Here is a 56,113-nt window from a genome sequence, read left to right on the forward strand (position 1 = left end):
CATCGGCGGATCGCGGTTGCGCGTGGTGATCAGCAACGAAGGTGGGGTGGCGCCGCTGTACATCGGCGCAGCGCGCGTGGCCCGGCATGCCGAAGGCTCGGCTGTCGTCGAGGGCAGCGACCGGCCGTTGCGCTTCGGCGGGCAGGCCGACGTCACCATCCCGCCCGGCGCGCGGCTGGTCAGCGACCCGGTGGACATCGCCATGCCCGCTCTCGGCGAGGTTGCGGTGTCGCTTTATCTGCCGCGGCCGAGCCAGCCCGCGGGCTTTCACTTCGATGCGCGGCAGATCGCCTACGTGGCCGATGGCGACCTGACCGGCGCCGCGCGCCTGCCGGCAGCGGCAACGCAATGGAGCACCCGTGTCTACGTCAGCGGCCTGATCGTCGAGACACCCCAGCCACCAACCACCGTCATCACCCTCGGCGATTCGCTGACCGACGGCAACGGCTCCACGCCCAGCGCCAACACCCGCTGGCCCGACGCGCTGGCCGAGCGACTGGTGGGACGCAATGTCGCGGTGCTCAACGCCGGCATCTCCGGCGGCCGCCTGTTGAAGGACGGCATGGGCCACGCCGGCCTGGAACGCGCGGGCCGCGATGTGTTCGCCCAGCCGGGCGTGCGCGCCATGATCGTGCTGCTGGGCACCAACGACATCGGCTGGCCCGGCGGCCCGTTCGCACCGAACGAACCCGCCGTGCGCGCGGAAGCCGTCATCCAGGGCCTGCGGCAGCTGGCGGAGATGGCCCATGCCCACAACGTGCGCATCATGGCCGGCACCATCGCGCCGACTGAACGCGCGCTGGAGGGCACGCCGCTCGAAGGCCACTACTCGCCTGAGAAGGACAAGGTGCGCCAGGCCGTGAACCGCTGGATCCGCGAAGGCGGCGCGTTCGACGCCGTGGTCGACTTCGACGCGGTGTTGCGCGACCCGGCACGCCCCTCGCGGCTGAAGGCGGCGATGGACTCGGGCGACCACTTGCATCCGGGCGATGCGGGTTACAGGGCGATGGCAGCGGCTGTCGACCTGGATGCTCTGCTGGGCACGCCTGCTCGACCCTGAAAATACTGTACATAAATACAGTATTTCTCTAAAATTCGTCGTCTCCAAGAACAACTTCGAGGCGACGCCGATGACCACCGCCAATCCGCCTGCGCTCACTGCGCAGGTTCTTTTTTTCTCCAGGTTGCACCAGTTGCAGCCTCCCTCCCGTACGGGTCGGATCTCGACCTGGCCTTTCAAAGTGACCCGCGACAAGGGGGACATTCGCGTGCAGGCAGCGCGCGTCATCCGCACGACGGCCGAGAGCTGGTGGCCGCCTGGATCCTGAAAAAGCACACGATGGCCGAGTTCAATAAGCTTCTCGTCGGACTCTTTCCCGCCAGGGAAGTGCAAGCTGAAATAGAGGCGCACCGCAAGAACTGGTGGTGGCCCAGAGGCTGCTCCTTTCCGCCCGTAGACCGCCTGCACCTGACGCTCCAGTACCTCCCCGATCAGCAGGGCAACGCCGAGCAACGTCTGCGCGCCGCGCTCTCCGAAGTGTCGATGCAGCCACTGCAACTCACGCTCGACCGCTCCTGCACATGGTCGAACGACGCCTCGGTAGTGCAACCGTCGGAGCATGAAGATTTGCGGCGCCTTCAGTACGACATCAGCCGTGCGCTGGTGCGAGCCGGCTTTTCCCTCGATGTCCATGTCCGTGGATGGACGCCGCACGTCACGATCGCACGGGACGCCGAACGCGCAGCAAGGCCCACTTCCCTGAAGCCCATCCGCTGGACGGCAACAGAGTTCCGACTGGTCCGCTCGCACTTCACGTATCCGTTTCGCCACGAACCCCTCGGCTCCTATCCTCTGCACTGAGGTGCGGCATTCGTCCGGCGCTACAGTGGCCGCATGCTGACGCCCCCCGACCTGTCGCGCGAAACCGTCGCGCAATACCTCGCCGATGCCTACGGCCTGCACGACGCCCGCATCGAATTCCTGCCCCTCGGCGCGGATGTGAACTCCGCCGTCTTTCGCATCAATGCGAGTGACGGCGCCGCGTATTTCCTCAAGCTGCGCAGAGGCGATTTCGACCAGCCGGTCGTCGCGGTCCCTGCCTTCCTTCACCACGACAAAGGCATCGAAGCCGTGATGGCGCCGCTGCCCACAACGAGTCAGCAGTTGAGCACGCAAGGCCACGGCTTCGACTGGGCGCTCTATCCCTTCTTCGACGGCAAGAACGGTTTCGAGCGCGCATTGACGAACCGCCAATGGACCACGCTCGGCACCGCATTGGGCGCGATCCATCGCACCGAACTGCCCGAAGCGCTGTCGGCCGGTCTTCCCAAAGAGCACTACGCCCACCACTGGCGTGAAGGCGTCCGCCGCTACCAGCGCCGGTTCATCAACGGCGTGAAGGGCGACGACATCGTCAAGCGCTTCCTCGCCTTCTGGGAGGAGCATGCGGAAGAGATCGACACCGTCGTCTACCGCAGCGAACAGCTCGCCTCCATCCTGCTCGAACGCCCGCCGCAGCTGGTGCTGTGCCACTCCGATCTCCACGCGGGCAATGTCCTCGTCGGCGACAACGACCGCATTTCCATCGTCGACTGGGACACGCTCATCCTCGCCCCGAAAGAGCGCGACCTGATGTTCATCGGCGGTGGCGTCGGCCACGTATGGAACCAGCCACAGGAAGAAGCGCTGTTCTACGAAGGCTACGGACTTAAAGACATCGACCTCGTCGCCCTCGCCTACTACCGCTACGAACGCATCGCAAAAGACGTGCTCGAGTTCTGCGACCAGATGTTCGACGCCACGGCCAGTGCTGAAGACCGCGAAGAAGGCCTGCGCCAGATGCAGGGCCAGTTCCTGCCCGGCGACGTCGTCGCCATCGCGCACCGGAGCTACGACGACATCACCTGACCCGGCCCGAGGTCGTCAGATCAGCATGTCCTGCACGTCGTCCTCGAATCCGGCAATCGGCTGCGCCTTGGCCAGCGCGAGCCACACCGCGAACGGAATGCGATCGAACGCGCGATGCACGGCCGCTCGCGCGACCACAAGGCGTTCGCCCTCCAGCACCATCACGCCGCATTCGGCCGGCACTTCTTCTGGTTTGGCGATGCAGCGGCCCTTCGCGTCGTTGCCCAGCACGTACCAGCACTCGCCGCCCAGGTCGAGGTACGCCGCGCGCTTGTCGGGCTTGCGCAGGTCGCCCAGCAGGTCGGCGCGGCTCACCTTTACCTCGTGCACGATGGGATGCGCGTAAGCCTCCACGCTGGTATTGCGGATCGAGAACACATCGGGCCGCGCAACGCACCAGCGCGGCTTGCCGCCCTCTTCCAGCGGCGGCAGTCGGGCGCGCAGGCCCAGGCCGCGCCATGCGATGCGGCCGCCGCGCGTCATCTCGCGCGCCACGCGCTCCACCAGCGCTTCGTGCGGCGACAGCGCGGCGCGGTTGATGGTGAGCGTGGTGGCGATGCGCGCAATGCCGGAGTCGGTCACGCGCAGCGTCTCGTGGCCGTGCACCGTGCGCACGCGCTCCAGATAGCCGCCAGCGAGCAGTTCGACTTCGATGGTGTCGCAGCACGGCCAGCCGGCCGAGCGATAGATCTCGCGCAGGCGCCGCGCATGCTGCTTGCCGAACGGCACCGCCGTCTGCATCGGTGGCGGAGGCTCCACCACCGGTGGCGGAAAGCCGGGGTCGGTCACAGGCGGCACGACTGGCGGCGGATCGCCCTCCGGCGGTGGCATGGGCGGCGGCGGTGGTGGCACGGGCACATCGGGCGCTGGTGGCGGCGGCCCGATAGGCGTGGCGACGATGGGGTCGAAAGCGGCGAGTGCGGACATGGCGGAAACAGGTTAGCGAAAAGCGGAGGAAGGCGCGAGGCATGGAACGATCGGTTGCATTCGGTCGTTCCCTTCCCGCGTCAATGAAAGTCGCGGCTCGTGTTGCTCTGCGCGAGCCGGCCCATGAGCGGCGTCAGGTCCCTGAAGCCCGTGGCGATCAGGTGCTGCACCTTGCCGCCGCTGTCGTCGTCGCGCTGCCACGTGCCCTGCACTGCGAGCAGGTGCGACTTGAGCAGCGGCTCGCGCCAGGCCTCGATGACATGGCTCCAGACGATGACGTTGACGTTGCCCGTCTCGTCCTCCAGCGTGACGAAGATGGTGCCGTTGGCGGTCTGTGGGCGCTGCCGTCCCTTGACGATGCCGCAGGCGCGCGCGGTCTGCCCGCTGGGCAGCGAACGCAGTTCGGCCGCGCTCATGAGCTTCATGCGCGCAAGGCGCGGGCGCAGCAGCGCGAGCGGATGGCGGCGCAGCGTGAGACCGAGCGCCGCGTAGTCGCCGACGATCTCCTCCCCCTCGGGCGCGGCCGGCAGCAGCAGCGCCTGCTCGTTGATCGGCACGCCCCGCAGCAGAGCCGGCGACCGGTGCTGCGCGGTGGCGTCCCACACCTGCTGGCGCCGATGGCCCGAGAGCGACATCAGCGCATCGGCGGCGGCCAGCGCGGCCATGTCCTTGCCGTCGAGTTCGGCGCGCAGGGCAAGGTCTTCGGTGCTCGTGAAGGGCGATTGGTCGCGTGCTTTGAGCAGGCGCTCGGCGCCACCCTTGCTGAGGCTCGATATGCGGTTCAGGCCCAGCCGCACCGCAGGCTGGTTCTCGTTGCCGAGGCGGTCGATGTAGCGTGGATCGATGCCTGGAGAACGCAGCGCATCGGGATCACGGGCTTCGAGCGTGGTGTCGAGTTCGCTGCGCGTGACGTCGACCGGGCGCACCTCGACGCCATGGCGACGTGCGTCCTGAACGAGCTGCGACGGGCTGTAGAAGCCCATCGGCTGCGAATCGAGCAGCGCGGCGAGGAAGCAGGCAGGTTCGTAGTTCTTGAGCCAGCTGCTCACCGTTACCAGCAGCGCAAAGCTGGCGGCGTGGCTTTCAGGGAAGCCGTAGTCGCCGAAGCCCATGACCTGCTTGAAGATGGCCTCGGCAAAGCTGGCCTTGTAGCCGTTGTCGATCATGCCATTCACGAGCTTGTCGTGGAACTTTCCGAGACCGCCCTTTCGCTTCCATGCCGCCATGGCACGCCGCAGTTGATCGGCCTCGTCGGCCGTGAACTTGGCCGCGATCATGGCGATCTGCATCACCTGCTCCTGGAAGATCGGAATGCCCAGCGTGCGCTCCAGCGCGGGGCGTAGCTCATCGTCTTCGTAATGGATCGGCAATTTCTTCGCCACCCGCTCCCGCTGCTTGAGATACGGATGCACCATGCCGCCCTGTATAGGCCCGGGCCGCACGATGGCAACCTCGATCACCAGGTCTTCGTACGTGCGCGGCTTCAGGCGCGGCAGCATCGACATCTGCGCCCGGCTCTCGATCTGGAACACGCCGATGGTGTCGGCGTCGCAGATCATGTCGAACACCTTCTGGTCGTCGCTCGGTATCTGGTGCATCTCCAGCATCGAGCCTCGCCAGCGATTCATGTGAGCGAGCCCCCGGCGGATCGCGCTGAGCATGCCGAGCGCGAGCACATCGACCTTGAGCATGCCCATCGCTTCGAGATCGTCCTTTTCCCACTGGATGACGGAGCGGTCTTTCATCGACGCCTTCTCGACCGGTACCAGCCGCGTGAGCTTCGTGTGCGTGAGCACGAAGCCGCCCACGTGCTGGCTCAGGTGGCGCGGAAAGCCCTTGAGCCGCTGCGTCATCTCGATCCAGTGCATCAGCTTGAGTTCGTCCTCCTCGACACCGACGCGCGCCGAAGCCTGGCGCAGTTGCTCGCCGAGCACTGTCTCGTCGAACCAGTAGTGGTCTTTCGCGAACTCGTCGATCAACCGCTCGTCGATGCCGATGGCCTTGCCCACGTCGCGCAACGCGCTGCGTGCGCGATAGCAGATGACGACGGCGGCGATGGCGGCACGGTCGCGGCCATATTTTTCGTAGATGTACTGGATGACTTCTTCGCGCCGCTGGTGCTCGAAGTCGACGTCGATGTCGGGTGGCTCACGGCGTTCGCGGCTCAGGAAGCGCTCGAACAGGAGCGTGCCCTTATCTGGGTCGATAGCTGTGATGCCAAGGCAGTAGCACACCGCCGAGTTCGCGGATGACCCACGCCCTTGGCAAAGGATCTTCTGCGATTTTGCGAAGCCGACAATGTTTTCCACCGTGAGAAAGAACATCTCGTATTCGAGGTCGATGATGAGATCGAGCTCCTTGCGGACCTGCCGGCAAACGCTCTCCGGAATACCCGAGGCATACCTTTCAAGCGGATACCTTTCGAGTGCCCCTTCCCACGTCTTGCGCACCAGCGTCTGCGCCGGCGTCTCGTGGCTGCCCACGCTTTCCAACGGGTACTTGTAGTTCTCCCGGATCACTTCCGGATCGAACCTGCACCGCCCGGCCACCAAAAGCGTGTTCGTCAGCATCTCCTGAAAATAAAGTTCCGCCAGCCGCATGCGCGGCCGCAGATGCCGCTCGGCATTCGACTGCAGCGCAAAGCCGCATTCGGCCACCGTCTTGCCTTCGCGCACCGCCGTCAGCACGTCGTGCAACGGCTTCTGCGAGCGCACGTCCATGCGCACGTCACCGGCGGCCACGAGCGGCACGCCTGTTTCCTCGCCCGCCTGCATCAGCGTGACGAACCAGAGGTCATCGTCGAGTTCGTTGAACAGCTCCACGGCCAGCCAGAGGTTTTCGCCGTACAGCGCCTTGGCGGCCATCAGGTCTTCGTGCAGCGTCGCAACATCCATCGCACCGCCGGGGTTGCGATGCGGCACGAAAAGAACCTGGCAGTGCTGCAGCGAAGCCACGTCGCTGTCTTCCCAGCTCACGCGGTACTCGCCCTTGGGCAATTCGGTGTTGCGCGCGGCGGTGATGAACTCGCACAGGTTGCCCCAGCCCTCGGTGTCGTTTGCGATCACCACGAGCTTGAAGCGCTCGAACTGGAACTCGCTGCCGAACAGCAGGCGGAAAGCGGAGTTACGCGGGATCTCCGGCTCGTCGGGATGCTCGCGCTCGTGCTCGGCCAGCTTCGCCGGAAGGTCGCGCAGGGCCACATGGGCCCGCACGATGCCCGCCACCGAGCATTCGTCGGTAATGGCAAGCGCGATATAGCCGAGCTGGTAGGCCCGCTCCACCATCTGCTCCGGCGTCGAAGCGCCCCGCTGGAAGCTGAAGTTGGTCAGGCAATGCAGCTCGGCATAGTCCGGCAGCGTCGGCGCGGCTTTTTTGCGCAGCGGCAACGGCAGCGCATGCACCTTGGCCGAGTTGCGCCCGCGCAGTTGCTTGCCGCTCAGGTCAGGCATAGAAGCCCTGCAGATACCAGCGCACCTCGCCGGAAGAAAAGCGCGCGGCGGGCCGCTCGCGAAAGATCCACACCAGCCCGGCCTCGGGGCTTTCCGCGACGTAGTAGTCGCGCATCGCGGGCTGGCCGCCGTCTTCCTTGTCGCCCCACCAGCCCGTCTCGACACGCTGCGGCCCGATCAGCCTGCTCAACGGGCCGCGGTAGCACGGGCGCTCGCCGTCCATTTCGAGCAGCAGCGGCTCGGGCAGCAGCCACGGCGGGTAGATGGCATCGGGCTGCGAAGCCGCGGCCCTTGCGGCCTTTGCCTCCTTGCGGACCTTGTCGCCGGGCTCCTTCTCCTTTTCTTTCTGCAGCGCGGGCCGCCATGCCTGCTTGCGCTCGGGCCGGTGGTCGGCCTGCGCCGACGGCACCACCACCTGCTGCGCTCCGAGCCGCACGCTGAGCCGCTCGACCATCTCGTGCAGCCTGTCGCCCTTGCGGTTGTCTTCCGGCAGAAAGCTGGTGCTGGCGCCAGCCCACGGATCGGTTTCGAGCGTGCGCAGCCTGAGCCAGCTCGCGGGCGCGGCCAGCGTGGTGAGGGCCAGTTTTTCGGACAGCAGGCGGCGCAGGTGCGCCATGTCCTGCGTGGGCTCGGCCGTGCGCACGGTGACCTGCTGGTGCGGCGGCAGGTTCACGCCATTGAAGCGCTTGAGATCGAGCGTCCACTCCAGTTCGAGCGCGCGCGCACCACGCTGGCGGGCACGCAGCCAGATCTGCAGGGCCGACAGCAGCCGGTTGGCCGACCACATGAGTTCGGGCGCGGTCTCGGCCAGTGCGGGCAGCTCCAGCTTCTGCTCGAACACGTCGGGCAGCGTTAGCCAGGCATGGCTTTCGGGGCGCAGGCCCCATGCGGCGTCGAGCGCCTCGCGCAGCCCTGCGCCGAAGCGCCGAGTGAGGCCGCCGCGCGGAAGCGCCGCCACCTCGCCCCAAGTGCGGCAACCCAGGCGCGCAAGCAGGTCGAGGTGTTCGCGCGCGGCGCTCAGCGTGTCGAGAGGCAGTCCGGCCGGCACCTCCTGCGGCCGCTTTTCCTGTCGCACGAACAGGCGCAGCCGGGCCAGCGCGATCAGGCTCGTGGCGCCCTGCGCACCCTGCATGCGAACGTCGGGCGCGGGGTTGTCGGCAAGCAACTGGCGCATCAGCTGCAACCGCCCGCCCCACAGGCGCTCGCAGGCGGAGACTTCGAGCATCAGTGCCTCGTCTTGCCAGGCCACGTGGGGCGTGTACTGCAGCGCCCACCAGCCCAGCGCTTCGGGCGTGGGCAAGACAGGAGCATCGGGCGTGTCGGCGTCAAGCGACCACCGCAAGGCGATCCAGTGCATCCGGGCCTCCTTTCCACGCGTCGATGCGCACCACGGTCGCCGAGGTTGCCGACTCGCCGGCCGGCACCGTGCCCAGTTGCTGCAGACGCAGCTTGCGGCGCAGCCGGGCGGCGGCCAGCAATGCGGTCATGCGTTCGTTGCGCGCCGGCAGCATCACCGGCGTGGCCAGCGGCGGGCCACGACGCTTGAGGATGTGCAGCTCGATCTGCGACGCATCCGCTTCGCAGCGCCCGGCACGAATGCGCAGCCGCGCCGGCGAGGCAGACAACGCAACCGATTCTGGCCGGCACACGAACAGCAGCACCTCGTGCTGCGCAGCCGCCAGCTGCAGCCGCCGCAGCTCACCCACCCGCGCCTGCGGCAGCCAGGCCACGACGGCGGCGATGTCCGCGCAGCGCAGTGCCTGCTCGCAGGCCCACAGCCGCGCGGCCGGGGCCTCGCTCCTGACCCACATCAGGGCCTCCACCGGCAGCCCCTGCGCCGCGAGCGACGGCCCGCAAGGCTCATAAGGCGCGCCGACCAGCACCACCGGCCCGCCCCGCGCTTGCACCGCCTGCGCCAGCGCGGGCATCAGCAGCCGCCAGACATGAGCCTCGGGCGCGGCCTGCAGCAGCTCCGTCATCGCCCCGACCGGCCAGCCGCCACCCGGCAACTGCGCGTCGAGCGCAGTGTGGCCGGTGGCGACGACCTGCGCGTCGGCCAGGCCGAGTTCGTCGGCATGCCAGACGCCACGGCCTGCGGCAGCGGAAAAGGAGTCGAGGAAAGGAAGGCCCATGGTGAAGACTGTTAACTGTATTTTTATACAGTATTTCATGACCCACAACAAGAAAGCTGCTTTTCTCTTTTTGCCCCATCGTCGGATACTGGCCGCCGATGCCGCCCTCGAAGGATTTCCCTCTCACCCGCGCCGAACTGCTGCGCCTGGGCGCCGCGCTGTGCGCAAGCGCCGCGCTCCCCGCCTCCGCACAACCGCAGAGCAAGTCCGCCATGAACACCCGCCCCATCCCCTCCACCCAGGAAGCCCTGCCCGTGATCGGCTGCGGCACCTGGATCGGCTTCGACCAGCGCCCCGGCAGCGAGGAATACAAGCGCCTTCCCGGCGTGCTCGACGCCCTGTTCGCAGCCGGCGGCACGATGATCGACAGCTCGCCGATGTACGGCCGCTCCGAGGAAACCACCGGCGAACTGCTGACCGCAGCGAAGCAGCGCGACAAGGCCTTCCTCGCCACCAAGGTCTGGACCTCGGGCCGCGAGGCCGGCATTGCGCAGATGGAGCAATCGTTCGCGCGGCTGCGCACGCAGCGCATGGACCTGATGCAGGTGCACAACCTCGTCGACTGGCGCACGCACCTCGCCACGCTGCGCGGCTGGAAGGAGAAAGGCCGCGTGCGCTACATCGGCATCACGCACTACACGGCCTCGGCCTACGACGAGGTCGAGGCCGTGCTGCGCGCCGAGAAGCTCGACTTTCTGCAGATCAACTATTCGCTCGACGCGCGCGAGGCCGAGCAGCGCCTGCTGCCGCTGGCGGCCGAGCGCGGCGTGGCGGTGATCGTCAACATGCCTTTCGGCGGCGGTGGCCTGCTGCGCCGGCTTCGCGACAAGCCGCTGCCCGCGTGGGCCGGCGAGATCGGCTGTACGAGCTGGGCGCAGGTGCTGCTGAAGTTCGTGCTGAGCCATCCGGCGGTGACCTGCACGATTCCCGGCACCAGCCGCGGCGAGCACATGGCGGACAACGCCGCGGCCGGCGCGGGCACTTTTCCCGATGCAGCCTTCTGGCGCCGCGAGGCCGCCGCTATTCGAACTTGACGTTGTGCTCCCGCACGGTGGCGCCGAAGGCGTCGTACTGCGTGCGGAAGAACTCGGCGAACTTCGCGGGGCTCATGCCGTAGCCCTCGAAGCCCTGCTGCACCAGTTGGGCATGCACGTCGGGCCGCTTGAGCGTGTTCTGCAGCTCCAGCGAGAGCTTGTCGGTAATCGCCTGCGGCAGCCCCGGCGGCCCGAAGAAGCCGGCCCATGGCGTGATGGTGAGCTTGCCCAGCCCCAGTTCGCCGCCGGTCGGCACGTCGGGCAGCAGGCCGCTGCGCTGCGGCAGCAGCGTTACCAGCGCGCGGATGCGCCCTTCCTTCACGAAGCCCGGCGCCAGCGTGCCGGTGGTGAACATCATCTGGATCTGGCCGCCCAACAGGTCGGTCATGGCCTGCATGTCGCCCTTGTAGCGCGCGTTGACCACCTTGCGGTCACCCAGCAGCTGCAGCATCGCAAGCTCCGAAGCGCTGTTGCTCGATGCCGAGTTGTAGGCGCCCGGCTTGGCCGAGACCATTGCCAGCAGTTCGTTCACGCTCTTCACCGGCAGGCTCGTCGGCACCACGAGGAACATCGAGAACTGCCCGGCCGAGCTGATCGGCGTGAAGGCCTTGAACGGGTCGTAGGGCGGCGTCGGCCGCAGCGTGGGCGCCGCCACCATCGCAGTGTTGGTGCCCATCAGCAGCGTGTAGCCATCAGGCCTGGCCGACGAGGTGGCCTGCGCCGCAAGCACGCCATCGGCGCCGGGCCGGTTCTCCACGATCACCTGCTGGCCGAGCTGCTTCGACAGCCCCTCCGCGATGATGCGCGTGAGCACGTCGGCGCCGCCGCCGGGCGCGAAGCCGACGATCAGCCGCAGCGGCTTGTTCGGATATGCGTCGGCGCTCCAGGCCGCCGCGCCGGGCAGCATCGCGGCCGCAAGAGCCGGGAGCACCGCCATGGTCAGGGTTCTGCGTCGCATGAAAGGCTCCTTGGTTCAGAAGAGATGCCGCACACCGAATTCCCACCCCGACGAGCGCTGCCCTGCGCCCGGTGCAACGCCGCCGCTGACCACATAGCGGGCCTGCCCGCTGTTCATCAACCGCGCATACGTGCCGTAGAGCGCGGTGCGCTTGGAGAGGTTGTGCACGTAGCCGATGCCGAACTGCCGCGCGTCGTCGCGGTTGCGCGGCATGCCGTTGGCGTTGCGCAGGCTCTCGTCGCTGCGGTCGTCGAGGTAGGCATAGCTGATGCGGATGCGGCCGACCTCGAAAGCCGGAATGTGCGCACCGATCTCGGTGGTGTTCTTGCGCACCGTGCCGCCCGCGAGCTTCACCGTCACCTTGTTGTAGAGCGCGAAGAACTTCGCGAAGCCCGCATCCCACGAGCCGCCGATGTTGGCGTGCGTGTAGTTGCCGATGGTTGTGGTGGCGTCGAAGTGCGAGCGCGTGACGGCCGCCGCGATGTCGAACGCGCCCGAGGCGAAGCCGAAGCGCGCGCCGGCGAAGTTGCCGTCGTCGCGGTTCGCAACGGTGGAGTCGTTCTCGCCGGTGCCGACCATCGCCATGCCATAGAAGCCGCCGATGTTGGGCGGTAGCCAGTAGCTCACCGTGTTGCTGCCGGTGATGGCCGTGGGCAGCGGCCCGGTGCCCGCGCCCGCGAAGGTGAGGTTGCCCGCGCGCGCCACGCCGTTGGCGTTGAAGGGGTCGAAGTAGATGCTGTTGTAGTGCGTGGGAATGAAGTCGTGGCCCAGCCGCACTTCGCCCAGCGTGTCCGACGAGAGGCTCACGAAGGACATGCGGTCGAAGGTTATGGGCCCTGCCGCGCCCGCGCCGCTCGTCTGGTTGTTGGTGTTGCTCGGCCGGCCGGTGCCGTTGTCGGGGTTCAGGCTGCCTTCGAGCCAGAAGCCCGCGCGCAGTCCGCCGCCCAGGTCTTCGGTGCCGCGAAATCCGAGCCGGCTGGTCGAGAGCCCGCCGTTCGACAGCGCCTTGACCGAGCCGCTGCCGGCGCCGCTCGTGTACTGGATGCCGAGGTCCACCACGCCGAACACGGTGACGCTGGATTGCGCATGCGCCGCGCCGCTGCTTGCCAGCCCCAGCGCCGACCACATCAAAAATCTCTTCATGGTTTTTGTCTCCTGCTTCTTCTCTTCGGTTGAAAAACTCTGGAATCGCGCGCAGGGCTGCGCCACCGGGTGCGAACGGGGGTTCGCACCGGTTGGCGAAGGCCGGGGTGGAAAAGGTCTAGCTCGAGGGCTCGGGGCGTTCGGTGCGCACGAGCACTGCGCCCTTGGAGAGCGGACTCACGTTGCGCCGGTACTGCTGCAGCCAGCCGGTGTCGAAGGCCGGCGGCGGCGCCTGCCAGTCGGCGCGACGGGCCTGGAGTTCGGCGTCGGTCAGCGCGATGTCGAGGCGGCGCGCGTCGAGGTCGATGGTGATCACGTCGCCGTCGCGCACCAGCCCGAGCGGTCCGCCCAGCGCGGCTTCGGGCGACACCTCGGCCACCACGAGCCCCTTGCAGACGAGGCCCGAGAGATGCCCGTCGGTGAGCAGTGCGACCTGGTCCCCAAGGCCCGCGCCATCGACAGCGAAGACCACGCGCGACGCACCGCCACCCATGGCCGGGCCGCCGCAGGCGCCGGCGCCGCGCATCACGACCACCTGGCCGGGCACGATCTCGCCCTTCTTCAGCGCAGCGATGGCCGCATCCGAAGTCCAGAAGCACACGGCCGGCCCGGTGAAGCGCCGCACCTTGCGCTCTGCGATGCCGGTCTTGATGAGGCCCGATTCGGGCGCGAGGTTGCCGCGCAGCAGCACGATGGCCGGCAGCGGTGCGACCGGGCGGTCGATGGGGCGGATCACTTCGGCGTCGGCCACTTCGGCGTTGCGCAGGCTCTCGGCCACGGTGCCGCCTGTGACCGTCAGCGCGCTGGTGTCGAGCAAGGGCTCGAGCTGCTTCATCAGCGCGCGGCAACCACCCGCTGCCTCGAAGGCTTCGATGGAATGCTCGCCGATGGGCCGCACGCCGGCCAGCACCGGCGTCGTGGGGCCGAGGCTTTCGAAGAGGCCGTACACGTCGACGCCGCACTCCCCTTCGGTCGCTATCGCCTGCAGGTGCTTGGCGGTGTTGAGCGAGCCGCCGACTGAAAGCACCGCACGCACCGCGTTGACGAAAGCGCCGAGCGAGAGGATGTCGCGCGGCTTCAGGTCGTCCCACACCATCTGCACGATGCGGGTGCCGGCTGCGCGCACGTCGGCCATCATCTTCTGGCTCAGCGCCGCCACCGGCGCACTGCCGGGCAAGGCCATGCCAAGCGCTTCGCAGACGATGTGCATCGAGTTGGCCGTGCCCAGGCCCGAGCACACGCCCGGGCCGCGGATCGCTTCGCGGCTCATGCCCACGAGCTCTTCCACCGGCAGGTTGCCGGTGACAGCGTGCATCGCGCCGATGAACACTTCCTCGATATCCATGTGCCTGCCGCGGTACTCGCCGCTGGGCTGGTAGCCGCAGGGCACCAGCAGCGTCGGAATGTTGAGCCGAGCGGCAGCCATGAGCTGGCCCGGCACTGTCTTGTCGCAGGAGGTGAGGCACACCATGCCGTCGAGCTGTGCGCCTTCGACCGCCACCTCGATGTCGTTGGTGACCAGGTCGCGCGCACCCAGCATGTAGGCGCCGCGCGCGCCGGCGCCGGTGATGAAGTCGCTGGGCGCTGCCGTGCGGATCTCGAAGGGAATGCCGCCCGCGGCGCGGATCGCGGCCTTTATCTCCCCCGCCACGCGGTCGAGATGGCTGAAGCAGGCGGCCAGTTCCGACGAACTGTTGACGACGGCGATCTTGGGCTTCTCGCAATCCTCTTCCGGAATGCCGAGCGCGCGCCAGTGCGCATTGCGCACCGACCACAGGTAGGAGCCGCGCGGGAAGTTGCTGCGCAGGGGGCGGGTCATGAGCGATCTCCGGATATGTTGTTCTTCTTGGTGATCTCGATCACGCCACGATCGGCGTCCACGCGCACCCAGTCGCCGGTTGCGATGCACTCGAGCGGGTCGCGCTCGAAGTCGGTCATCGAGGGCGAGTGCGTGACCACGGCGCCCAGCGCCATCTTGGTCGTCATCTCGTTGAAGAGGAACGCTGCCGGCGCCGAGTTCATGAGCCGCGTCATGTGGAACATCGCCGACCAGCCCGACGAGCCCTTGGCTCCCGGAAACACCAGCACCTTGCCCGCGAAGCTCTGGCCGCGCAGTTCGTGCCGCGTCTCGATGACGGTGCCGGTGCGCGGATCGATGCCGCCCCAGCCCGAGATGCGGTCGCGCGTGACCAGGGCCTCGCCCTCGGCTACGCCGCCCACCACCTTGCGGCCACGGATGACGATGGTTTTCTCCGTGATGACTGCGTCGCTCATGCGTAGCCTCCGTTCCAGCGGCCGGTGCAGGCGGCATCGATGCATTCGGCCGTGCTGCCGAACCAGGCCTGCACACCGAGGATGGCGGGCAGGTAGTGGGCCTGCTTGGCCGAATCGAGCGCCACGGTCTTCGTGCCCTTGGGCACGGCGCGGCTCATGGCGGAGCAGCTGTCGCTCATGATGATTCCGCCCGCGTCCTCGATGATCTTCGTGTAGCCGTTACGGTCGGCCAGCGACTTGATGGCGCGCGGCGTGAAGATCCACAGCTCGCAGCTCGGATGCACCTTGCGGCCCTCGATGAGCTGCGCGGCCTCCCAGATCTGCTCGATGGTGTAGTGCGGGCAGCCCAGCATCACGTACTGGATTTCCGAGTCCTTGCCCGTGACGTTGATCTTCTCGTAGGTGGCGCGGCGCTCGGTCTCGCCGTAGCGCAGCACCTCGACCGGGGCACGCCCGCCGAGCGCCTGTTCGAGCGAGAGCGCCTCGGGCGTGATGCCGGCAATGTGATACATCTCCACGCCGCCCGATGAAGATGCCGCGGCGCCGAAGTGCTTGAGCCGCGGCAGGTTCGGCACGCGGCCAATGCCGCGCTTGCTGTGCACCACCGGCACGCGCTCCTGCACGTGCTCGCCGATGTAGTAGCCGAGCAGGCCCCAGTCCTGCACAGACTCGACCTCGATGTCTAGCTCGACCACGTGCGTGGCGCGGCGGTTCTCGTCGAGGTGGTAGCCCCAATACGGAATGCGGCCGGTGAGCATGGCGGCACCCGTGCTCTCGCGGCCTTCGGTGTTGGTGCGCGCGCCCAGCACCGAATTGCAATACACGACCGCCGACGACTCCATCCACGCGCAGTGCTCGCCGCGCGTCGGGATGTTGCCGACCTGGTAAGGCGTGCAGGTGTTCATGATCTGCGCGCCCAAGCCGGCAGCGTGCCGCTCGCTCTTGTTGTAGAACTGGACGATCTCCTCGCTCACGCCCATGCGCTCGGGCTGGCCGGGGTCGAAGCCCAGCTGCAGGTGGCTGGTGAAGACCTTGAACTTCGGAATCTCGACCGTTTCCTGGCTGTCGAGGCTGAACTCGGAGAACACCGCATCCATGCCGCCGCCCTTGGCAAGCGCAAAGTCGCGCTGGAAGGGCGTGGTCGAGGTGATGGTGGCGCAGACGTTGCGCGTCTCGACCAGCCGCTCGGCGCCCAATGCCTCGCCGTAGCGCATCAGCAGGTCCATCGCCTTCTGCACGGCCGGGCCGTCGCGCCCGTCGTACATGGCTTTTTCTTCATCGCTCAGGTGCATGGCCTGTGTCTCCGTTCTTCTGTGTCGTGGGGGGTGAACCCCGGCCGGGCCTGCTAGCCCGGCGAGGGTGTGGGCACGTGGCCGCCGATATCGCGCGCAATGCTCAGCGCGATGTCGTGCAGGCGCGGTGCGAGTTCGTTGCGCAGGCGCTCCTCGGTGAAGACGAAGGCAGCGCCGCCGCCGTTGAGCGCCATCACTTCGCCGTCAGGCCCGATGAGGGGCACCGACACGGAGTTGATCTCGCGGTGGAATTCGCCGAGCGACAGGCAATAGCCCAGCCGCTTCGATTCGCCGATGGCGCGATTCATGTTCGGCGCGATGCTGTCCCACTCGGGGCCACGCAGCAGGCGCATCGAATCGATCAGCTGGTTGCGCTGCACCTCGGGCAATGCCGAGAGGTACGAGCGGCCGAGGGCAGAGTTGGCCAGCGGCGCGCGCGAGCCCACGTCGAGCCGCGCCGAGAGCATCGACGAGCGCGGGCGGCAGGCTTCGATGAGCACCATCTCCATGCCGTCGCGGATCGCGAGGTAGACCGAGGCACCCACCTCCTCCGCCATCGCCTGCATGCTGGGCCGCGCTGCGGCGCGCACGTCGAGGCTGCCGAGGAACACGCGCGACAGCGACACCACGCCCGGCCCGAGCATGAAGCGGTCGGCCGCCTGCGCGGGCTTGAGCATGCCCAGCGAGAGCAGCGTGGCGACCAGCCGGTTGACGGTGGGGCGCGGAATACCGGTGATGCGCGCAATGTCGGCATGGCCCAGCACCGGGCGTTCTTCGCTGAAGCAGCGCAGCACCGAGATGCCGCGCTCCAGCGCGCTCACGGTGTCGGAGCGCTCGCCGCGCACTTCCACCGGTTCGGCCGCGGAAAAGGAGGTGTCGTTTTTTTCAGTGGACATGGAGGGACCCTTTGCAAGACTCTTCTCAGGACTCTCCAATGTAGAGGCTTGCGAAGAGAGCGCGTCCGGGGTCATGGCCGATGGCTCAGACGCCGGCTTCGGCCGTTGCAGGCGACGCCGCGCCCTGCCCAATTCCGGGTGCCCCGGCTCGCAGGTACACGCCCTGGGCCAGCAGTTCGGACTGCAACGCACCCACGTCGATGAAGCGCGGCGCGATGCCGCCGCGCGATGCCAGCGCCGCCGCCACGCCCGCGGCCTGGCCGGTGATCCAGCACTGGGGAATCTCGCGCATGAAGCCGTGCGAGTTGCGGTCGCACGAAATGTGGCGCCCGCAGGCCAGCAGGCCGTCGAGCTTCTGCGGCACCAGCGCGCCGTAGGGAATGGAGATGTTCGGAAACTTCGGCGACACCGCGGGCGACACGCCGATCTCGTCGGCCAGCGGCACACCGTCGGGCCACTGGCTGCGCAGCACCGAGCCCACGCCGCTCAGGCGACGCGCATGGCGCACGCCGATCTGCGGCGCGCTCAGCATCAGGTAGGCATTCTCGAAGCCCGGTGCATGGGAGCGGAAGTAGTCCAGGTGTGCGGCCATGGCGCGGTGCGAGCGCACTTCCACGGCAGTGAGGTCGTCCACGTCGAGCGCCGAGTAGCCCGACTGGCGCGGCCCCATGAAGAGGGCAACGTCGTTGCGCCACGAGACGAAAGGCCGCTCGAACAGGCCGCACTGCTCGCGGCCGCCCGCCATGAAGGCGGTGAAGGCCTCGGGCTGGCCGGCCTTGAACTCGATCCAGCGGTTCATGTCCACGCCGCCGAAGAGCCACGAGGTGTTCATGCAGTGGTGCACGTCGGCCTCTTCGATGTCGTTCACGTAGTCGGCGCCGGCCCGGGCGAACAGGTCGCCGTCGCCGGTGGCGTCGACCACCACGTCGGCCATGATGGCCATGCGGCCTTCCTTGCTCTCGAACACCACGCCCTTGACGGCACCGTCCTGCACGATGGGAATGGCGGCCCACGAGTGGTAGATGAGCTTGACCTTGCGCTCCAGCACGATCTCTTGCGAGAGCAGCTTCAGCCGCTCGGGGTCGATGGTGGGCGACCAGGTGACGACGCCGTGATAGGCGGCAGTGCGCTGCGACCAGTGCGCGGCCTTGGCCGTGTCCTGCGAGCCCCAGTCTGCAGGCGAGGGGCCGGCGATGGCGTCGGCCGGCAGTCGGTCGAACAGCTCTTCGGCGAAGCCGCGGATCACCAGCTTGCCTTCCCAGTCGGTCATGCGGTCGATCCAGATGACGAGACCGCCGGTCGACAGGCCTCCCAGGTGGTTGTAGCGCTCCAGCAGCGCCACGTCGGCGCCCGCGCGGGCCGCTGCTGCTGCGGCCGCCGTGCCCGACGGGCCGCCTCCGACCACCAGCACGCCGCAGCGGTGATAGACCGGAATGCTCTTGCCGGGCTCGGCCCAGCTGCCGTGGTCAGGCCGCTTGACGCGGCTGTCGCGGTCGAAGATGTCGGAAGACAGGATGCGCTCGTCGGTACGGACGACAGTTTTCATGAGTGCGTTCTCGGCTTGGCTTGTTTCTTCGTATTTTGATTTCACTTTCCATTTTGTCAAACTCAAAAGCCATATCTCTGGGGTATTCCCTAGTAAATATGGATTTTTATGGTTTTCAAGATCAATATAGAAAGAGAAATCCAAAGGAGACATCGATGAAGAAACTTCACGGCACCCGCCGTGCCTTCGGCTCGGCCCTCGGCGCCGCAGCCTTCCTGGGCCTTGCATCACTGGCCGTGGCACAGGACTTTCCGGCGCGCGGCAAGCCCATCCGCATCGTCGTGGGCTTCACCGCCGGCGGCGGCACCGATGCGCAGGCGCGCATCGTGGCGCAGAAGCTCGGCGAGGTGCTGGGCACCAGCGTGATCGTCGACAACAAGCCCGGCGCCAGCACCATGCTGGCAGCCAACGAGGTGTCGCGTGCCCTGCCCGACGGCTACACGCTGCTGTACGCGCCCTCGTCCACCATGGCGCAGAACCCGCACACATTCGCCCAGGTGCCCTACGACCCGTTCAATGACTTCACCGCCATCTCGATGGGCGGGCGCGGGCCGCTGGTGCTGTCGCTGAGCACCAGCGTGCCGGTGAACAACGTGAAGGAACTGGTGGCCTACGTGAAGGCGCACCCCGGCAAGGTGAGCTACGCCTCGTTCGGCGCGGGAACCTCGTCGCACATCTACGGCGAGGCTTTCGTGAAGAAGACCGGCATCGACGCGGTGCACATCCCGTACAAGGGCGGCTCCGACGCGGCGAAAGACCTGATCGGCGGACGCGTGCAGTACATGTTCGACTCGGCCTCGTCGGCCATCATCACCTCGGCCACGGGCAAGGTGAAGATCCTCGCGGTGGCCGCCAACGCGCGCATTGCCGCGCTGCCCGACGTACCCACATTCGCCGAGCAAGGCTACGCGGGCCTCGATCTGCCGAGCTGGCTGGGCTTCTACGGGCCGGCGCGCATGCCGGCGCCGGTGGTCGAAAAGCTCAACACGGCGCTCGCGAAGGTGCTGGCGATGCCGCAGGTGCGCGAGTTCTATCGCAGCGGCGGCTACGAGGCGGGGGGCACCACGCCGGAGGAATTTGCCGGCATCACGCGCACGACCTACGACAGCTGGGGTGCGATGGTGCAGCAGGTCGGGTTGGCCAAGCAATGAGCGGCATGCGCTCCCTTCTTGATCGCCGCCGCTTTACCGCCTGGCTTGCGCTCGGTGCGGCCATGCCGCTGCTGGCAGCCCATGCCGCCGCTCCTTTTCCGGACAAGGGCCGCACCATTCGCATCGTGCTGGGCCTGGCGGCAGGTGGCGCGTCGGACTCGCAGGCACGCTTCGTCGCCAACAAGCTCGCCGAGGTGCTGCAGACGCCGGTGATCGTCGAGAACCGGCCCGGCGCGAGCTTCATCCTTGCGACTGAAGAGGTGATTCGCGCCGCGCCCGACGGCTACACCTTCATGTATGCGCCCTCCTCCGTGGTGGCGCAGAACCCGCAGACGCTGGCGCAGGTGCGCTACGACCCGTTCAAGGACCTGACACCGATCTCGCTAGGCGCGCGCGGGCCGCTGGTGCTGACCGTGCATGCGAGCGTGCCGGCGCGCACGGTGCAGGAGCTGGTGGCGTACATCAAGGCCAACCCGGGGAAGATGAGCTACGCCTCCTTCGGCACCGGCACCTCGTCGCACATCTACGGCGAGGCTTTCGCGCGGCAGGCGGGGTTGGACGTGGTGCACGTGCCCTACAAGGGCGGCGCCGACGCCGCAAAAGACTTTCTCGCAGGCCGCGTGCAGTACTACTTCGATGCCGCGCCCAACGCCATACAGAACACGGCCACCGGCAAGGTGCGCATGCTGGCCGTAGCGGCGCCCAAGCGCAGCCCGATGCTGCCCGACGTGCCCACCATGGGCGAACAGGGCGTGAGCGGCGTGGACATGCCGAGCTGGCTGGGTTTCTATGGGCCGGCGCGCATGCCGGCTCCGGTGGTCGAGAAGCTGCATGCCGCGCTGGCGCAGGTGCTGGCGATGCCGGCCACGCGCGACTTCTTCCGCCAGGGCGCGTACGAGGCCGAGTCGTCGAGCCCCGCGGAGCTGGCCGCGCTGACGCGCGCGACCTACGAGCAGTGGGGCGACATCATCCGCAAGCTGGGGCTGGTAAAGCAGCAGCAATAGGGTTCAGCGAAAGAACTCCAGCAGCCGCGCATTGACTTCGTCGGCGCGCTCGTACTGCGCCCAGTGCCCGGCGCCGTCGATCACCACGCCTTCGCGCCCCGGGCCTTCGGCCACCAGCCGCGCCACCAGCGGGCGCGGGTCGGCGGTGACGTCGTACTCGCCCCACAGCAGCAGCGTAGGCACGCCCAGCGTACCGAGCGCCTGCTGCAGCCCGCCCGACTGCGACACCTCCTTGCTGCGAAAGCGCGTGCCATGGCACGAGATGTCATGGATCTCGAAGGCCAGCGCGTCGATGGCTGCCGGGTCGTGCAGCATCAGCGCGGCCAGGTTGTTCAGCAATGCGGCGCGTTCCGCCTCTCGGTCTGGGGCGGCGCGCCAGTTGATCATCTGAGCCGTCATGCGCCGCAGCGTGCCGTGGCCGCCGCTGCCCACGAGCGCGAAGCGGCGGATGGCTCCGCGTCGCACTGCGAACCGTGCAGCCGTCAAGCCGCCGAAGGAGAAGCCGCCGAGGTCGATGGGCGTGCCCGCGCCGATGAGCTGATCGAGCGTGCCGCCGAGCGCATCAAGCAGCGGTGGCAGCGAGTCTTCGCCCGGCGCCACGCGCGGCGGCGCATCGGATTCGTTGAAACCTGGCATATCGGGCAGCCACAGCGTGCGGCCTGCCGACAGCGCCTCGGCGTTGCGCAGCCAGTGCATCCAGCTACCATGGCCGCCGTGCAGCAGCACCAGCGGGGGCCGGGCGGTGTCGGTACCGAAGCGGCGCCAGCGCACGCGCACGCCCTCGTGCACCGGGTCGTAGTGGGTCGACAGCGCGTCGATGCGGGCGATGGCCTCGCGGCCCTCGGTTTCTTCTTGTGTGGTCATGGCAGCATCCGCTGGAGTTCGGCCTCGCCGTCGAAAAACTGGTGCTTGAGCGCGCCCAGCACGTGCAGCGCGAAGAGCACGTACAGCACATAGCCCGCCCAGACATGCACGCCGCCCAGCACGGTGTGCCAGGTTTCCTTCATGGTGGGCTCGATGGCCATGATCCAGCCGATGCGCGGCCATTCGAACAGGCCGAAAAGCTGCATCGGGTGGGTGGCGGCGTCTTTCCAGGCCGAGTCGTGCATCCAGCCCGACAGCGGCAACAGGATCATCAGCAGGTACAAGGTGCCGTGGGCCGCATGCGCCGCGAACCGTTCGAGCGCACCGTACGAGCCCGGCATGGCCGGCGGCTTGTGCGTGGCGCGCCACAGGAGCCGCAAAATCACCAGGCCCAGCACCGTGATGCCGATCGACTTGTGGGTGTCGACGGCCGGGCGCACCCAGTCGTCGGGATAGTAGTCGACCAGCAGGATCAGGGCGATGTTGACGGCCATGAGCACGGCTATCAGCCAGTGCAGCGCGATCGCGGTTCGGGTGTAGCGGGTTTGTGCGAGCATGCGGGGAATTTTCGGGCGTGGGGCGACTCAGTCGATGACGCGTGCGATTGTCCCGGCTTTGCCTTGGGACTTTCGAAACCGCAGGCCGAGTTTTTGCGTATCGACAACGAACCACCGACCGACAGCCGCCCGGGCACCTTCCCTTGAACGATCCTTTCCAAAGCGCCTTCGTGGCCGCATCGCCGCGCCTGTCTCCACCCAGCACGCCGCTGCGAAGCTGGCTCATTCATGGAGGCGTGCTCGTGCTGTGGGCACTGCTCTTCGCCATGGCCTTCAAGGTCGGCAATGTCGGAGCCTGGTCGGTGGGGGTGGCCTACGTGCTGTACGACACCGTGCTGCTGCTGTTCGTCGCCTGGATGACGCTGCCGATATTGCGGCCCCGGCCCTCGCCTTCCCCTGCAGCCGCGGTGAGGCGCAACACGCTGGGCGTGATCGTCGCCTCGCACAACGAGGCAGCCGTGCTGCCCGTGACGCTGGCCGCCCTGCTCGGCCAGACCGACGCACCCGACCGCATCGTGATCGCGGACGACGGTTCGACCGATGGCACGGCAGAGCTGCTGACCACGCACTACGGGCTCGTCGCGCCCGAACTTGGTTCGCTGAGCGCTGCCAGTGCAACACACCCCTCTCTTTACTGGCTGCGCCTGCCGCACGGCGGCAAGGCGGTTGCACTGAACGCGGCCGTCCTGTGCATCGACACCGACACCGTGCTCACGGTCGATGGCGACACGCTGCTCGACAGCCATGCCATCGGCGCCGTCCGCCGAGCCTTCTCCGAAGAGCCGAACCTCGTCGCCGCCACCGGCGTCATCACCCCGGTGTGCAGCCGCTCGCTGGCCGGCCGCTGCTTCCAGTGGTTCCAGACTTATGAGTACATCCGCAACTTCCTCTCGCGCTATGCATGGATGCGCGTCAACGGCCTGCTGCTGATCTCCGGCGCCTTCGCCGGCTTCAGGACCGACGCGGTGCGCGCCGTGGGCGGCTTCGACACCGACTGCCTGGTGGAAGACTACGAACTCATCCATCGCCTGCACCGCCATGCGCAGGCGCACGGCCTGCCATGGACAGTGCGCGTGCTGGGCGACGCACAGGCACACACCGATGCCCCGAGCAGCACCGGCGCCTTCCTGCGCCAGCGCCGCCGCTGGTTCGGTGGCTTCCTGCAGACGCAGTTCTGGTATCGAGCGATGGTTGGTGACCGGCGCTACGGCTGGCTCGGCGTCGCGATGCTGCCGGTGAAGGCCGTCGACACGCTGCAGCCGCTCTACGGCCTGGCCGCCTTCGGGCTGCTGCTGATGTATCTGGTGCGCGGCAACTTCGGCGTGCTGGCGCCGGTGGCCGGCGTGATCGGCGCGAAGATCGTGCTCGACCTCGCCTTTCACCTGTGGTCGGTGTACCTGTACCGGCGCTGGATCGGCCACAGCAGCGAGGCGAACATGGCGCAGGCCTTCATGGCAGCGCTGGTCGAGCCGTTCACCTTTCAGATCCTGCGCCACACGGGTGCAGCCTGGGGTTGGTGGACTTTCCTGACGGGGCGCGGTACGTGGGGGCGGCAGACGCGCGTGGGGCTGGTAGATGCCGACGGCGCGCGGCGCAGTTAGCTCTACGCGCCGAAGCGGAAGCTCGACACCACCAGACCGCCCATGAAGGCGTCTTCGTGGTACACGCGCTCACCGGCATCTGCCTCGGCCGCCCCGACGGCCACCATCAAAGGAATCAGATGCTCTTCACGCGGATGCGCCATGCGCGCCGCCGGGGCTGAATCCCAGTCGAGCAATTGCGCGCTGCGCTCGCCAGCGGAGCTCTTCACCACCGCCTCATCGAGCCAGTCGTCGAAAGCCTTCGACACCCCATGCGCCTGCGGGCCGAAGTTGCGCAGGTTGTGATAGCTCAGCCCGCTGCCGACGATCAGCACGTTCTCGTCGCGCAGCGGTGCGAGTGCGCGGCCCAGCGCCAGGTGCTCGGCCGGGTCGAGCCCGCGCCGAAGCGACAGCTGCACCACCGGCACGTCGGCCTTCGGGTACATCGCGGCCATCGGCGCGAACATGCCGTGGTCGTAGCCGCGCTCGGGATCGATCTGCACCGGCAGGCCGGCAGCAGCGATCAGCGACTGCACGCGCTGCGCGAGTTCGGGCGAGCCGGGCGAGTCGTAGTGCACCTCGTAGGTATGGGCCGGGAAGCCGCCGTAGTCGTAGATCATCGGCGGCTTGGGGCTGCCCTGCACCGTGAAGGCAGGCGCCTCCCAATGCGCCGACACCATGAGGATGGCGCTGGGCGTGCGGCCGATCTGGCGTGGCATGTCGGCCAGCGAGGCGGCGAGCTGGTCGTAGGTCGGGCCCATTTCCTTTTTCATCCAGGGCCAGGGGCCGCCGCCGTGCGAGATGAAGTACGTGGGCAGGCGCGAAGCGTTGTTCGCGGTGGTGTTGTCGTGGGTCAAGCCGATGCTCCTTGAAAGCGTTGCATCGACTGTAGACATTTCCTGCCGAGAAATCGACAGGCTACGATGCATCGAATCAGTTCCTCACAGGAAATCTTGAAGGGGGTTCTCATGGACCGGATGACCAGCCTGCGGGTGTTCCGCGAAGTCGTGGAGGCCGGCAGTTTCGTGGCTGCGGCTGAGCGGCTGAACATGTCGCCGCCAATGGCCAGCAAGCACGTGGCACAGCTTGAGAAATCGCTCGGTGCGCGGCTGCTGCACCGCTCCAGCCGCCACCTCAGCCTGACCGAGGCTGGCACCGCCTGGTACGAGCAGAGCCGCCGCGCACTCGACCTGCTCGACGCGGCCGAAGCCGCCATCGGCCAGACGCACGACACGCCACGCGGCCAGCTCAAGGTGAGCGCGCCCGTGTGGTGCGCCACGCCGCGTTTCGCGCGGGTGCTGGCCGACTATCGCGAGAAGTACCCGGAGGTGCTGGTCGACATGCACCTGGAAAACCGCAAGGTCGATCTTGCGGCCGACGGCTACGACCTGGCCTTGCGTGCCACGCAGGAGCCCTCGCCCGCCTTGATCGCCAGGCCGCTGTGCCGCGTGCCCTTCTTCCTGGCGGGCACGCCGGCCTACCTGAAGCGCATGGGCGGCGCACCCGAAGTGCCGGCCGACCTCGCGAAGCTGGGCGCCATCGTGCCGAGCTACGTGAACCTGGACAACCTCGCGCTCAAGGGCCCGGGCGGGCGGATGTTTCCGCTGCGGCTGGCGCCGGCCATGCGCTCCGACGACACCACGCTCACGCTGCACGCGGTGCACGCGGACATGGGCATCGCCTTCATGCCGCTGTGGCTGATCGACGACGACATCGCGCAGGGCCGGCTGGTGTGGCTGCTGCCGGAGTTCGAAGCCACGCCCGTCACGCTTTTCGCGGTGTACACCAGCAGGCAGTACATGTCGCCCAAGCTGCGTACTTTCATCGACTTCCTGGGCGAGCGGCTGGGCCGGGATGCGCCACCGAACGCACCTTTTCGGGGCAAGGTCATGCAGGCGCGGCTACAGTCCTGAGCTCTCCGGGAGACTCAGTCCTTGTTCCGCTTCTTCGAAAAACTCCTCCATCCGTACCCCGCCGCCGAACCCGCTTTGCCGCCGCAGGGCTTCCTCGCTTTTCTCTGGGCCTGCACGCACGGCGTGCGCGGCAAGATCGCGGCGATGGCGGCGCTCACCGCCGTCATGTCGATCTTCGAGGCGGCGCTGTTCGCGATCCTCGGGCGCATCGTCGACTGGCTAGGCCCACAGGTGCCCGCGCGCCTGTGGGCAGACCGCGGCACCACGCTCATGTGGCTGGCCGCGTTCCTGGTGATCAGCATCGGCGTGGTCGCGCTGCAGACCATCGTGAAGCACCAGACGCTCGCGGTGAACCTGCCGATGCGCCTGCGCTGGAACTTTCACAGGCTGATGCTGGGCCAGAGCATGGCCTTCTACCAGGACGAGTTCGCCGGCCGCATCACGGCCAAGGTGATGCAGACCGCGCTCGCGGTGCGCGACACCGTGTTCGTGCTGGCCGACGTGCTGGTGGCCATGGGCGTGTACGTGGCCACCATGATCATCCTGGTGGGTGTGCTCGACGCGCAGCTGATGTGGCCCTTCATCATCTGGCTGGCGCTGTACATCGGCTCGCTGGTGTACTTCGTGCCGCGCCTGGGCAAGGTCGGCAAGGCGCAGGCCGACGCCCGCGCGATGATGACCGGCCGCGTGACCGATGCCTACACCAACATCGCGACCGTCAAGCTGTTCTCGCACACGCAGCGCGAGGCCGGCTTCGCGCGCGACGCGATGCGCGAGTTCATGAAGACCGGCTACGGCCAGATGCGCCTGGTGAGCGCCTTCGAAATCGTCAACCACACGCTGAGCATGGGCCTCACGGCCGGCATGGCGGGTGTGGCACTGTGGCTGTGGTCGCACGGCACGGTCGGCGTGGGTGCGGTGGCCGCGGCCACGGCAATGGCGCTGCGGCTGCAGGGCATGTCGCACTGGATCATGTGGGAAATGACCAGCCTGTTCGAAAACATCGGCACCGTGCAGGACGGCATGAAGACGCTTTCGCGCCCGCGCACCGTGCTCGACGCGGCCAATGCCACGGTGCTCGACGTGCCGCGCGGCGAGGTGCGTTTCGAGCATGCGAGCTTCCGCTATGCCGACGCAGGCCGCCGCGTGATCGACGACCTGAACCTGACAGTGAAGCCGGGCGAGAAGATCGGCCTGGTCGGCCGTTCGGGCGCGGGCAAGTCGACGCTGGTGAACCTGCTGCTGCGCTTTCACGACCTGGAAAGCGGCCGCATCCTGATCGACGGGCAGGACATCGCGCACGTCACGCAGGACTCGCTGCGCAGCCACATCGGCATGGTCACGCAAGACACCTCGCTGATGCACCGCTCGGTGGCCGACAACATCGCCTACGGCCGGCCCGACGCCACGCATGAGCAGATCGAGGCCGCCGCCGGGCGTGCGGAAGCGCACGACTTCATCCAGACACTGGGCGACGCAAGCGGCCGACGCGGCTACGAAGCGCATGTGGGCGAGCGCGGCGTGAAGCTCTCAGGCGGCCAGCGCCAGCGCGTGGCCATTGCGCGCGTGATGCTGAAGGACGCGCCGATCCTGCTGCTCGACGAAGCCACCAGCGCGCTCGACTCGGAAGTCGAAGCCGCCATCCAGCAGAGCCTCTACACGCTGATGGAAGGCAAGACCGTGATCGCGATCGCGCACCGGCTGTCGACCATCGCGGCGATGGACCGGCTCATCGTGCTCGACGAAGGCCGCGTGGTGGAAGAAGGCGACCACCGCACGCTGATGGCGCAGGGCGGCCTGTATGCGCGGCTTTGGGCGCACCAGAGCGGCGGGTTCCTGGGCGACAGCCTCGAGGAAGACGAAGCACTGCGCGCCTGATCGTTGTCAGGTCGGCAACGCGCCGGCCTCGTATTGCGCAGCGAACTCCCCGCTCGGCGGGATCGGCTTGATGATGTCGATCAACACGCCGTTCGGGTCGCGCGTGATGAAGTGGCGCTGGCCGAAGGCCTCGTCGCGCAGCGGCAGGAGGATCGGCAGGCCGGCGGCCTTCAGCCGGTCGTGCACCGCGTCGGGGTCGTCCACCTCGAAGTTCAACAGCGTGCCGCCAGCCACCTGCCCGCGCGCGGACGCCGGAATGGTTTCGTGCCGGCCGTCGAGCACGGCGAGATTCACCGAGGGCTCGTCCGCCAGTTGCAGGTGCACATACCAGTCGCTCGTGAACAGCGGCGTGAAGCCGAAGTGCGCCTGGTAGAAGTTCGCCGTTCCCGCCACGTCGTTGGTCATGAGAACGGGGTAGTAGCTCGTCACTTTCACGATGGGTCCTTTCATTTAACATACAGGCTGCATGTAAATTTGAATATAACTTACAGACAGACTGTATGTAAATGGCCGATTCACCCACCCCAGTCCGAACCAACCGTGAACGTACGGAAGCCACCCGTCTCGCACTGATCGAGGCGGCGCGTGCGCTCTTCGTCGGCAAGGGCTACGGCGACACCTCGACGCCGGAGATTGCGACGGCAGCCGGCATCACCCGCGGCGCGCTGTACCACCACTTCGTCGACAAGCGCGACCTGTTCCGTCAGGTGCTGCTGCGCGAAGGCGAAGCCGTGGCCGCCGACATCGAGGCGGCCACGCCCGAGCAACTATCGCCGCGCGAGGCGCTACTCGAAGGCAGCAAGGCCTATCTGAATGCGATGACGGCGCCGGGCCGCACACGGCTGCTGCTGATCGACGGCCCCGCGGTGCTGGGCATGGCCGAAGTCATGGCCATGGACGATGCGACCTCGGCGAAGTCGCTGCGACAGGGGCTGGAGCGCGCCGGCCTGGGCAAGGGCGAGGCGTCGCTCGACGCCCTGACCCCGCTGCTCGCGGCGGCCTTCGACCGGGCCGCGCTGGCCATCGACGCAGGCGCAGACGTAGAGGAAACCCGTACGGCGATGCTGTGGCTGCTCGAGCGGGCGCTCGGCCCGGCCAGGAAGCGCTGATGCGGGACATGTCGTGGGCCGATGCTTCGCACGCGCCTACATCGCACGCCGCCCCCTGCCGACAGTGATGCCGCGAACGCGGCGCAATGCTGGACTCATCTTCAACCCAGAGGAGTCTTCGCGTGAATTCCATCATCTACATCGTCGGTCTGGTCGTGGTTGTCGTAGCCGTGCTTTCGTTCTTCGGCCTTCGCTGAGACCGGGCACGCGCCACCGACTCCCGCACCATGCACAACGGGGCCGCTTGCGGCCCCGTTTCTCGTCGTGGCTGCCCGAAGCTCGCCGGGCATAATTTGCGCGCCCCGGCGCCGTGCGGGGCCTCATTGACCGATTGGCTGCGAAGGGACCCTGTTGACCAACACCGCGCTGCGCGAATCTGCTTTTCCGGATGCGGTGATCACCGAGGCGATCCGATGGACCGAACAGAGCGGCCCGCTCGACGACGCGCAAGCCCTTCGCATCGCCGCCTCGCGCACAGCCGATGCCCACGGGCAGATCACCGAACGCGCGCTACAACTCGGCGAGCGCATCGGCCTGCAGCCTGAACTCGCACGTGCCCGGCAGTGGGCGCCGTGGGTGCTGCTCGCGCTGGTGGCGCTGATCGTCATGGCCGGCCTCGGGCTGGCGGGCAACGTGGTCGGCGGCGGCGAGCGCCACATCAACGTGATCGTCGCGCTCGTGAGCCTGCTGGGCCTGCACGCGCTCACGCTGCTGCTGTGGCTCGCGGGCCTGTGGATGCCGCTCGGCTCGTTCAATACCGCATCGCTCGGCTGGATCTGGCTGTCGCTCACGGCGCGGGTGGCGGGCGGCAAGCGTGGACAGGCGCCGGTGCTGGTGCGCGCGGCCACGGGGCTGCTGTCCCGCGCAAAGCTGTTGCCATGGGCCTTCGGGCTGGTGAGCCACGGCATCTGGTCGCTGTCGTTCGCCGTGGTGCTGGCCGCGATGCTGTTCGCGCTCGCGTTTCGCAGCTACACGCTGAGCTGGGAGACGACGATTCTTGACCCGGACTTCTTCGTGCGCGTAGTGCAGGTGCTGGGCTGGGCGCCGGCGAAGCTTGGCTTTCCGGTGCCCGATGCCGCCACCGTGCTGGCCGCAACTCCCGGCGCTGCAGGCCAGCGCACCTGGGCACTGTGGCTGACCGGCTGCATCGTCGTCTACGGGCTGCTGCCGCGCGTCGCGCTCGTGCTGCTGAGCGCCTTTGTCTGGAAGCGCCGCCGCAAGGCGCTGCAGCCCGACTGGCGCGAGCCCTACTACCGCAAGCTGCTGGCCCGCTTTGCCGCGTTGGCGCCGGCGGCCATCGTCGATGCCGATCCGGGCCGCAGGCGCGGCGCCATGCCCGCGGGCCTGCCTGCCTCGGAACTGCATGAGGCCCTCTTCGTCGTCGGCTTCGAACTGCCGCCCGACATGCCCTGGCCTCCAGCCGCCCTGCCCGCCGGCGTCGCGACGCAGGCGCAGCGCATCGACGGCAGTGCGCCCGCGCGCCGCGCCCTGCTCGACCAGTTGGCCCATACCCATCCGCGCACGGTACTGCTGGTGTGCCACGCCGCATCGAGCCCCGACCGCGGCACCGAACGCTTCCTGCGCGAAGTGCTGGCGCATTGCGGCGAGTGCCGCCTGTGGCTGGCCGACGCGCCCGGTGCGAGCGCCACGCAGCGATGGCTTGACTGGCTGCGCGACACTGGCCTGGAGCGCATCACCGCCAGCGATCGCCTGGACATCGCCTTGCCGGAAAGCGCGATCGCCCCATGACGCAACAGCCCATCCGCATCGCCGTCGTCGGCCACACCAACGCTGGCAAGACCTCGTTGCTGCGCACGCTCACGCGGCGCATCGGCTTCGGGGAGGTGTCGCAGCGCCCCGGCACCACGCGCCATGTCGAATCGGTCGACCTCGACGTGAACGGCGAAGCCGCCGTGCGCTTCTTCGACACGCCGGGCCTCGAAGACGCCGTCGCGCTGCGCGAGCACCTCGCCGGCTTCGATGCGCAAGCGACGCCCCCCGACCGCATCCGCCAGTTCTTGCAGGGCCCCGAAGCCCATGGCGTGTTCGAGCAGGAGGCCAAGGTGCTGCGCACCATGCTCGACATCGACGCGGCCTTTCTCGTCATCGATGTGCGCGAACCGGTGCTGCCCAAGTTCCGCGACGAGATCGAGTTGCTCAACTCCTGCGCGCGCCCCGTGCTGCCGGTGCTGAATTTCGTGCGCGATGCCGCCAGCCGCGAGCCCGCGTGGAAAGAGCTGCTCTCGGCCTACGGCCTGCACGTGCAGGTGCGCTTCGACGCGGCTGCCCCGTTCGTCGGCGCCGAGCAGGACTTGTACAACGACCTGGCCACGCTGCTGCGCGAGCGCCGCGACCTGCTGCACGGCGTCGTCGATGCACTGGCCGACGAAGCGGTGCAACGCCGCCAGTCCGCCTGCACGCGCATCGCCGCCCTGCTGGTCGATGCCGCTGCGGTGCGCCGCACGGTGTCGTCCACCGAGTTCGCTGACACCGCTCGACGGCAAGCGCTCGTCGCCGCGCTGCGGAAGGCCGTGTTCGACAAGGCCCAGCGCTGCACCGACGACCTGCTCGCGCTCTACGGCTTTCGCCAGGGCGACGCCGATGAGGCCCCGCTGCCGATGATCGAAGGCCGCTGGACGCTCGACTTCTTCAGCCCCGAAGCCATGAAGGACGCGGGCCTGCGCCTCGGCAAGGGCGCGGTCATCGGTGCGGCGGTGGGCGTGGTCGCCGACCTGGCCGTGGCCGGCATCTCGCTCGGCGCGGGTGCAGCGCTGGGTGGCGCCATCGGCGGTGCGGTGTCGCAGGGCTGGGGACCGCTCGGCCGCAAGCTGGCCAACAAGCTGCGCGACGTGCACGAACTCACCGTGGAAGACGGCGTGCTGTTCACGCTGGTCGCGTGGCAGCTGAAGCTCACGCAGGCGCTGGAGCAGCGCGGCCATGCGGCCACGCAGCGCATCGCCGCCGAATCGCCCGAGGACGGCGATTCCCCCACGCGAGCCGCCGCGGCCGCGGTGCGTGGCGCGCAGCCGGCACGCAACCATCCCGAGTGGGAATCGACAGGCATTGCAACGCGCAGTTTCTGGCGCCCCTCGCCCCAGCGCGAAGCGCTCGTGGCCGAGCTGTCACAGACGTTGCTGCGTGCTTTCGAAGCGCCTTAATTCGCCCCTGCCAGCGCCTGCAGCTTTGCGTAGTCGCCCGGCCGCGCCCCCGCCTGCTCAGGCGTCGAGCGCTTGACGATCCGCTCCAGGAACAGCTGCCGGTTGACCGGCGCCACGGTCATGCCCTTGTCGCGCAGGAACTTCTCGTCCTCGAGTTCGCCGGCGATCACGCCGACGTTGGTCCACTTCGCGGTTTCCACAAGCACCTTCTCCACCATCGCCTGCTGCTGCGGCGCGAGCCTGGCCCATGCGGCCTTGCCGATGACGATGCCCAGCGTGTCGTAGACATGCGCCGTCAGCAGCACGTACTTCTGCACTTCATAGAGCTTCTTCGACTTGACGATGTCCAGCGGGTTTTCCTGTGCCTCCACCTCGTTCTTCTTGAGCGAGCTGTAGAGGCTCATGAAAGGCAGCGTCACCGGCTTGGCGTCGAGCGCGGTGGCAAACAGCTGGTAGGCCGCGGCGGCGGGCACGTAAAGGCGCAAGTCGCGGAAGTCTTCGGGCTTCGACAGCGGCTTGGCCGACGTGACCTGGCGCGCGCCGTAGTACACGGCGGCCACCATGCGGTTGCCGCTCCGCTCGTTGTAGCCTTTCATCAGGTCGGCCAGCAGCGGGCTCGCCAGGTACTTGCGCATGTGGTCGAGGTCCTTGAAGGCGAAGGGATAGCTCCCCAGGCTCAGCGGCGGATAGCCCTCGGCCAGCGTGGCCTGCCCGACGTAGGCAATCTGCACCGAATCGTTCGCTAGCATCAGCGGAAAGTCGGCCTCCTGCCCCAGCTTGGAAGACGGCACCACCTCGATCTTGATCTTGCCGTCGGACTGTTCAGCGATCTTGCGCGCCGCAAGCTCTGCCTGCTGGTGGAAGATGCTCGTGGGCTCGTAGACATGGCCCCACTTGAATTGCAGCACCTGCGCATGGGCGGCTACCGCCCCTGCGAGCGCCATGCAAAGAACACCGGCGCGGCGCCATGGCAACAAGCTTTTCATCGACTCTCCCTCGGGTTGAGAACAGTCCGGCCGTATGCAAGATCGACGCCATGGCAGCGGACGGACGCCGGGCAAATGCGCCCGACCCGGGAATCGTAAATATTTGCAACAAACATCGAAAGCGGGTTTGCCCGACTCCGGCCCGCGCGCCTACGATGCCAGCCCCGAGCCACCGCACCATGACGACCACCCTTCACGCCATCCGCGCCGACATCACCACGCTGCAGGTCGACGCCATCGTCAACGCCGCCAACTCCTCGCTGCTCGGCGGCGGTGGCGTGGACGGCGCGATCCACCGCGCCGCAGGGCCGGAGCTGGTGCACGAATGCCGGCTGCTGGGCGGCTGCAAGACGGGCGATGCCAAGCTCACGAAGGGCTACCGCCTGCCTGCCCGCTTCATCATCCACACGGTCGGCCCCGTGTGGCGTGGTGGCGAGGCGGGCGAGCCCGAACTGCTCGCGTCGTGCTACCGGCGCTCGATGGCGCTCGCCGCCGGGCAAGGGGTGGGCAGCATCGCGTTTCCCAGCATCAGCACGGGCATCTATGGCTATCCCGTCGAGCTGGCGGCAAAGGTCGCGGTGAGCACCGTGCGCGAAGCGCTGGCGGTCGTCACGTCAGTGGAGGAAGTCGTCTTCTGCTGCTTCTCGCCGGACGACCTTGCTGTCTACGAGGCTGCACTGGCCGAAGGCGCGCACTGAAAGAAAAGCCGGAAAAGCTGTCAGCGAGTCAAATACCAGTTCCGACGAACAACAAACCCACGTCCCATGTCCGAATCCCCCTTCGAGCCCGACGACAACAACAGCAACAGCAACGCGGGCATGCGCAAGGGCCTGACCAGCTACGGCGACCGCGGCTTCTCGCTCTTCCTCCGCAAGGCCTTCATCAAGGGCGCGGGCTACACCGATGCGGCGCTCGATCGCCCCGTGGTCGGCATCGCCAACACCGGCAGCGCCTACAACCCCTGCCATGGCAACGCACCGCAGCTCATCGAGGCCGTCAAGCGCGGCGTGATGCTCGCGGGCGGCCTGCCGATGGACTTTCCGACCATCTCGGTGCACGAGAGCTTCGCCGCGCCGACCAGCATGTACCTGCGCAACCTGATGTCGATGGACACAGAGGAGATGGTGCGCGCGCAGCCCATGGACGCCGTAGTGCTCATCGGCGGCTGCGACAAGACCGTGCCGGCGCAGCTCATGGGCGCGGCCTCCGCTGGCCTGCCGTCGATCCAGCTCATCACCGGCTCGATGCTCACGGGCAGCCACCGCGGCGAACGCGTGGGTGCCTGCACCGACTGCCGGCGCTACTGGGGCAGGTATCGCGCGGGCGAGATCGACGCCGAGGAAACCGCCGACGTCAACAACCAGCTGGTCGCGAGCGTGGGCACCTGCTCGGTGATGGGCACGGCCAGCACCATGGCCTGCATTGCCGAGGCGCTGGGCATGACGATGCCGGGCGGCGCCTCGCCACCAGCCGTAACGGCCGACCGCATCCGCATTGCCGAGCAGACCGGCGCGCAGGCCGTGCAGATCGCGCGCGACCGCCTCACCATCGACAAGGTGCTGACCCCCGCCGCCTTCGAGAACGCGATGCGCGTGCTGCTGGCCATCGGCGGCTCGACCAACGGCATCGTGCACCTCGCGGCCATTGCCGGCCGCATGGGCCTGGACATCGACCTGCTCGCGCTCGACCGCATGGGCCGCGAAACGCCGGTGCTGCTCGACCTGAAGCCCTCGGGCCAGCACTACATGGAAGACTTCCACGCCGCAGGCGGCATGGCCACGCTGCTGCGCGAACTCAAGCCGCTGCTGCACCTCGATGCACTCACGGTCACGGGCCGCACGCTGGGCGAGGAAATCGAGCGCGCAGGGCCAGGCTTCAGGCAGGACGTGGTGCGGCCCGCCAGCCAGCCGATCTATCCGCAGGGCGGCATCGCGGTGCTGTGGGGTAACCTGGCGCCAGGCGGCGCGATCATCAAGCAATCGGCCGCCGACCCGGCGCTGATGGAGCACGAGGGCCGCGCCGTGGTCTTCGAGAACGCCGAAGACCTGGTGCAACGCATCGACAGCGACGCGCTCGACGTCACGCCGCAAGACGTGCTGGTGCTCAAGAACATCGGCCCCAAGGGGGCGCCTGGCATGCCCGAGGCGGGCTACATCCCCATTCCACGCAAGCTCGCGCGCACCGGCGTGAAAGACATCGTGCGCATCTCCGACGGTCGCATGAGCGGCACCGCCTTCGGCACCATCGTGCTGCACGTGACGCCCGAGTCGGCCATCGGAGGGCCTCTGGCGTATGTGCGCAACGGCGACCGCATCCGGCTGAGCGTGGCGAAGCGCGAGATCTCGCTGCTGGTGGCGGACGAAGAACTGGCGCGCCGCGCGACGGAAACGACGGTGGTCGAGCCCACCGCCGAGCGCGGCTACAAGAAGCTGTTCCTGCAGACCGTGATGCAGGCCGACAAGGGCGTGGACTTCGACTTTCTCCGGGCGCCGAACACCGTGGGCAAGGTGCCACGATAAAGCGCATGACCGACGATTTCTACGACGAGCTCGCACCGCTCTATCACCTGATCTATCCGGACTGGAGCGAGAGCATCCGCCTGCAGGGCGACAAGCTCTCGCAACTCATCGAGGCCGAATGGCCCGGTGGTGGCGCGCATCGCAAAGTGCTCGACGTGTCGTGCGGCATCGGCACGCAAGCGCTCGGGCTCGCGGCACTCGGCCACGTGGTGACGGCCTCCGACCTGTCGGCCAACGAGATCGAACGCGCGCGGCATGAAGCGAAACTGCGCGGCCTCGACATCGCTTTCTCGGTGTGCGACATGCGCGAAGCGCACACGCATCACGGCAGCGGCTTCGACATCGTGATGTCGTGCGACAACTCGATGCCGCATCTGCAGACCGACGCCGACCTGCTGACCGCCCTGCGCCAGATGACCGCCTGCCTGCGCCCGGGCGGCGGCTGCGTCGTCAGCGTGCGCGACTACGCGAAGGAAGAGCGCGGCAGCAACATCGTGAAGCACTACGGCGCACGCCTGGAGAACGGCCAACGCCATGTGCTGTTCCAGGTCTGGGATTTCGATGACGGAGGCACGGGCGAGCACTACGACCTTGGCTTCTTCTTCGTCACGGAAGACCTCGCCACGCATGCCGTGAGCACGCGCGTGATGCGCTCGCGCTACTACGCCATATCGACGACGCGGCTGTGCGAGCTCATGCATGAAGCGGGGCTGAAGGACGTTCGGCGCATCGACGGCGCGTTCTTCCAGCCAGTGCTGGTGGGTACGCGGCCGTGAGCGCCGCGACTCACCTCTTCATGCGCAGCATCGACCGCATTCCTGTCAGGAATTGCTCGTCGGTGCTGTTCCACCGTGCATTGGCCAAATGGGCACTGTCCGGTCCGGCCGGGAAGCGCAGCATTTCCGACTCTTCCGTAACAGCAGCGAAGACGGCCGCCGCGACCTGATCTGGAGTCGTCACTGCGCCGGTAGTCCCGAACTGCGCCATGAGCTGCCCTGCATACGCCTGGTACGGCGGCGAGATCAAGCCGTTCATGCGGTCCATGCCATTTGCCGTGAAGGCTGTCCCGGGACCATAGCCGGGCTCCACAAGCCTGACGCGCACACCAATGGATTCAAGTTCGAAGAACAGGGCCTCGGTGAACCCTTCGATGGCGAACTTGCTCGCCGCATAGGGCGCAACCATCGGCATGCCGGCGAAGCAGACGCTGGAGGTCACGTTGACGATGGCCCCTTCCCCGCGCTCGCGCATGAGCGGAATCATGGCCTGGGTCATTGCCATGACGCCGAAGGTGTTGGTCTCGAACACCTCGCGCACGGTTTCCATTGGCGTCACCTCGAAGGCAGAGAACAAGCCGATTCCCGCGTTGTTCACCAGCACGTCGATCTTGCCGAAGGCGGCGATGCCTTGGCCAATGGCTTGCACGATGCTGTCGTTGTTCGTCACGTCGAGCTGGACCACGCGCAAGCGCTGCGAAGGCTCACCCAGAAACGCCGGATCCGGTTTGCGCATCGTCGCGACGACGTTCCAGCCTTGCTTGATGAAATGCTCTGCCGTGGCTTTGCCGTAACCCGAAGAGCAGCCAGTGATAAGTACAGTTTTCATGTTCGATGTCCTTTGAAGATCGGTCCGATGCTAGGGTTCTTGACCAAGACGATCCATCCCGCCTAATCTCGATTTCATGCGCGATCGTCTAAACGCTGACCCACTGGCTTCCATCGTGGCTTTGCTCCGTCCACGAACCGTTCTGTCGAAGTTCGTCAGCGGCGCGGGTAGCTGGGCAGTGCAATACCCGAACTACGGACAGCCCAGCTTCTGCCTGATGCTGAAAGGCTCGTGCTGGCTGAGCCTGGACTCGGCAGAGCCCTTCCTGATGGAACCCGGGGACTACGTCTTGCTGCCGGCAACGCCCGGCTTCCGGATGGGCAGCGACCTCGAGGCCATGGATCGCCCCACGATGCGCATCGCAGATGCAAGCCCGGCAGGAGAGATCCGCCACGGCACCCAGGGAGACGAGGCGGCGGTCAGGATGCTCGGCGGCTACTTCCTGTTCGACCCGACGAGTGCCCCGCTGCTGGTGGGGCTCCTGCCGACGGTGGTTCACATCAAGGCTGCCGACAGCGGAGCGGCGCGCTTGACGTGGATTGCGCGCGCCATCGATGAAGAGAACACGACCCCGAGACCCGGTGGCGATGCCATCCTGACGCGCCTTGTCGAGATCATGCTGATCGAGGCCCTGCGCTGGCGGCCGACACAAGACGACGCGCCGATTTCCGGGCTTCTGGCGGGCCTGGCCAACGCGCGAATGGCGGATGCGCTGCGGCTTATTCACGAGGACGTGGCACGGCGCTGGACCATCGAGGTTCTCGCGAAGAAGGTCGGAATGTCGCGTGCCGCATTTGCCGCCCGCTTCACACAGATTCTTGGTGTGCCCCCGATGGAGTACGTGCTGCGATGGCGGATGGCTCTGGCCAAGGACATGCTGTGGCATGACGGTCTTTCGCTTGGAGAGGTCGCGCATGCAATCGGCTATCAGTCGGCAAGCGCGTTCAGCACTGCCTTCAGCCGCTCGGTGGGGCTGTCTCCAAGCACGTTCGCACGCACTGGTCGCACCAACGCGCCTGCGTGATCTCAGGGCTCGTCAGCGGGCACTCGCTGGTCACTGTCCCGTCACGGGGCAAACCTAGCATCCGGCGGCTTTCGTTTCTCTTTCAACAAATATTCGAAAACTCCACATGAAAAAGAACGTTCCCGCGCCCCGCCCGGTTCGCGCCGCCATCGCGGCCATCGGTGGCTGCCTCGTGATAGCCGCATGTGGCGGCGGCAGCGATGGGGGCGTCTCGTTCCCGGTCCTCCCGCCTGCACCGGCGCCCGCACCCGCCCCGGCTCCCCCTGCCCCCGCACCGCTGGGCACGCTCGACGGCTCCGTGCCCCTGGTCATCGGCCATCGCGGCCTGCCGGGGCTGTACCCCGAAGAAACCAAGGTCGCCTACGAAGCCGCAGCCGATGCCGGCGCCGATTCGCTCGAGACCGACCTGCACCTCACCAAGGACTGCGTGCTCGTCGCGCGTCACAACCCCTGGCTCAGCGACAACACCAACATCGCCGACGTTGCCGCGACCAACACCACCGTTGCGGGCCGCAAGCGCACCGTGCCCGGCGTGCTGGTCGACGTGAAGTACCCGGCCATCGAGGCCAACGGCCCGGCCCAGTACCTGAGCGACCTGACCGACCCGAGCGATCCGAAGTCGGTGCTCAAGTCGCTCATCGTCGACGGCGAGGACCACACCAACGACTGGTCCATCACCGACTTCACGATGGACGAGCTGCGCCAGTGGATTCGCGGCACCACCTACGACGCCAAGGACCAGCGCCCAACCGACCTCAACGGCAAGCTGCCGATCCTGAGCTTCCAGGAAGTGATCGACATCGCCAAGGCCAAGAGCGCCTCCACGGGCCGCACGCTCACCGTGTATCCGGAAACCAAGAACCCGATCTGGAACAACGCGCAGGCCATCGCCAACGGCTGCGGCCCGGTGGGCAGCCATCCGCTGGAAGACGCGCTGCTGAAGATCATGAACTTCAATGATCTGAACCGGAAAGACGCGCCGATCTTCGTGCAGAGCTTCGAGCCCGAGAGCCTGAAGTACCTGCGCTCGGCCGGCATGAAGGCCCGCGCCGTGCAACTGGTGGACGGCAACGACGTCAACTACCAGACTGGCGAGATGACCTACGTCACCAAGGACGTCTACACCTTCGTCGACGGCCGCCCCTACAGCTGGACGCTGGCCGGCAACCCCAAGTGGTTCGGCGAGATGCTCACGCCCGCAGGCCTGGCCGACGTGAAGACCTATGCCGACGGCATCGGCCCGTGGAAGCCGCAGGTCATGGCCCACACCATCGTGCCCTTCGTCACGCCCAACAAGGGCCTGGCCGACGTGAACACCATCAAGCCCACCAGCCTGATCGCCGACGCGCACAAGGCCGGCCTGTTCGTGCACAGCTACACCTTCCGCAACGAGGCGAAGTACCTGGCCGGCATCTACAAGGGCGACCCGACAGCCGAGTACCTGGCGTACTTCCGCGCCGGCATCGACGGCGTGTTCTCGGACTTCGCGAACACGGCGTTCGCGGCGCGCAAGACCTACCTGAAGGAAACGGGCCGCTGAGGCAGAACGGCGAAAGGCAGCCAGCACGATGTACCCCGGAGAACGACTCAACGGATACAGCCACTTGCTGGGCCTGCTGCTCGCGCTGCCTGCAACGGCACTGCTGCTCGCCAAGACCGTGCCCACCGGCGACCCCGCGCGCATCGCGGGAGCGCTGGTGTTCTCGCTCTCGGCCGTGGCCCTGTATGCGGCCTCCACCCTCTTCCACAGCACGCGCGGGCGACTCAAGCGCATGTGGGAGCGTGCCGACCACTGCGCCATCTACCTGCTGATCGCCGGCACCTACACACCCTTTGCGCTGGTCACGCTGCAAGGCCCATGGGGCTGGCTGCTGCTGGCGACGATCTGGGGCGCGGCGCTCTTCGGCATCTGGCGCGAGCTGATGCCGGCCAAGGGCGGCGGGGCGAAGAAGCCCTCGCTGGCGCTGTACATCGGAATGGGATGGCTCGGCGTGCTGGCCGCCGTGCCGCTGGCCGCGCGGCTCGACGGCGCGGGGCTCGCATGGCTGCTGATCGGCGGCGTGCTCTACACGGCGGGTACCGTGTTCTATCGCAACAGGCAAGGCTTCCGGCACGCGCACGGTGCGTGGCACCTGTTCGTGCTGGCAGGCACTGCGAGCCACTACGTGGCGGTGGGCTGGTTCGTGCTGTAGGGGCCCGCGGCCCGGTCGTGCGGGGATAATCGCCGACCGATGATCGTCCGACCCCGCCCTCATTGGCTGCGCATGCTCTTCGTGTGGCGCGGCTCGGTCCTGCTGGACATAGCGCCGCAGCTCCTGTGGACCACCGCCTTCGCGGTGCTGGTGACGGTGCTTCACGGCCGGCTGTTCCAGTGGAAGGTGCCGCTCAATTTCGTGCCCTTCTCGCTCATCGGCCTGACGCTGGCCATCTTCCTTGGCTTTCGCAACGGCACGAGCTATTCGCGCTACTGGGAGGCGCGCACCCTGTGGGGCACGCTGCTCAATGAAACCCGCTCGCTGGTGCGGCAGGTGCTGACGCTGGCCGATGCGCCCGCCGAGGCAGGCAAGCCGACGCTTCGCCTCATCGCCTTCGTGCATGCTCTGCGCCACCAGTTGCGCGGCACCGATCCCTCGGCCGACCTCGCGCGGCTGCTGTCGCCCGAAGACTGCGCCCGCCTGCAGGCCGCGCGCTTCAAGCCGGCCGTTCTCCTGCTGATGGTCGGCGAATGGCTGCGGGACAAACGGAGGGGCGGCCATCTCGACCCGACGCTCGCGCAGGCCATGGAAATTCCGCTGGGCCGCCTGACCGAAGCGCTGGGCGGATGCGAGCGCATCGCGGGCACGCCGATTCCGTTCACCTACTCGGTCATCATCCACCGCACGATCTACCTGTACTGCGTGCTGCTGCCCTTCGGCCTGGTGGACGCCATCGGCCCCATGACGCCGGTGGTGGTCGCGTTCATCGCCTACACCTTCTTCGCGCTCGAAGCACTCGGGGCCGAGATCGAAGACCCCTTCGGCACCTCGCCGAACGACCTTGCGCTGGACGCCATGTCCCGCACGATCGAATCGACCTTGCGCGAGATGATCGGCGAGCCGCAGCCGATGCCGACAGAGTCAAGATCCGACAAGTACATGCAAACCTGAGAGGGAATACTCGCGCCATGGAACAAAAGATCGTTTCCCCTGCTAAGTCGGACCTTCGGGCCATTGCCACCCAGCTCATGCACGCGTCGGAGCTGGTGTCCGAAGCCAGCGGTCACGAGTTGACCGGTACAAGGACAGACCTCGCCGCACTGCAGAAAGTCATCGACTCGAAGCTCGTCGAGCCTGAAGCCACCTACTCCCTTCAGGCGCTGGGCCTCGCATTCGGCAAGGTGTTCATCAGCACTCGTACCGATTTCGACTGGTGGATGGTCGAGGACGAGTACGGACGGGACCCCGCGCTCCGGTACAAGCAGACCTCGCTCCTGCTGTTTCCCAAGACCATGATCTCCAAGCGGATCGAGGACGGCAAGGCAGTCAACGTCACGGAGATGTTCGAGGGGCTGCAGGAAACCGTTCGCGAGGTGCTGGCCGAGCACTACCCGGATGCCTGATCTGGCTCGAAGCACCGCATGAAAACCATCGCGCCAATCGCCGCCATGCTTGTGGCCGCCTGCACGACCATCGCGCCCAGCGCCTACGGACAGGCCCCGGCTTACGCAGGCCCGCTGTTCGACACGCACCTGCACTACAACCAGGAAGCCTGGGACGGCAACACCGGCCCTTACCCGCCCGCCGAGGCGCTCGCGCGCATACAGCGCAACAACGTCAAGGCGATCATTGCCAATTCGCGCCCCAACGCTGGCACGCAGACCCTGGCCGCAGCGCGCGAGACACGTGCCGCGGGCGTGACGGTCGTGCCCTTCGTGCGTCTGTACCGCAACCGCGACGACTACACCAACTGGTTCCGCGACGAGACCATCTACGAGATGGTGCAGACCGAGCTTGCGCGCGGCACCGCGAGCGGACCCTATCGCGGACTCGGAGAGTTCCACCTGTACGACAGCGCCGATGCCAACGGCCCCGTGGCGAAGAAACTGATAGCGCTGGCTGAGCAGCGCAAGCTCGCAGTGCTCGCACACGTCGACGACGTGGCAATTGACCTGCTGATGGCAAACGCGCCATCGAAGGGCCAAGCCCTGCGCCTGATCTGGGCCCACACCGGCATCGGCGGCCCACCGGTCGAACGGGTACAGGCGCTGCTGGAGCGCTATCCGCTGCTGATGGGTGAGCTCTCGTACCGCCCGGGGCTGACCTGCGAAGGCGGCAGGCTGTGCCCCGAATGGCGTGCGCTGATCCTCAAGTACCCGGGTCGCTTCATGGTCGGCTCCGACACCTGGGTCAACCAGCGCTGGAGCGCCTACGACGAGACGATGCGCGGCTACCGCACCTGGCTCGGCGATCTGCCGGCCGACGTAGCGCAACGCATCGCCTGGGACAACGCGGCCGCGCTGTTCGACCTTCGCTGATCAGCCTGCCAGCGCGGCCACCGCAATGCGCGTCGCCGACGCAATGACATCGTTGCGCCCCTTCGCATCCTTCTGCGGAAAGGTCAGGTAGACCGACAGCACGATCGGTGCACCGGCCGGCGGCCACAGCACGCCAACGTCGTTCGTGGAGCCATACGAGCCCGATCCGGTCTTGTCCCCCACCTTCCAGCCGGCCGGCACGCCCGCCAGAAAGCGCTCTGTGCTCGTGGTGTTGCCCAGCAGCCAGGTCTGCAGCTGGTCGCGCTGCACAGTGCCCAGCGCATCGCCCAACGCCAGCCGCTGCACGCTGTCGGCCATGGCCGCGGGCGTGGTGGTGTCGCGCGGGTCGCCGGGAATGCTGGTGTTGAGCTCGGGCTCGGTGCGGTCGAGCCTGAAGGCCTGGTCGCCGATGCCGCGCGCAAAGGCGGTAACGGCGGGCGGGCCACCCAGCACCTTCAGCAGCAGGTTGGCGGCCGCGTTGTCGCTGTACTGGACGGTGGCGGCGCACATCGCGGCCACGGTCATGCCGGTGGCAACGTGCTTCTCGGTTATCGGCGAATAGGCGACCAGATCCGCCTTGCTGTAGCTGATGTTCCTCGACAGCAGGCCGCTGTCCTTGGTGCCACGTTCGAGCACGGCCGCGGCCAGCATCAGCTTGAAGGTGCTGCACAGCGGAAAGCGTTCGTGCGGCCGATGCTGTATGCGCGCGCCGCTGCCGGTGTGGAAGCCGACCACGCCCAGGCGGCCGCCCGAGGCACTTTCGAGCGCGGCGAGCTGCGCCTCGGCCGAAGACTGCGATGCCGTACCAGACCACGCAGTGCATGCGCTGGCGAGCGGCAGGACGGAGGCGGCAAGCAGCAGGCTTCGGCGCTGGACTAGAGGGTTCATTTCGTTTTCTCTTTCTTTGGTCGAGTGGATGGTACGAAGCGAATCCTAGGAGCGGCACCCTCGTCGATCCAGCCTCCCGACGGCGTTGTGCGTCCCGGGTGTATCCGCTGTAACGGCAAGGTTTATTCAACCATATAGTTGAATACCAATCTGGAAATGCCTATATTCAACCTCATGGTTGAACTAGAACTCGCAGACGAACGGCTCGACGCCGTATTCCACGCCCTGGCCGACAGCACGCGCCGCACCATGCTGCAGTTGCTGTCCCACGGCGAATGCAGCGTGGGCGAACTCGGTGCGCCGTTTCGCATGTCCTTCGCGGGGGCGTCCAAGCACGTGAAGACGCTGGAGCGCGCGGGCCTGGTGTCACGCACCGTGCAGGGCCGCGCGCACGTCTGCCGGCTGGAGCCTGCCGCACTGGCCACGGCAGATGCCTGGCTGCGCTACTACGAAGGCTTCTGGAACAACCGTCTCGACGCGCTGGAGCAGGAACTGCGGCGCGAAGAGAAATCGCGCAAGTGATCTCCCCCTTCTTCATTCACAAGGAGCACATACCCATGACGATCAAGCACAGCCTCGGCCAGCAGGTCGCCCCCGGCACCCTGCGCATGGAGCGCATCCTGCCCGCCCCCATCGAGCGCGTGTGGGCCTACCTGGCCGACCCCGACAAACGCGCCGCATGGCTGGCCGGTGGCACCATGACGCAGAAGCCCGGCGAGATGTTCGACCTGCGTTTCAACCACACCGAACTCACCGGCGAAGTAGCTCCCGACCGCTACGCCGATTGCCGCCAGCCCATCGTGCAGAAGTCGCGGCTGGTGCGCATGGAAGCACCGACGCTGCTGACGATCAGCTGGGACGAAGGCCCGGCGCCGTCGGAAGTCACCTTCGAGCTCACGCCACAGGGCAACACCACACAGCTCGTGCTCACGCATCGCCGGCTGGCAAGCCGCAAGGACATGGTCAGCGTGGCGAGCGGGTGGCATGCGCACGTCGATGTGCTCATCGAGGTGCTGGCGGGGCGCAAGCCACAGGGCTTCTGGACGAACCACGCGGCGCTCGAGAAGGACTACGAAGCGCAGATTCGCTGACTGAAGCAGCACGTTCCTCCTTTCATTTCTCTCACACGGGGCCTTCGGGCCCCGTTTCTTTTTGGGCGTTGGCGTTCGCGGGGATTGTCAAACCGTTGTCACCTGAGAACCGCAGCATCTGAGGCATTAAGAGTATTTGTGTGTTTTGTTGTAAATAACTTTATTTGCACAAGAACAGAAAGACACCCACGTTCCTTCGGCGCAGCCGCGGGATATGCGTCTCAGAACTTCGAGGGAAAACATGATCAGAGGAATGAACACGCGCCGCGCATGGGCGGGAACAAGCATGTGCGCCCTGCTGCTTCTCACCGCCTGCGGTGGAGGTAGCGGCAACGGCTTCTCACCCATCGGCACACCGTCGCCTGGTAGCGGAAGCAACCCAGCACCGACAGTCAACCAGGGCAAGAGCGGGCCCAAGGCACTCGTCGTCGAGATCGACGGCCTCACGCATGCGGCGCTTCGCGACGCCATGGCGCAGAACAAGGTGCCGGCACTGCAGTCGCTGCGCGTTGCACCGGCATGGACCGGCGGTGCCAACGGCACGCTGAGCGAACAGCGTACCACCGACGGCCCGGGCTGGGCCACACTGCTGACCGGCACGTGGGCGCAGCGCCACGGCGTGCGCTGGGACACGAACGACCAGCGCATCGACGTCAAGCTCGCGCCCTCGGTGTTCGCGCTCGCCAGGCAGAACAAGGCGGCCGCCTACAAGACAGCTTCCGTCACCGCAAGCGCGCTCTATCCGCTGCTGCTGTCGAACGAAACCGGCACGCTCGACAGCGCAATCGACTGCGCCGGCTCCGACACCTGCGTCACCGACCGCACCGCGCAACTCATCGAAACGGGCTACGACCTGCTGGTCGCGCAGTACGGCGCACCGGGCGCGGCGGCAAGCAGCGGCCTGAAGAGCGACGCGTACCAGCGCGCGATCGCCGACACCGCCGCCGGCGTGGGCCAGTTGCTGGCGCGCATCGCGCAGCGCACCACCAACGATCCGAAGGAAGACTGGCTCGTGATCCTCACGACCAGCCACGGCCTCGACACCTTCGGCGGTGCAACCGGCCTGCAGGACAACGACAACAAGACCATCTTCATCGCGAGCAACAAAACGCTCGCGGCGCAAGCCGGCGTCGGCACGGCCGCTCCTGCTGACGCAAGCCTGCTCGTGCTTTCGGCCGCCACCGACATCGCGCCGACCGTGTTGCGTCACCTCGGCGCGCTGCCCGCGGCCGCCGACTACCGCTTCAACGGCCAGGCCCTGCAGGCGGCCACGTCGCTGCGCGGCCTCTCCGCGAAGACGGGTGCGGACAAGCGAAGCATCGAGCTGTCGTGGACGCTCGCCGGCACCACGACCGCGCCAGTGCAGGTGCTGCGCGACGGCAAGCTGGTGGCTACGCTGCCCGCCGGCTCGACTGCCTACATCGACCCCATCGTCGCCGAGAGCGACGGGGTCTATGCCTACCTGTACACGGTCGTCGCCGGCGAGGCCAGCGTGGCGCTTTCTGCGCAGATCGCCTACGTCAAGCCGGTACCGCCGGAACCGCCGGTGACGCTCGCTCCCACGCTGGTGAACGGGCTGGTCAACTACTACCCGCTCAACGCCCTGCCTGCAGTCGATGCGAAGAGTGCCTCCACGCTCGCCCCTTGGGCTGCCGACGCCAACGGCGGCACGCTGGTCGACGACGGCTTCCCGGCACCCAACAAGGCCAAGGCGCTGCGCGTCGACAGCACCGTGAAGAACGCCAGCGGCATGGCCGGCTATCGCCTCGTGCAGAACAGCGACGTAACCACCAACCCGGCGGTCACGGCCTTCACCATCGGCTTCTGGATGCGCACCGACAACACCTGCAGCCAGGGCGTGAGCAACGGCGGCACGGTGATCGGCAACAAGAACTACACCACCGGCGGCAACGCGGGCCTGGCCATCGGGCTGTTCGGCAGCTGCGAGATCCGCTTCAACGTAGGCACGGGCAGCGCACGCGCCGACAGCAACGGCTACAGCCTGAGCGCTGGCCAGTGGGCCTACGTGGCGGTGGTGATCGACAAGGCCGCGCTCACGATGAAGGGCTATGTGATGGACCCCGTCAGGGGCATCCAGACCAACAGCACCGCCATCACCAGCGCGCTGGTCGACAAGCTCGGCGGCCTGGGCAACGGCCTGGGCCTGAACGAGGACGGCACCGGCCTCTACTACCAACGCGAAACCTCTTCGCCGCGCGGCGCCATGGACTTCGACGACTTCGCGATCTGGAACCGCTCGCTCACGAACGACGAGCTGACCAGCATCTTCAAGTCGGGCACGCCGCTGTCGACGCTGCCCTGACCCCGATCACCCCCGAGCCCCAAGACAACAACGATTCCAGAGGATCAAACCATGCAAGTTCAAACCCTTCTTTGCGCGCGTCTCGTGCCCGCGCTCGTTCTGGCCTGCGCCCTTTCCGCCTGCGGCGGCAGCGGAGGTGGCGGCGGCTTCGTCGGCGGCACACCGACGCCCCCCACCACGCCCACGCAACCCGACACCGGCGTTGCCCCCGTGAAGAGCTGCGCACCCTGAGCCCCGCCGAACCATGTCCAACCAAAACAACAAGCCCATGACGAACTCACGTCGCAAATTCCTCACCGGCACGGCCACGACCGGCGCCGCCGCCCTTGCGCTCTCGGCCTTTCCGCCGAGCATCCGCCGCGCGCTCGCCATTCCGGCCAACAACAAGACCGGCACCATCCAGGACGTCGAGCACATCGTGATCCTGATGCAGGAGAACCGTTCGTTCGACCAATACTTCGGCACGCTGATGGGCGTGCGCGGCTTCGGCGACCGCTTCACCATTCCACTGCCCAAGGGCTTGAATGTGTGGCAGCAAAGCGATGCCAGCGGCAAACCCATCCTGCCCTACCACCTCGACAGCCGCAAAGGCAACGCGCAACGCGTGAGCGGCACCCCCCACTCCTGGAGCGACGGCCAGAACGCCTGGGACGGCGGGCGCGCATACCAATGGCCGCGCTACAAGACCAATGCGTCGATGGGCTACTTCAAGGAGGCCGAGGTAACGTTCCAGTTCGCGCTGGCCAATGCCTTCACGCTGTGTGACGACTACCACTGCAGCATGCATACGGGCACCAACTCGAACCGCATGTTCCACTGGACCGGCACCAACGGCCCCACGGGCGCCAACGTGGCCACCGTCAACAACGAATGGGACGACATCGGCCCGTCCACCACCGGCTACGAGTGGAAGACCTACCCCGAGCGGCTGCAGGAAGCCAAGGTCAGCTGGATCATCTACCAGAGCCTGCCGGACAACTTCACCGACAACCCGTTGGCCGGCTTCAAGCAGTACCGCAAGGCCAACGAGGATTCGGGCAAGCCGGTGAGCAACGACGGCCCGTCGCCCGCCTACGACCCGGCCAGCGACGACGCCGGCAACCCGCTCTACAAGGGCATTGCCAACACCATGCCCGACGGCGGCTTCCTCGAGCAGTTCCGCCAGGACATCAAGAACGGCAAGCTGCCGAAGGTGTCGTGGATCGTTGCGCCCGCGGCCTACTCCGAGCACCCCGGCCCCTCGAGCCCGGTGCAGGGCGGCTGGTACATCCAGGAAACGCTGGACGCGCTCACCGCCGTGCCGGACGTGTGGAGCAAGACCGTGCTGCTCATCAACTTCGACGAGAACGACGGCTACTTCGACCACTACCCCTCGCCGGCCGCGCCCTCGCTCAACCCCGACGGCTCGATGGCCGGCAAGACCACGCTGCCCGAGGCCGACCTCGCCGTGGAGCGCTTCACGCACCCGAAGCCGCCGGGCACCAGCGGCCAGCCCGCACCTGATGGCCGTGTGTACGGCCCCGGCGTGCGCGTGCCGATGTATGTCGTCTCGCCGTGGAGCCGCGGCGGTTGGGTCAATTCGCAGGCTTTCGACCACACCTCGGTGATCCGCTTCATCGAGGCACGCTTCGGCGTGAAGGAGCCCAACATCTCGCCGTTCCGCCGCGCAGTGTGCGGCGACCTCACCAGTGCATTCAACTTCGCCACGCCCAACACGGAAGCGCTGCCCACGCTGACGGGACGCACGACCAAGGCTGACGCCGACAAGCTGCGTGCCGACCAGCAGGCCCTGGCGCAAGTGGCGTTGCCGCTCGACCCGCAACTGCCGCGCCAGGCCACCGGCACACGCCCCTCGCGCGCCCTGCCATACGAGCTGCACACGAGCGCGCGCGCCGATGTCATCAAGGGCCAGATGCGGCTGATCTTCAAGAACAGCGGCAAGGCCGCGGCCGTGTTCCATGTGTACGACAAGCTCAACCTCGACCGCCTGCCGCGCCGTTACATGGTCGAGCCCGGCAAGACGCTCGACGACACGTGGAACCCCACGACCGACAACAGCGGCTTCTACGACCTCTGGGTGCTCGGGCCAAGCGGCTATCACCGCCACTTCAAGGGCGACCTCAACCGGCTTCGCGCCGGTGGCGCACCCAACCCCGAAGTGCAGGTGTGCTACGACATTGCAAACGGCAACGTGTACCTGGAAATGCTCAACGGCGGTGGTGGCGCCTGCAAGTTCACAGTGCGCGCCAAGGCCTACCGCGACGACGGCCCGTGGAACGCCACGGTGAGCGGCGGCGGCAAGGCCGAGCAACTGTGGGTGCTGGCCAGCAGCGGCCAGTGGTACGACTTCGCCGTTACCTGCGATGCCGATCCGGCCTTCTATCGCCGCTTTGCCGGCCGCGTCGAAACCGGCAAGCACTCGGTGAGCGATCCGGCCATGGGCCTCGCCGATCTCTGACAACGGACGGGGCCAACGCACCTGCATCGGGATATTGGCCGGCACAATTGCACGGCCCCTGTGCCTGTTCACGTGCAACCGGGGCGGCTGTCACACTGACGCCGCCCCTTTTTCTTTTTTACGCCGGCATTCCATGCTCCAAGAAGAACGATTCCTGCGCATCCGCAGCCTGCTCGCCACCTTCTCGCGACTCAGCGTCGAGCGCGTCATGCAGGACCTCACGGTGTCGCGCGAAACGGTGCGCCGCGACCTGCTCGAACTCGAAGGCCTGGGCGAACTGCGCCGCGTGCATGGCGGTGCCGTTGCCATCAAGGCGGAGCCCGAGCCGCCGCTCGCGGTGCGGCTGGTGGCGCGCCAGCGCGAAAAGCGCGCCATTGCCAAGGCCGCCGTCGCACTACTGCGGCCGGGGCAGACCATCTTCATGGACGCGGGCAGCACCATGTCGATCTGCGCGGAAGAGATCGGCACGCTGAGCGGCATGACGGTCATCACCAACTCGCTGAACATCGCGCTCAAGTTCGCGGGCGCGGGCGAAGGCCGGCTCACCGGCAACCAGACCATCCTGCTGGGCGGCCAGATCGACGTGAAGGCGCAGGCTACCTGCGGCGACACCACAGTCGAGGCCATACGCCGCTACCGCGCCGACGTGGCGCTGCTGTCGCCGGTGGGGCTGCACGCCAAGCACGGCGCAATGAGCTTCGAGCACCACGAGGCCACCGTTGCGCGCGCCATGGCCGAGCAGGCGCAGCAACTGGTGCTGTTGGCCGACCACGCCAAGATCGGCCAGGCCAGCCGCGTGACCTATGCGCGGACGACGGACATCGACGTGGTGGTCACCGATGCCAAGGCGCGCGAACTGCCGGGGCTGTCGGCACTGCGCAAGGCGTGCGAGCGGGTGATAGTGGCCTGAGGCGCATCGCATGCTGCGACCGGACGCTTCCCCTCCCTCGCGATGGGCGATGGCGGCCCTGGGCGCCGCAGCCTTCTTGCTCGCATCGGCGCCGGGCCTGGCTTCCGCTGCATCGGGCTGCCTCGAAACGGCCATGCAAGCCCCTTCGCCGTCGCGCGCACTCGCGATGGCGAGCTTCGCACTGCAGGAGCACGAGGCCTTCGGCGGCCAGTCCATGGATGCCGAAGGCCGCATGACCGAAGCCGGCGACTCCGAAGCCGAGGACACGCGCCGCACGGTGCCGGGCCTCGCGCCATGGCAGCGGGTGCTGGGCTACTGGCAGGCCGTCGATCCGCAGCTCCCGTCGCTCGTTCGCTTCGGCGCACTGCGGGGCGCCGACCGGCACCTGCTGATGCAGGCGTTGAACGAGGCGACGGCCGGGCGCCTGCAGGGCATGGGCGTCGGCCCCGACGAGGGGCTTGATTCAGTGGAGCTGCGCGCCGTTCAGGCCGCACTGAGCCGGGTCGCGGTGATCGACACGCCCTGGTCCGCGGCCTTCATCAGCTGGCTGGCGCGGCAGGCGGGGCTGGCGGACGACGAGTTCGTGTTCTCCGAGGCACATGTCGACTATGCGGGCGCTGCGTGGCAAGCCGGCGTCGAGGAGGCTGCGGGCCGCCCCACGCGCTACGCCCTGCGCACCTGCGATCTGACACGCACGCCGCCGCGCGTCGGCGACCTGGTCTGCCAGGCACGCGGCGCGGGCGCCGGATTCGACACCTTCGACAAGATCGGTGAAGTGCTGGCCGCGCGGGACACCGGCGGCGAACCGCTGCCCATGCATTGCGACGTGGTGGTGGCTGTGGATGCCACGGGCTTCGACACCGTGGGCGGCAACGTGCTGCAGTCGGTCACGCGGCGCCGGCTCGACTTTGCGCCGGGCACGCGCTGGCTGGACCCGAGCTACCTGCCCGAGGGATGCACGCCGGGCGCGCCGGGGTGCATCGATCGCCACATGAGCCGCCAGCCCTGGTCGCTGCTGCTGCAGTGGCGCTGAGCGCGCTTACGCTTCCTTGTAGTACGCCTCGACTGTGCCCTTGAGCTTGAGCAGCAGCGGCTTGCCCTTGCGGTCGAGGGTCTTGCCGGCGGGCACCTTGATCCAGCCTTCGCTGATGCAGTATTCCTCGACGTCGAGGCGGTCCTTGCCGTTGAAACGGATGCCGATGTCGTGCTCGAACGCGGCGGCCACGTGGTGCGGGCTGCGCGGATCGATGGAGAGGTGGTCGGGAAGGGGTGGGCGGGGAGTGGCTTCTGTCATGGCGCGTGATGATAGGGGCTCCCGGGCCCGACCCTATCGCCGCTTCTTCGCGGGCCTTGCAGGCGGCTTGGGCGCGAAGCCCAAGGCGCCCCGCGCCAGCGCGTCGGCCTCGCCATTGCGGTGGCGCGGAATCCACTGCACGCGCACGTCGTCGAAGCTGCCGAGCAAGGCGCGCGCATCGTCGAACAGGCCGGCCAGGCGCTCGATCGGTTTCGCCCCGGCCGGGCCGAGCTGCTCGACCAGGATGCTGTTGTCGCTGTAGGCCCGCACCGCCGTCGCACCCCGCTCGCGCAGGTCTTGCAGCGCGAGCGTCAGCGCCCGCAGTTCGGCCTCGTTGTTGCAGCCTGTGGCATGCGTGGCTTGCGACAGCGTGTGGCGCGTGCCGTCAGGCGCGGTGATGACGGCGCCGATGCCCATGCGCCCCGGGTTGGGCATGGCGCTGCCGTCGCAGTAGACGGTCCACGGAAGGCTGTCGGGCCTGGCTTCTCCTGCACTCATTCAGCAGTTGCCGCGCTTGATGCCTGCGAGGTTCTGGCAGGGCCGCTGGCCGGGCGGCGGCCCAGGGTCGTGCACATGCGGTGGCGGCCGGCGAATGGGGCGCACGCCGTCGTAGTACGGGTCGGGGCTCAGGATGACGACGGCCGGGGGATCGGCCGCCGCGGGCTGCGTGTCGGCGGGATAGCGCGGGATGATGGCCGGGCCCGAAGGCGGATTGCTCGCCACCTGGTTGGGCGGTGCAATCGGTGCTGTCGGGGTCGGCGCCGGTGTGTAGTCCGGCCGGCGCGCCTCGGCGGGTGGCGACTCAAGGATCGGCACCTGCCGCGACTGCTTGCTACCCGCCGGGCAAGCCACGTTGGTGTAGGAGATGGCCCCGCTGGCGTCCGTGCAGCGCACCACCTCCGCCGCATGTGCGCCCAGCGCCGCAGCGAAGATCATGAGGGAGGCAGCCAAGGTGCGCATCAGTCGATTTTTCGGCAGGGTTGCAGTCAGGTCAAACACCCGGGGACCGCCCCGGGGTCATCAAACACCCGGGGACCGCCCCGGGGTCATCCACTGTAGCCGTTGCGAGAGCATTTCGCACCTGCGGCATGATCGCGGGCATGGACAACCACCGCCCGCACCCGCTCGTCATCGTCAAGCTTGGAGACACCTTCGAGGCCCTGCGCGCGCAGCGCGGCGACTTCGAGCACTGGATTGCCGACGGGCTCGACACGCACGCGCTGCCCCTGCTGGTGGTCGATCCGCGCCGCGGCGACGCCCTGCCCGACCCGGCCGAAGTGTCAGGCGCGGTCGTCACGGGTTCGCACGCGATGGTGTCGCACCGCGAACCCTGGAGCGAGACCACGGCCGCCTGGCTCGCGCAACTCGTGGCACGCGACACGCCGGTGCTCGGCATCTGCTACGGCCACCAGTTGCTCGCGCATGCGCTCGGCGGCGAGGCCGGCGACCACCCGCAGGGCGCGGAGGTCGGCACCGTGACCGTCACGCTCGACAATGCCGCCGCTACCGACCAGTTGCTGCACGGCCTGCCCGCGCAGTTCCCGGCCCACGCGGTGCACTGGCAGAGCGCTCTGCGCCTGCCCGAAGGCGCGGTGCGGCTGGCCGGCAACGACCACGAGCCGGTGCACGCGTTCCGCGCGGGCGCGCATGCCTGGGGCGTGCAGTTCCACCCCGAGTTCGACGCCGACGTCATGCGCGGCTACATCGACCAGCTGGCCGGCGACCTGGCTCGCGCCGGCACCGACCCGGCCGCACTGCGCGAGCACGTGGTCCCGACCGATGCAGCGGCCGGCCTGCTCGGGCGCTTCGCACGGATCGTCGAAGCGCATCACGGCGTCTGACGCCCTGCGCTGACAAAAAGCGCGTTTCGCTTCGGTTAAGGTGCGGTCCATTCGCCGTTTGCCCAACCCATCTTTCATGACCACTCCCTCCCCCGCGCCGACCCGCAAGCATTTTTCGATGCTCCGGGAATTCCACCTGGCCGACGCCTTCACGCTCGGCAATGCAGCCTGCGGGGTGGGCGCGGTGTTCCTCGCGATGGCCTTCATGGCGAGCCAGTCGCTCGCACAGTTCCTGTGGTCGGCCGCGCTCGCACCGGCCGCTTTCATCTTCGACGTGCTCGATGGCCGCATCGCGCGCTGGCGCCAGACGCAATCTGCCCTCGGTCGCGAGCTCGACTCGCTGGCCGACATCATCTCCTTCGGCATGGCGCCCGCGGCGCTCGGCTTCGCGGCCGGACTCAACGGCGGCTGGGACTGCGTGATCCTGATCTATTTCGTGGGCTGCGGCGTGAGCCGGCTCGCGCGCTTCAACGTGACGGCCGAGGCACTGTCGGCCGGCTCCGACAAGGTGAAGTACTTCGAGGGCACCCCCATCCCGACCAGCGTGGTGCTGGTGGGCGTGCTGGCATACGCGGCCTGGCAGGGCCACATCGGCAGCGCCTTGTGGGGCGGCGCCTGGGTCATCGGGCCGTGGCAGTTGCATCCGCTCACGCTGCTGTTCGCCCTGTCGGGCACGCTCATGATCAGCAAGACGCTGCGAATCCCGAAGTTCTGACCGATCACTCGAGACGAAGGAGACACGCCGATGACCATGAAGCTGTATTTCGACCCGCACAGCCGCTCGCACATCGCCAAGTGGATGCTCGACGAAGCCGGCGCCGACTACGAGATCGTGACCACCCTGCTCAAGGACAAGGCGCACAAGAAGCCTGAGTTCCTGAAGATCAACCCGGCGGGCAAGCTGCCGGCGCTGGTCGACGGCCAGGCGCGCGTCTTCGAGAACGCCGCCATCTGCATGTACGTGGCCGAGAAGTTTCCGGGCAAGCGGCTCGCGCCCCCTGTCGGCACACCAGACCGGGGCCGCTACCTGTCGCTGATGGTCTATTCGACCGCGCAGCTGGAGCCCGCGATGGGCGACGCCATCCTGAAGATCCGCAGCAACAACAGCGCGCGCGGCTGGACCAATTTCGAAGCGGCCAAGGACGCGGTCGAGCGCGAACTGCGCTACGGGCCCTACCTGTTCGGCGCGCAATTCACCGCGGCCGACGTGATGATCGGCTCGATGCTCATCTGGCACCGCGCGTTCGGCGGCGTCCTGAACCGGCCTACGCTCGACGCCTACATCGACCGGCTGCAGGCCCGGCCCAAGGGCATGAAGTTCGGCTGAACTCTGCGCGGCATGCCGCGCTGGTGACAACGCGCGGCAAAGGTACGTCCTTTAATCGGCTTCCTTGTTCCTTTCCAATAAGAGAGACGCCCGCATGACATCGAAGAACGCCACGCCTTCCCGGTTTTCGCTCACGGCCCTTTCCGTGGGCCTGGTCGCCCTGCTCGCCGCCTGCGCGAGCACGCCGCCGCCCGGCGGGCGCAGCGTGACCATCGAGCGCACCACCTTCGGCATCCCGCACATCACCGCGCCGGACTACGAAGGCCTGGCGTACGGCAGCGCCTATGCGCATGCGCAGGACAACGTCTGCCAGACGGCCGAGCACCTGCTCACACTGCGCGGCGAGCGCTCGCAGTTCCTGGGCGCGCAGAACACCGGCGACCTGGGCCTGGGCCGCGCGCCGAATGCGCAGATCGACCTGTTCATCCGCTATCACATGGACGACGCCGCGCTGGCGCGTGCAGGCGCTACCACGAGCCCCGACGTGCAGGCCGCGTTGCGCGGCTACGTGGCCGGCTACAACCGCTACCTGCAAGACGCCGGCCCCAACGGGTTGCCCGAAGCCTGCCGCGGCAAGCCCTGGGTGCGGCCGATGACGGCCGGCGACCTGTCGCGCGCCACCGAGATGTCGATGATCCAGGGCGGCCTGGGCGCGCTGGCCGGCGCAGTGCTGGCCGCGGTGCCGCCCGCCCCCGGCGCCAAAACAAGCGCCGCGCCGGTGGACCTGAAGGAAGCCGTGGCCGAAATCGGCCGCCACAGCTTCAACGCCAACCCCGAGGGCGGCGAGTTCGGCTCCAACGGCTGGGCCTTCGGGCGCAATGCCACGCCGGACGGCAAGGGCCTGCTGCTCGGCAACCCGCACTTTCCGTGGACCGGCACCAACCGCTTCTGGGAAATGCACCTCACCATCCCCGGCAAGCTCGACGTGATGGGCGCCACCGGCGGCCTGAGCCCTGTGGTGGCCATCGGCTTCAACAAGGACGTGGCCTGGACGCACACCGTGTCGACCGGCAAGCGCTTCACGCTGTACGAGCTGAAGCTCGACCCCAATGACCCGACCATGTACCTGGTCGACGGCCAGCCGAAGAAGATGGTCGCGCGCACCGTGGCACTGCCCGCCGCGGCAACGGGCGGCACCGCGCCGCCGGTGCAGCACACCTTCTATTCGACCGACTGGGGCCCCGTGATCTCGCTGCCGCGCGCCGGCCTGGGCTGGACCGCGCAGAAGGCCTACGCCATCCGCGACGCCAACACGCTCAACGTGCGCTCGGCCGAGAGCTGGATGAAGATGGCACTGGCCCGCAACGTGACCGAGCTACGCGCCGCCATGGGCAACCAGGGCATGCCGTGGATCAACACCATCGCGGCCGACCGCGACGGCAACGCGATGTACGCCGACCTGTCGGTGGTGCCCGACGTATCGGTCGACATGCTGAAGAGTTGCGCGCCCTCGCCCGCCGCCGCCGCGCTGCTCAACGCAGCCGGGCTGCCGGTGCTCGACGGCTCGCGCAGCGCCTGCGCATGGAACCGCGACAGCGCGGCCGCAGCGCCCGGCATCATC

The 56,113-nt window shown here is 67.5% G+C and carries 54 protein-coding genes (2 of these 54 cut by a window edge); 33 read left to right on the forward strand and 21 right to left on the reverse strand.

Features of this window, described 5'->3' with window-relative positions; all coding sequences use genetic code 11:
* The 4 genes from AC07O3_RS10590 to AC07O3_RS10605 form a co-directional block, all read left to right on the forward strand.
* A protein-coding gene (locus AC07O3_RS10590) for an SGNH/GDSL hydrolase family protein (RefSeq protein WP_495339253.1) crosses the window boundary here: on the forward strand, positions 1–1,060 show its 3' portion. Its footprint begins 215 nt before the window's first position; the window shows 1,060 of its 1,275 coding nt (coding positions 216–1,275); its start codon lies off the left edge, out of view; it ends in the stop codon at positions 1,058–1,060.
* Positions 1,061–1,130: 70 nt separating this feature from the next.
* Positions 1,131–1,328, forward strand: a complete 198-nt coding sequence (locus AC07O3_RS10595) for a hypothetical protein (protein ID WP_495339254.1) — start codon at positions 1,131–1,133, stop codon at positions 1,326–1,328.
* Positions 1,310–1,861 (forward strand): 2'-5' RNA ligase family protein, encoded by a 552-nt coding sequence (locus tag AC07O3_RS10600; protein ID WP_495339255.1) that lies wholly within the window; start codon positions 1,310–1,312, stop codon positions 1,859–1,861. The genes AC07O3_RS10595 and AC07O3_RS10600 overlap by 19 nt, the downstream gene beginning before the upstream one ends.
* A gap of 33 nt (positions 1,862–1,894) precedes the next feature.
* Positions 1,895–2,908, forward strand: a complete 1,014-nt coding sequence (locus AC07O3_RS10605) for a phosphotransferase enzyme family protein (RefSeq protein ID WP_495339256.1) — start codon at positions 1,895–1,897, stop codon at positions 2,906–2,908.
* Positions 2,909–2,923: 15 nt separating this feature from the next.
* Here AC07O3_RS10605 and AC07O3_RS10610 read toward each other — a convergent pair whose 3' ends face one another.
* From AC07O3_RS10610 to imuA, 4 genes are all read right to left on the reverse strand, one after another.
* On the reverse strand, positions 2,924–3,835 hold the full coding sequence (locus AC07O3_RS10610) for a hypothetical protein (RefSeq protein ID WP_495339257.1): 912 nt from the start codon (positions 3,833–3,835) through the stop codon (positions 2,924–2,926).
* A gap of 80 nt (positions 3,836–3,915) precedes the next feature.
* The gene (locus AC07O3_RS10615) at positions 3,916–7,284 is read right to left on the reverse strand and encodes an error-prone DNA polymerase (protein WP_495339258.1); all 3,369 of its coding nucleotides are present in this window, start codon (positions 7,282–7,284) and stop codon (positions 3,916–3,918) included.
* On the reverse strand, positions 7,277–8,641 hold the full coding sequence (locus tag AC07O3_RS10620; protein WP_495339259.1) for a Y-family DNA polymerase: 1,365 nt from the start codon (positions 8,639–8,641) through the stop codon (positions 7,277–7,279). Before AC07O3_RS10620 ends, AC07O3_RS10615 begins: the two co-directional genes overlap by 8 nt.
* Positions 8,610–9,416 carry a translesion DNA synthesis-associated protein ImuA gene (imuA, locus tag AC07O3_RS10625; protein ID WP_495339260.1) on the reverse strand — a complete coding sequence of 269 codons (807 nt, stop codon included), beginning with the start codon at positions 9,414–9,416 and terminating at the stop codon, positions 8,610–8,612. The genes AC07O3_RS10620 and imuA overlap by 32 nt, the downstream gene beginning before the upstream one ends.
* A gap of 98 nt (positions 9,417–9,514) precedes the next feature.
* Here imuA and AC07O3_RS10630 point away from each other — a divergent pair, with 98 nt between their 5' ends.
* Positions 9,515–10,450, forward strand: coding sequence for an aldo/keto reductase (locus AC07O3_RS10630; protein ID WP_495339261.1), 936 nt, complete (start codon positions 9,515–9,517; stop codon positions 10,448–10,450).
* Here AC07O3_RS10630 and AC07O3_RS10635 read toward each other — a convergent pair.
* The 7 genes from AC07O3_RS10635 to AC07O3_RS10665 form a co-directional block, all read right to left on the reverse strand.
* Positions 10,437–11,408, reverse strand: coding sequence for a Bug family tripartite tricarboxylate transporter substrate binding protein (locus AC07O3_RS10635; protein WP_495339262.1), 972 nt, complete (start codon positions 11,406–11,408; stop codon positions 10,437–10,439). The genes AC07O3_RS10630 and AC07O3_RS10635 overlap by 14 nt on opposite strands.
* A gap of 15 nt (positions 11,409–11,423) precedes the next feature.
* Positions 11,424–12,551 (reverse strand): porin, encoded by a 1,128-nt coding sequence (locus AC07O3_RS10640; RefSeq protein WP_495339263.1) that lies wholly within the window; start codon positions 12,549–12,551, stop codon positions 11,424–11,426.
* A gap of 118 nt (positions 12,552–12,669) precedes the next feature.
* The gene (gene ilvD, locus AC07O3_RS10645; protein ID WP_495339264.1) at positions 12,670–14,370 is read right to left on the reverse strand and encodes a dihydroxy-acid dehydratase; all 1,701 of its coding nucleotides are present in this window, start codon (positions 14,368–14,370) and stop codon (positions 12,670–12,672) included.
* A complete protein-coding gene (locus AC07O3_RS10650; protein WP_495339265.1) occupies positions 14,367–14,825 on the reverse strand; it encodes an aconitase X swivel domain-containing protein in 459 nt (152 codons plus the stop codon). The genes ilvD and AC07O3_RS10650 overlap by 4 nt, the downstream gene beginning before the upstream one ends.
* The gene (locus AC07O3_RS10655; RefSeq protein ID WP_495339266.1) at positions 14,822–16,117 is read right to left on the reverse strand and encodes an aconitase X; all 1,296 of its coding nucleotides are present in this window, start codon (positions 16,115–16,117) and stop codon (positions 14,822–14,824) included. The genes AC07O3_RS10650 and AC07O3_RS10655 overlap by 4 nt, the downstream gene beginning before the upstream one ends.
* A 53-nt stretch (positions 16,118–16,170) precedes the next feature.
* Positions 16,171–17,013 (reverse strand): IclR family transcriptional regulator, encoded by an 843-nt coding sequence (locus AC07O3_RS10660; protein ID WP_093073402.1) that lies wholly within the window; start codon positions 17,011–17,013, stop codon positions 16,171–16,173.
* Between the two features lie 85 nt (positions 17,014–17,098).
* Positions 17,099–18,559 carry an FAD-dependent oxidoreductase gene (locus AC07O3_RS10665; RefSeq protein WP_495339267.1) on the reverse strand — a complete coding sequence of 487 codons (1,461 nt, stop codon included), beginning with the start codon at positions 18,557–18,559 and terminating at the stop codon, positions 17,099–17,101.
* Positions 18,560–18,714: 155 nt separating this feature from the next.
* Here AC07O3_RS10665 and AC07O3_RS10670 point away from each other — a divergent pair, with 155 nt between their 5' ends.
* Positions 18,715–19,710, forward strand: coding sequence for a Bug family tripartite tricarboxylate transporter substrate binding protein (locus AC07O3_RS10670; protein WP_495339268.1), 996 nt, complete (start codon positions 18,715–18,717; stop codon positions 19,708–19,710).
* Positions 19,707–20,714, forward strand: a complete 1,008-nt coding sequence (locus AC07O3_RS10675; protein ID WP_495339269.1) for a Bug family tripartite tricarboxylate transporter substrate binding protein — start codon at positions 19,707–19,709, stop codon at positions 20,712–20,714. Before AC07O3_RS10670 ends, AC07O3_RS10675 begins: the two co-directional genes overlap by 4 nt.
* Positions 20,715–20,717: 3 nt before the next feature.
* On the opposite strand, the gene AC07O3_RS10680 is transcribed toward AC07O3_RS10675, so the two are convergent.
* Both AC07O3_RS10680 and AC07O3_RS10685 read right to left on the reverse strand, forming a co-directional pair.
* Positions 20,718–21,578, reverse strand: coding sequence for an alpha/beta fold hydrolase (locus AC07O3_RS10680; RefSeq protein ID WP_495339270.1), 861 nt, complete (start codon positions 21,576–21,578; stop codon positions 20,718–20,720).
* Positions 21,575–22,135 (reverse strand): cytochrome b, encoded by a 561-nt coding sequence (locus AC07O3_RS10685; protein ID WP_093055740.1) that lies wholly within the window; start codon positions 22,133–22,135, stop codon positions 21,575–21,577. Before AC07O3_RS10685 ends, AC07O3_RS10680 begins: the two co-directional genes overlap by 4 nt.
* A gap of 143 nt (positions 22,136–22,278) precedes the next feature.
* Between AC07O3_RS10685 and AC07O3_RS10690 the strand changes: the two genes are divergently transcribed.
* Positions 22,279–23,736 carry a glycosyltransferase family 2 protein gene (locus AC07O3_RS10690; RefSeq protein ID WP_495339271.1) on the forward strand — a complete coding sequence of 486 codons (1,458 nt, stop codon included), beginning with the start codon at positions 22,279–22,281 and terminating at the stop codon, positions 23,734–23,736.
* 2 nt (positions 23,737–23,738) lie between these two features.
* Here the strand turns inward: AC07O3_RS10690 and AC07O3_RS10695 are convergent, their stop codons facing one another.
* A complete protein-coding gene (locus AC07O3_RS10695; RefSeq protein WP_495339272.1) occupies positions 23,739–24,572 on the reverse strand; it encodes a DODA-type extradiol aromatic ring-opening family dioxygenase in 834 nt (277 codons plus the stop codon).
* A 111-nt stretch (positions 24,573–24,683) separates the two neighbouring features.
* Here AC07O3_RS10695 and AC07O3_RS10700 point away from each other — a divergent pair, with 111 nt between their 5' ends.
* Both AC07O3_RS10700 and AC07O3_RS10705 read left to right on the forward strand, forming a co-directional pair.
* On the forward strand, positions 24,684–25,628 hold the full coding sequence (locus AC07O3_RS10700; protein ID WP_495339273.1) for a LysR family transcriptional regulator: 945 nt from the start codon (positions 24,684–24,686) through the stop codon (positions 25,626–25,628).
* Between the two features lie 21 nt (positions 25,629–25,649).
* A complete protein-coding gene (locus AC07O3_RS10705; protein ID WP_495339274.1) occupies positions 25,650–27,506 on the forward strand; it encodes an ABC transporter ATP-binding protein in 1,857 nt (618 codons plus the stop codon).
* A 6-nt stretch (positions 27,507–27,512) separates the two neighbouring features.
* Here AC07O3_RS10705 and AC07O3_RS10710 read toward each other — a convergent pair whose 3' ends face one another.
* Positions 27,513–27,956 (reverse strand): VOC family protein, encoded by a 444-nt coding sequence (locus AC07O3_RS10710; RefSeq protein ID WP_495339275.1) that lies wholly within the window; start codon positions 27,954–27,956, stop codon positions 27,513–27,515.
* 56 nt (positions 27,957–28,012) lie between these two features.
* On the opposite strand from AC07O3_RS10710, the gene AC07O3_RS10715 reads away from it, so the two are divergent.
* The 3 genes from AC07O3_RS10715 (at position 28,013) to AC07O3_RS10725 (ending at position 31,773) form a co-directional block, all read left to right on the forward strand.
* Positions 28,013–28,615, forward strand: coding sequence for a TetR/AcrR family transcriptional regulator (locus AC07O3_RS10715; protein ID WP_495339276.1), 603 nt, complete (start codon positions 28,013–28,015; stop codon positions 28,613–28,615).
* 351 nt (positions 28,616–28,966) lie between these two features.
* Complete coding sequence (locus tag AC07O3_RS10720) at positions 28,967–30,364, forward strand: DUF2868 domain-containing protein (RefSeq protein WP_495339277.1); 1,398 nt, start codon at positions 28,967–28,969, stop codon at positions 30,362–30,364.
* Positions 30,361–31,773: a GTPase/DUF3482 domain-containing protein gene (locus AC07O3_RS10725; RefSeq protein WP_495339278.1), complete on the forward strand. Its 1,413-nt coding sequence runs from the start codon at positions 30,361–30,363 to the stop codon at positions 31,771–31,773. Before AC07O3_RS10720 ends, AC07O3_RS10725 begins: the two co-directional genes overlap by 4 nt.
* On the opposite strand, the gene AC07O3_RS10730 is transcribed toward AC07O3_RS10725, so the two are convergent.
* Entirely contained in the window at positions 31,770–32,759 is a 990-nt protein-coding gene (locus AC07O3_RS10730; RefSeq protein ID WP_495339279.1) for a sialic acid TRAP transporter substrate-binding protein SiaP, read from the reverse strand. The two genes, AC07O3_RS10725 and AC07O3_RS10730, sit on opposite strands and share 4 nt — an antisense overlap.
* 179 nt (positions 32,760–32,938) lie before the next feature.
* On the opposite strand from AC07O3_RS10730, the gene AC07O3_RS10735 reads away from it, so the two are divergent.
* The 3 genes from AC07O3_RS10735 (at position 32,939) to AC07O3_RS10745 (ending at position 36,054) form a co-directional block, all read left to right on the forward strand.
* A complete protein-coding gene (locus AC07O3_RS10735; RefSeq protein WP_495339280.1) occupies positions 32,939–33,457 on the forward strand; it encodes an O-acetyl-ADP-ribose deacetylase in 519 nt (172 codons plus the stop codon).
* A gap of 66 nt (positions 33,458–33,523) precedes the next feature.
* Complete coding sequence (locus AC07O3_RS10740; RefSeq protein WP_495339281.1) at positions 33,524–35,278, forward strand: IlvD/Edd family dehydratase; 1,755 nt, start codon at positions 33,524–33,526, stop codon at positions 35,276–35,278.
* Between the two features lie 5 nt (positions 35,279–35,283).
* Entirely contained in the window at positions 35,284–36,054 is a 771-nt protein-coding gene (locus tag AC07O3_RS10745; protein WP_495339282.1) for a class I SAM-dependent methyltransferase, read from the forward strand.
* 10 nt (positions 36,055–36,064) lie between these two features.
* On the opposite strand, the gene AC07O3_RS10750 is transcribed toward AC07O3_RS10745, so the two are convergent.
* A complete protein-coding gene (locus tag AC07O3_RS10750; protein WP_307615474.1) occupies positions 36,065–36,883 on the reverse strand; it encodes an SDR family oxidoreductase in 819 nt (272 codons plus the stop codon).
* A 76-nt stretch (positions 36,884–36,959) separates the two neighbouring features.
* Between AC07O3_RS10750 and AC07O3_RS10755 the strand changes: the two genes are divergently transcribed.
* The 6 genes from AC07O3_RS10755 (at position 36,960) to AC07O3_RS10780 (ending at position 42,420) form a co-directional block, all read left to right on the forward strand.
* Positions 36,960–37,907 (forward strand): AraC family transcriptional regulator, encoded by a 948-nt coding sequence (locus AC07O3_RS10755; protein ID WP_307615473.1) that lies wholly within the window; start codon positions 36,960–36,962, stop codon positions 37,905–37,907.
* Positions 37,908–38,013: 106 nt separating this feature from the next.
* On the forward strand, positions 38,014–39,447 hold the full coding sequence (locus AC07O3_RS10760) for a glycerophosphodiester phosphodiesterase family protein (protein ID WP_495339283.1): 1,434 nt from the start codon (positions 38,014–38,016) through the stop codon (positions 39,445–39,447).
* A 28-nt stretch (positions 39,448–39,475) separates the two neighbouring features.
* Positions 39,476–40,099 carry a PAQR family membrane homeostasis protein TrhA gene (gene trhA / locus AC07O3_RS10765; protein WP_093176163.1) on the forward strand — a complete coding sequence of 208 codons (624 nt, stop codon included), beginning with the start codon at positions 39,476–39,478 and terminating at the stop codon, positions 40,097–40,099.
* A gap of 39 nt (positions 40,100–40,138) precedes the next feature.
* Positions 40,139–41,053 (forward strand): bestrophin family protein, encoded by a 915-nt coding sequence (locus AC07O3_RS10770; protein ID WP_093073361.1) that lies wholly within the window; start codon positions 40,139–40,141, stop codon positions 41,051–41,053.
* 17 nt (positions 41,054–41,070) lie between these two features.
* On the forward strand, positions 41,071–41,505 hold the full coding sequence (locus AC07O3_RS10775; RefSeq protein WP_256216612.1) for a DUF3806 domain-containing protein: 435 nt from the start codon (positions 41,071–41,073) through the stop codon (positions 41,503–41,505).
* Positions 41,506–41,550: 45 nt separating this feature from the next.
* A complete protein-coding gene (locus AC07O3_RS10780; protein ID WP_495339339.1) occupies positions 41,551–42,420 on the forward strand; it encodes an amidohydrolase family protein in 870 nt (289 codons plus the stop codon).
* Here the strand turns inward: AC07O3_RS10780 and bla are convergent, their stop codons facing one another.
* Positions 42,421–43,308, reverse strand: a complete 888-nt coding sequence (gene bla / locus AC07O3_RS10785) for a class A beta-lactamase (RefSeq protein WP_093176170.1) — start codon at positions 43,306–43,308, stop codon at positions 42,421–42,423.
* A 174-nt stretch (positions 43,309–43,482) separates the two neighbouring features.
* Here bla and AC07O3_RS10790 point away from each other — a divergent pair, with 174 nt between their 5' ends.
* From AC07O3_RS10790 to AC07O3_RS10820, 7 genes are all read left to right on the forward strand, one after another.
* Positions 43,483–43,830 carry an ArsR/SmtB family transcription factor gene (locus tag AC07O3_RS10790; protein WP_093055698.1) on the forward strand — a complete coding sequence of 116 codons (348 nt, stop codon included), beginning with the start codon at positions 43,483–43,485 and terminating at the stop codon, positions 43,828–43,830.
* Positions 43,831–43,865: 35 nt separating this feature from the next.
* The gene (locus tag AC07O3_RS10795; RefSeq protein ID WP_495339284.1) at positions 43,866–44,399 is read left to right on the forward strand and encodes an SRPBCC family protein; all 534 of its coding nucleotides are present in this window, start codon (positions 43,866–43,868) and stop codon (positions 44,397–44,399) included.
* A gap of 253 nt (positions 44,400–44,652) precedes the next feature.
* Entirely contained in the window at positions 44,653–46,722 is a 2,070-nt protein-coding gene (locus AC07O3_RS10800; protein WP_495339285.1) for a LamG-like jellyroll fold domain-containing protein, read from the forward strand.
* 51 nt (positions 46,723–46,773) lie between these two features.
* The gene (locus AC07O3_RS10805; RefSeq protein ID WP_093055695.1) at positions 46,774–46,953 is read left to right on the forward strand and encodes a hypothetical protein; all 180 of its coding nucleotides are present in this window, start codon (positions 46,774–46,776) and stop codon (positions 46,951–46,953) included.
* A 37-nt stretch (positions 46,954–46,990) separates the two neighbouring features.
* On the forward strand, positions 46,991–49,180 hold the full coding sequence (locus AC07O3_RS10810) for a phosphocholine-specific phospholipase C (protein ID WP_440531839.1): 2,190 nt from the start codon (positions 46,991–46,993) through the stop codon (positions 49,178–49,180).
* Positions 49,181–49,313: 133 nt separating this feature from the next.
* Positions 49,314–50,090 carry a DeoR/GlpR family DNA-binding transcription regulator gene (locus AC07O3_RS10815; RefSeq protein WP_093055693.1) on the forward strand — a complete coding sequence of 259 codons (777 nt, stop codon included), beginning with the start codon at positions 49,314–49,316 and terminating at the stop codon, positions 50,088–50,090.
* 10 nt (positions 50,091–50,100) lie between these two features.
* Entirely contained in the window at positions 50,101–51,123 is a 1,023-nt protein-coding gene (locus tag AC07O3_RS10820; protein ID WP_495339286.1) for a DUF2272 domain-containing protein, read from the forward strand.
* A 6-nt stretch (positions 51,124–51,129) separates the two neighbouring features.
* On the opposite strand, the gene AC07O3_RS10825 is transcribed toward AC07O3_RS10820, so the two are convergent.
* From AC07O3_RS10825 to AC07O3_RS10835, 3 genes are read right to left on the reverse strand one after another with little or no spacing between them, the layout of a single operon-like run.
* Positions 51,130–51,384: a DUF3297 family protein gene (locus AC07O3_RS10825; protein WP_093055689.1), complete on the reverse strand. Its 255-nt coding sequence runs from the start codon at positions 51,382–51,384 to the stop codon at positions 51,130–51,132.
* Between the two features lie 33 nt (positions 51,385–51,417).
* A complete protein-coding gene (locus AC07O3_RS10830) occupies positions 51,418–51,882 on the reverse strand; it encodes a ribonuclease HI family protein (protein ID WP_495339287.1) in 465 nt (154 codons plus the stop codon).
* Entirely contained in the window at positions 51,883–52,335 is a 453-nt protein-coding gene (locus tag AC07O3_RS10835; RefSeq protein ID WP_143042589.1) for a hypothetical protein, read from the reverse strand.
* A gap of 149 nt (positions 52,336–52,484) precedes the next feature.
* Between AC07O3_RS10835 and AC07O3_RS10840 the strand changes: the two genes are divergently transcribed.
* The 4 genes from AC07O3_RS10840 to AC07O3_RS10855 all read left to right on the forward strand — a co-directional run.
* On the forward strand, positions 52,485–53,225 hold the full coding sequence (locus AC07O3_RS10840; RefSeq protein WP_093075082.1) for a glutamine amidotransferase: 741 nt from the start codon (positions 52,485–52,487) through the stop codon (positions 53,223–53,225).
* Between the two features lie 76 nt (positions 53,226–53,301).
* Complete coding sequence (locus AC07O3_RS10845) at positions 53,302–53,940, forward strand: CDP-alcohol phosphatidyltransferase family protein (protein ID WP_093055684.1); 639 nt, start codon at positions 53,302–53,304, stop codon at positions 53,938–53,940.
* A gap of 30 nt (positions 53,941–53,970) precedes the next feature.
* Entirely contained in the window at positions 53,971–54,552 is a 582-nt protein-coding gene (locus tag AC07O3_RS10850) for a glutathione S-transferase family protein (RefSeq protein WP_093055682.1), read from the forward strand.
* Positions 54,553–54,646: 94 nt separating this feature from the next.
* Positions 54,647–56,113, forward strand: partial view of a penicillin acylase family protein gene (locus AC07O3_RS10855; protein WP_495339288.1) — the 5' portion only. Its footprint extends 936 nt past the window's final position; 1,467 of the gene's 2,403 nt are visible here — the first part of the coding sequence; its start codon is at positions 54,647–54,649; its stop codon lies off the right edge, out of view.

This window comes from Variovorax sp. GW821-FHT09D05 (genome assembly GCF_059416325.1).

Coding starts and splice junctions, on each gene's coding strand:
- AC07O3_RS10745 (WP_495339282.1), top strand. CDS start 35,284: ATGACCGACGATTTCTACGACGAGCTCGCACCGCTCTATCACCTGATC.
- AC07O3_RS10815 (WP_093055693.1), top strand. CDS start 49,314: ATGCTCCAAGAAGAACGATTCCTGCGCATCCGCAGCCTGCTCGCCACC.
- AC07O3_RS10845 (WP_093055684.1), top strand. CDS start 53,302: ATGACCACTCCCTCCCCCGCGCCGACCCGCAAGCATTTTTCGATGCTC.
- AC07O3_RS10650 (WP_495339265.1), bottom strand. CDS start 14,825: ATGAGCGACGCAGTCATCACGGAGAAAACCATCGTCATCCGTGGCCGC.
- AC07O3_RS10735 (WP_495339280.1), top strand. CDS start 32,939: ATGACGACCACCCTTCACGCCATCCGCGCCGACATCACCACGCTGCAG.
- trhA (WP_093176163.1), top strand. CDS start 39,476: ATGTACCCCGGAGAACGACTCAACGGATACAGCCACTTGCTGGGCCTG.
- AC07O3_RS10675 (WP_495339269.1), top strand. CDS start 19,707: ATGAGCGGCATGCGCTCCCTTCTTGATCGCCGCCGCTTTACCGCCTGG.
- AC07O3_RS10670 (WP_495339268.1), top strand. CDS start 18,715: ATGAAGAAACTTCACGGCACCCGCCGTGCCTTCGGCTCGGCCCTCGGC.
- AC07O3_RS10730 (WP_495339279.1), bottom strand. CDS start 32,759: ATGAAAAGCTTGTTGCCATGGCGCCGCGCCGGTGTTCTTTGCATGGCG.
- AC07O3_RS10775 (WP_256216612.1), top strand. CDS start 41,071: ATGGAACAAAAGATCGTTTCCCCTGCTAAGTCGGACCTTCGGGCCATT.
- AC07O3_RS10780 (WP_495339339.1), top strand. CDS start 41,551: ATGCTTGTGGCCGCCTGCACGACCATCGCGCCCAGCGCCTACGGACAG.
- imuA (WP_495339260.1), bottom strand. CDS start 9,416: ATGGGCCTTCCTTTCCTCGACTCCTTTTCCGCTGCCGCAGGCCGTGGC.
- ilvD (WP_495339264.1), bottom strand. CDS start 14,370: ATGACCCGCCCCCTGCGCAGCAACTTCCCGCGCGGCTCCTACCTGTGG.
- AC07O3_RS10805 (WP_093055695.1), top strand. CDS start 46,774: ATGCAAGTTCAAACCCTTCTTTGCGCGCGTCTCGTGCCCGCGCTCGTT.
- AC07O3_RS10660 (WP_093073402.1), bottom strand. CDS start 17,013: ATGTCCACTGAAAAAAACGACACCTCCTTTTCCGCGGCCGAACCGGTG.
- AC07O3_RS10665 (WP_495339267.1), bottom strand. CDS start 18,559: ATGAAAACTGTCGTCCGTACCGACGAGCGCATCCTGTCTTCCGACATC.
- AC07O3_RS10770 (WP_093073361.1), top strand. CDS start 40,139: ATGATCGTCCGACCCCGCCCTCATTGGCTGCGCATGCTCTTCGTGTGG.
- AC07O3_RS10750 (WP_307615474.1), bottom strand. CDS start 36,883: ATGAAAACTGTACTTATCACTGGCTGCTCTTCGGGTTACGGCAAAGCC.
- AC07O3_RS10615 (WP_495339258.1), bottom strand. CDS start 7,284: ATGCCTGACCTGAGCGGCAAGCAACTGCGCGGGCGCAACTCGGCCAAG.
- AC07O3_RS10790 (WP_093055698.1), top strand. CDS start 43,483: ATGGTTGAACTAGAACTCGCAGACGAACGGCTCGACGCCGTATTCCAC.
- AC07O3_RS10630 (WP_495339261.1), top strand. CDS start 9,515: ATGCCGCCCTCGAAGGATTTCCCTCTCACCCGCGCCGAACTGCTGCGC.
- AC07O3_RS10640 (WP_495339263.1), bottom strand. CDS start 12,551: ATGAAGAGATTTTTGATGTGGTCGGCGCTGGGGCTGGCAAGCAGCGGC.
- AC07O3_RS10700 (WP_495339273.1), top strand. CDS start 24,684: ATGGACCGGATGACCAGCCTGCGGGTGTTCCGCGAAGTCGTGGAGGCC.
- AC07O3_RS10810 (WP_440531839.1), top strand. CDS start 46,991: ATGACGAACTCACGTCGCAAATTCCTCACCGGCACGGCCACGACCGGC.
- AC07O3_RS10825 (WP_093055689.1), bottom strand. CDS start 51,384: ATGACAGAAGCCACTCCCCGCCCACCCCTTCCCGACCACCTCTCCATC.
- AC07O3_RS10755 (WP_307615473.1), top strand. CDS start 36,960: ATGCGCGATCGTCTAAACGCTGACCCACTGGCTTCCATCGTGGCTTTG.
- AC07O3_RS10595 (WP_495339254.1), top strand. CDS start 1,131: ATGACCACCGCCAATCCGCCTGCGCTCACTGCGCAGGTTCTTTTTTTC.
- AC07O3_RS10610 (WP_495339257.1), bottom strand. CDS start 3,835: ATGTCCGCACTCGCCGCTTTCGACCCCATCGTCGCCACGCCTATCGGG.
- AC07O3_RS10680 (WP_495339270.1), bottom strand. CDS start 21,578: ATGACCACACAAGAAGAAACCGAGGGCCGCGAGGCCATCGCCCGCATC.
- AC07O3_RS10620 (WP_495339259.1), bottom strand. CDS start 8,641: ATGCACTGGATCGCCTTGCGGTGGTCGCTTGACGCCGACACGCCCGAT.
- AC07O3_RS10725 (WP_495339278.1), top strand. CDS start 30,361: ATGACGCAACAGCCCATCCGCATCGCCGTCGTCGGCCACACCAACGCT.
- AC07O3_RS10685 (WP_093055740.1), bottom strand. CDS start 22,135: ATGCTCGCACAAACCCGCTACACCCGAACCGCGATCGCGCTGCACTGG.
- AC07O3_RS10850 (WP_093055682.1), top strand. CDS start 53,971: ATGACCATGAAGCTGTATTTCGACCCGCACAGCCGCTCGCACATCGCC.
- AC07O3_RS10605 (WP_495339256.1), top strand. CDS start 1,895: ATGCTGACGCCCCCCGACCTGTCGCGCGAAACCGTCGCGCAATACCTC.
- AC07O3_RS10635 (WP_495339262.1), bottom strand. CDS start 11,408: ATGCGACGCAGAACCCTGACCATGGCGGTGCTCCCGGCTCTTGCGGCC.
- AC07O3_RS10715 (WP_495339276.1), top strand. CDS start 28,013: ATGGCCGATTCACCCACCCCAGTCCGAACCAACCGTGAACGTACGGAA.
- AC07O3_RS10830 (WP_495339287.1), bottom strand. CDS start 51,882: ATGAGTGCAGGAGAAGCCAGGCCCGACAGCCTTCCGTGGACCGTCTAC.
- bla (WP_093176170.1), bottom strand. CDS start 43,308: ATGAACCCTCTAGTCCAGCGCCGAAGCCTGCTGCTTGCCGCCTCCGTC.
- AC07O3_RS10820 (WP_495339286.1), top strand. CDS start 50,101: ATGCTGCGACCGGACGCTTCCCCTCCCTCGCGATGGGCGATGGCGGCC.
- AC07O3_RS10800 (WP_495339285.1), top strand. CDS start 44,653: ATGAACACGCGCCGCGCATGGGCGGGAACAAGCATGTGCGCCCTGCTG.
- AC07O3_RS10760 (WP_495339283.1), top strand. CDS start 38,014: ATGAAAAAGAACGTTCCCGCGCCCCGCCCGGTTCGCGCCGCCATCGCG.
- AC07O3_RS10740 (WP_495339281.1), top strand. CDS start 33,524: ATGTCCGAATCCCCCTTCGAGCCCGACGACAACAACAGCAACAGCAAC.
- AC07O3_RS10795 (WP_495339284.1), top strand. CDS start 43,866: ATGACGATCAAGCACAGCCTCGGCCAGCAGGTCGCCCCCGGCACCCTG.
- AC07O3_RS10840 (WP_093075082.1), top strand. CDS start 52,485: ATGGACAACCACCGCCCGCACCCGCTCGTCATCGTCAAGCTTGGAGAC.
- AC07O3_RS10710 (WP_495339275.1), bottom strand. CDS start 27,956: ATGAAAGGACCCATCGTGAAAGTGACGAGCTACTACCCCGTTCTCATG.
- AC07O3_RS10655 (WP_495339266.1), bottom strand. CDS start 16,117: ATGCACCTGAGCGATGAAGAAAAAGCCATGTACGACGGGCGCGACGGC.